52 protein-coding genes, 1 tRNA gene, 2 pseudogenes and 2 riboswitches (1 of these 57 cut by a window edge) are annotated in these 57,160 nt (G+C 63.1%); of the genes and pseudogenes, 40 read left to right on the top strand and 15 right to left on the bottom strand.

Translation table 11 applies throughout. The annotated features are described in order from the left end of the window. The 3 genes in view from AC5RTB_RS09895 to AC5RTB_RS09885 are tightly spaced (at most 36 nt apart) and all read left to right on the top strand, a layout consistent with a single transcriptional unit that may run on beyond the window. Positions 1-1,656, top strand: partial view of a formate--tetrahydrofolate ligase gene (locus tag AC5RTB_RS09895; protein ID WP_494060903.1) — the 3' portion only. It extends 36 nt beyond the left edge of the window; 1,656 of the gene's 1,692 nt are visible here — the last part of the coding sequence; its start codon lies off the left edge, out of view; its stop codon occupies positions 1,654-1,656. 36 nt (positions 1,657-1,692) lie between these two features. After that, positions 1,693-2,736 carry an L-threonine 3-dehydrogenase gene (tdh, locus tag AC5RTB_RS09890; RefSeq protein WP_494060902.1) on the top strand — a complete coding sequence of 348 codons (1,044 nt, stop codon included), beginning with the start codon at positions 1,693-1,695 and terminating at the stop codon, positions 2,734-2,736. Between the two features lie 11 nt (positions 2,737-2,747). Then, positions 2,748-3,941 carry a glycine C-acetyltransferase gene (locus tag AC5RTB_RS09885; RefSeq protein ID WP_494060901.1) on the top strand — a complete coding sequence of 398 codons (1,194 nt, stop codon included), beginning with the start codon at positions 2,748-2,750 and terminating at the stop codon, positions 3,939-3,941. A gap of 304 nt (positions 3,942-4,245) precedes the next feature. On the opposite strand, the gene AC5RTB_RS09880 is transcribed toward AC5RTB_RS09885, so the two are convergent. Further along, the gene (locus tag AC5RTB_RS09880) at positions 4,246-4,428 is read right to left on the bottom strand and encodes a hypothetical protein (RefSeq protein ID WP_494061190.1); all 183 of its coding nucleotides are present in this window, start codon (positions 4,426-4,428) and stop codon (positions 4,246-4,248) included. Between AC5RTB_RS09880 and AC5RTB_RS09875 the strand changes: the two genes are divergently transcribed. Then, positions 4,342-4,962: a polysaccharide deacetylase family protein gene (locus tag AC5RTB_RS09875; protein WP_494060900.1), complete on the top strand. Its 621-nt coding sequence runs from the start codon at positions 4,342-4,344 to the stop codon at positions 4,960-4,962. The genes AC5RTB_RS09880 and AC5RTB_RS09875 overlap by 87 nt on opposite strands. Before the next feature lie 22 nt (positions 4,963-4,984). Here the strand turns inward: AC5RTB_RS09875 and AC5RTB_RS09870 are convergent, their stop codons facing one another. Next, entirely contained in the window at positions 4,985-5,479 is a 495-nt protein-coding gene (locus tag AC5RTB_RS09870; RefSeq protein ID WP_494060899.1) for a DUF2306 domain-containing protein, read from the bottom strand. A gap of 79 nt (positions 5,480-5,558) precedes the next feature. Between AC5RTB_RS09870 and AC5RTB_RS09865 the strand changes: the two genes are divergently transcribed. Continuing rightward, a complete protein-coding gene (locus AC5RTB_RS09865) occupies positions 5,559-6,179 on the top strand; it encodes a MerR family transcriptional regulator (protein WP_494060898.1) in 621 nt (206 codons plus the stop codon). 20 nt (positions 6,180-6,199) lie between these two features. Here AC5RTB_RS09865 and AC5RTB_RS09860 read toward each other — a convergent pair whose 3' ends face one another. Both AC5RTB_RS09860 and AC5RTB_RS09855 read right to left on the bottom strand, forming a co-directional pair. Continuing rightward, positions 6,200-7,201, bottom strand: coding sequence for a YeiH family protein (locus tag AC5RTB_RS09860; RefSeq protein ID WP_494060897.1), 1,002 nt, complete (start codon positions 7,199-7,201; stop codon positions 6,200-6,202). Positions 7,202-7,294: 93 nt separating this feature from the next. After that, positions 7,295-8,380, bottom strand: coding sequence for an inositol-3-phosphate synthase (locus AC5RTB_RS09855; RefSeq protein ID WP_494060896.1), 1,086 nt, complete (start codon positions 8,378-8,380; stop codon positions 7,295-7,297). Between the two features lie 213 nt (positions 8,381-8,593). Between AC5RTB_RS09855 and AC5RTB_RS09850 the strand changes: the two genes are divergently transcribed. The 10 genes from AC5RTB_RS09850 to AC5RTB_RS09805 all read left to right on the top strand — a co-directional run bounded on the left by AC5RTB_RS09850 (position 8,594) and on the right by AC5RTB_RS09805 (position 22,689). Continuing rightward, positions 8,594-10,063 carry a glycosyltransferase family 87 protein gene (locus tag AC5RTB_RS09850; RefSeq protein ID WP_494060895.1) on the top strand — a complete coding sequence of 490 codons (1,470 nt, stop codon included), beginning with the start codon at positions 8,594-8,596 and terminating at the stop codon, positions 10,061-10,063. Then, complete coding sequence (locus AC5RTB_RS09845; protein WP_494060894.1) at positions 10,060-11,154, top strand: lipid II:glycine glycyltransferase FemX; 1,095 nt, start codon at positions 10,060-10,062, stop codon at positions 11,152-11,154. The genes AC5RTB_RS09850 and AC5RTB_RS09845 overlap by 4 nt, the downstream gene beginning before the upstream one ends. 2 nt (positions 11,155-11,156) lie before the next feature. Next, positions 11,157-12,602 (top strand): phytoene desaturase family protein, encoded by a 1,446-nt coding sequence (locus AC5RTB_RS09840; protein WP_494060893.1) that lies wholly within the window; start codon positions 11,157-11,159, stop codon positions 12,600-12,602. A 66-nt stretch (positions 12,603-12,668) separates the two neighbouring features. Then, positions 12,669-13,742, top strand: a complete 1,074-nt coding sequence (locus AC5RTB_RS09835; protein WP_494060892.1) for an FAD-dependent oxidoreductase — start codon at positions 12,669-12,671, stop codon at positions 13,740-13,742. 79 nt (positions 13,743-13,821) lie between these two features. Continuing rightward, positions 13,822-13,923: riboswitch (glycine riboswitch) on the top strand. 1 nt (position 13,924) lies between these two features. Then, positions 13,925-14,029: riboswitch (glycine riboswitch) on the top strand. A gap of 52 nt (positions 14,030-14,081) precedes the next feature. After that, entirely contained in the window at positions 14,082-16,952 is a 2,871-nt protein-coding gene (gene gcvP, locus AC5RTB_RS09830; RefSeq protein ID WP_494060891.1) for an aminomethyl-transferring glycine dehydrogenase, read from the top strand. A 10-nt stretch (positions 16,953-16,962) separates the two neighbouring features. Continuing rightward, positions 16,963-18,075, top strand: coding sequence for a glycine cleavage system aminomethyltransferase GcvT (gene gcvT / locus AC5RTB_RS09825; protein ID WP_494060890.1), 1,113 nt, complete (start codon positions 16,963-16,965; stop codon positions 18,073-18,075). Next, on the top strand, positions 18,072-19,445 hold the full coding sequence (locus tag AC5RTB_RS09820) for an L-serine ammonia-lyase (protein WP_494060889.1): 1,374 nt from the start codon (positions 18,072-18,074) through the stop codon (positions 19,443-19,445). Before gcvT ends, AC5RTB_RS09820 begins: the two co-directional genes overlap by 4 nt. After that, positions 19,446-19,730 (top strand): hypothetical protein, encoded by a 285-nt coding sequence (locus AC5RTB_RS09815; RefSeq protein WP_494060888.1) that lies wholly within the window; start codon positions 19,446-19,448, stop codon positions 19,728-19,730. Then, positions 19,727-19,975 (top strand): hypothetical protein, encoded by a 249-nt coding sequence (locus AC5RTB_RS09810; RefSeq protein WP_494060887.1) that lies wholly within the window; start codon positions 19,727-19,729, stop codon positions 19,973-19,975. The genes AC5RTB_RS09815 and AC5RTB_RS09810 overlap by 4 nt, the downstream gene beginning before the upstream one ends. Before the next feature lie 77 nt (positions 19,976-20,052). Continuing rightward, positions 20,053-22,689: an excinuclease ABC subunit UvrA gene (locus AC5RTB_RS09805; protein ID WP_494060886.1), complete on the top strand. Its 2,637-nt coding sequence runs from the start codon at positions 20,053-20,055 to the stop codon at positions 22,687-22,689. Here AC5RTB_RS09805 and AC5RTB_RS09800 read toward each other — a convergent pair. Continuing rightward, positions 22,686-23,855 (bottom strand): RtcB family protein, encoded by a 1,170-nt coding sequence (locus tag AC5RTB_RS09800; protein WP_494060885.1) that lies wholly within the window; start codon positions 23,853-23,855, stop codon positions 22,686-22,688. The two genes, AC5RTB_RS09805 and AC5RTB_RS09800, sit on opposite strands and share 4 nt — an antisense overlap. Positions 23,856-23,978: 123 nt before the next feature. Here AC5RTB_RS09800 and AC5RTB_RS09795 point away from each other — a divergent pair, with 123 nt between their 5' ends. The 3 genes from AC5RTB_RS09795 to AC5RTB_RS09785 all read left to right on the top strand — a co-directional run bounded on the left by AC5RTB_RS09795 (position 23,979) and on the right by AC5RTB_RS09785 (position 27,228). Then, the gene (locus tag AC5RTB_RS09795) at positions 23,979-24,212 is read left to right on the top strand and encodes a hypothetical protein (protein ID WP_494060884.1); all 234 of its coding nucleotides are present in this window, start codon (positions 23,979-23,981) and stop codon (positions 24,210-24,212) included. 36 nt (positions 24,213-24,248) lie between these two features. Beyond that, positions 24,249-25,931: an ABC-F family ATP-binding cassette domain-containing protein gene (locus AC5RTB_RS09790; protein ID WP_494060883.1), complete on the top strand. Its 1,683-nt coding sequence runs from the start codon at positions 24,249-24,251 to the stop codon at positions 25,929-25,931. 121 nt (positions 25,932-26,052) lie between these two features. Then, positions 26,053-27,228, top strand: coding sequence for an MFS transporter (locus tag AC5RTB_RS09785; RefSeq protein ID WP_494061176.1), 1,176 nt, complete (start codon positions 26,053-26,055; stop codon positions 27,226-27,228). A gap of 75 nt (positions 27,229-27,303) precedes the next feature. Here the strand turns inward: AC5RTB_RS09785 and AC5RTB_RS09780 are convergent, their stop codons facing one another. Further along, positions 27,304-27,684 (bottom strand): EGFR-like transmembrane domain-containing protein, encoded by a 381-nt coding sequence (locus AC5RTB_RS09780; protein WP_494060882.1) that lies wholly within the window; start codon positions 27,682-27,684, stop codon positions 27,304-27,306. Positions 27,685-27,909: 225 nt separating this feature from the next. Between AC5RTB_RS09780 and AC5RTB_RS09775 the strand changes: the two genes are divergently transcribed. The 3 genes from AC5RTB_RS09775 to AC5RTB_RS09765 all read left to right on the top strand — a co-directional run bounded on the left by AC5RTB_RS09775 (position 27,910) and on the right by AC5RTB_RS09765 (position 30,508). Continuing rightward, positions 27,910-28,503: an LURP-one-related family protein gene (locus tag AC5RTB_RS09775; protein WP_494060881.1), complete on the top strand. Its 594-nt coding sequence runs from the start codon at positions 27,910-27,912 to the stop codon at positions 28,501-28,503. A 188-nt stretch (positions 28,504-28,691) separates the two neighbouring features. Next, positions 28,692-29,678: an ATP-binding cassette domain-containing protein gene (locus AC5RTB_RS09770; RefSeq protein ID WP_494060880.1), complete on the top strand. Its 987-nt coding sequence runs from the start codon at positions 28,692-28,694 to the stop codon at positions 29,676-29,678. Then, positions 29,675-30,508, top strand: coding sequence for an ABC transporter permease (locus AC5RTB_RS09765; protein ID WP_490890974.1), 834 nt, complete (start codon positions 29,675-29,677; stop codon positions 30,506-30,508). The genes AC5RTB_RS09770 and AC5RTB_RS09765 overlap by 4 nt, the downstream gene beginning before the upstream one ends. Here the strand turns inward: AC5RTB_RS09765 and AC5RTB_RS09760 are convergent. Next, entirely contained in the window at positions 30,505-30,702 is a 198-nt protein-coding gene (locus AC5RTB_RS09760) for a hypothetical protein (protein WP_494060879.1), read from the bottom strand. The genes AC5RTB_RS09765 and AC5RTB_RS09760 overlap by 4 nt on opposite strands. Positions 30,703-30,745: 43 nt before the next feature. On the opposite strand from AC5RTB_RS09760, the gene AC5RTB_RS09755 reads away from it, so the two are divergent. The 11 genes from AC5RTB_RS09755 (at position 30,746) to dnaB (ending at position 41,049) form a co-directional block, all read left to right on the top strand. Beyond that, positions 30,746-31,762 (top strand): YncE family protein, encoded by a 1,017-nt coding sequence (locus AC5RTB_RS09755; RefSeq protein ID WP_494060878.1) that lies wholly within the window; start codon positions 30,746-30,748, stop codon positions 31,760-31,762. A gap of 123 nt (positions 31,763-31,885) precedes the next feature. Next, positions 31,886-32,833 (top strand): ABC transporter ATP-binding protein, encoded by a 948-nt coding sequence (locus AC5RTB_RS09750; protein ID WP_494060877.1) that lies wholly within the window; start codon positions 31,886-31,888, stop codon positions 32,831-32,833. 2 nt (positions 32,834-32,835) lie between these two features. After that, positions 32,836-33,723, top strand: a complete 888-nt coding sequence (locus tag AC5RTB_RS09745) for an ABC transporter permease (protein ID WP_494060876.1) — start codon at positions 32,836-32,838, stop codon at positions 33,721-33,723. 35 nt (positions 33,724-33,758) lie between these two features. Beyond that, positions 33,759-35,015 (top strand): sensor histidine kinase, encoded by a 1,257-nt coding sequence (locus AC5RTB_RS09740; RefSeq protein WP_494060875.1) that lies wholly within the window; start codon positions 33,759-33,761, stop codon positions 35,013-35,015. Continuing rightward, positions 35,012-35,695: a response regulator gene (locus AC5RTB_RS09735; protein ID WP_494060874.1), complete on the top strand. Its 684-nt coding sequence runs from the start codon at positions 35,012-35,014 to the stop codon at positions 35,693-35,695. The genes AC5RTB_RS09740 and AC5RTB_RS09735 overlap by 4 nt, the downstream gene beginning before the upstream one ends. A gap of 87 nt (positions 35,696-35,782) precedes the next feature. Further along, on the top strand, positions 35,783-37,063 hold the full coding sequence (locus AC5RTB_RS09730) for a M18 family aminopeptidase (RefSeq protein WP_494060873.1): 1,281 nt from the start codon (positions 35,783-35,785) through the stop codon (positions 37,061-37,063). 179 nt (positions 37,064-37,242) lie between these two features. Beyond that, positions 37,243-37,548: a 30S ribosomal protein S6 gene (gene rpsF, locus AC5RTB_RS09725; RefSeq protein WP_490890968.1), complete on the top strand. Its 306-nt coding sequence runs from the start codon at positions 37,243-37,245 to the stop codon at positions 37,546-37,548. Between the two features lie 54 nt (positions 37,549-37,602). Then, positions 37,603-38,160 (top strand): single-stranded DNA-binding protein, encoded by a 558-nt coding sequence (locus tag AC5RTB_RS09720; RefSeq protein WP_494060872.1) that lies wholly within the window; start codon positions 37,603-37,605, stop codon positions 38,158-38,160. Positions 38,161-38,260: 100 nt separating this feature from the next. Beyond that, a complete protein-coding gene (rpsR, locus tag AC5RTB_RS09715) occupies positions 38,261-38,500 on the top strand; it encodes a 30S ribosomal protein S18 (protein WP_026543915.1) in 240 nt (79 codons plus the stop codon). A gap of 17 nt (positions 38,501-38,517) precedes the next feature. Continuing rightward, entirely contained in the window at positions 38,518-38,967 is a 450-nt protein-coding gene (gene rplI / locus AC5RTB_RS09710; protein ID WP_494060871.1) for a 50S ribosomal protein L9, read from the top strand. 705 nt (positions 38,968-39,672) lie between these two features. After that, positions 39,673-41,049, top strand: a complete 1,377-nt coding sequence (dnaB, locus tag AC5RTB_RS09705) for a replicative DNA helicase (protein ID WP_490890965.1) — start codon at positions 39,673-39,675, stop codon at positions 41,047-41,049. Between the two features lie 15 nt (positions 41,050-41,064). Here dnaB and AC5RTB_RS09700 read toward each other — a convergent pair whose 3' ends face one another. Then, positions 41,065-41,634, bottom strand: a complete 570-nt coding sequence (locus AC5RTB_RS09700) for an MOSC domain-containing protein (protein ID WP_494060870.1) — start codon at positions 41,632-41,634, stop codon at positions 41,065-41,067. 96 nt (positions 41,635-41,730) lie between these two features. Here AC5RTB_RS09700 and AC5RTB_RS09695 point away from each other — a divergent pair, with 96 nt between their 5' ends. Continuing rightward, positions 41,731-42,945, top strand: a complete 1,215-nt coding sequence (locus AC5RTB_RS09695) for a CHAD domain-containing protein (protein ID WP_494060869.1) — start codon at positions 41,731-41,733, stop codon at positions 42,943-42,945. 5 nt (positions 42,946-42,950) lie between these two features. Here AC5RTB_RS09695 and AC5RTB_RS09690 read toward each other — a convergent pair whose 3' ends face one another. Both AC5RTB_RS09690 and AC5RTB_RS09685 read right to left on the bottom strand, forming a co-directional pair. Then, positions 42,951-43,238 carry a MoaD/ThiS family protein gene (locus AC5RTB_RS09690; RefSeq protein ID WP_494060868.1) on the bottom strand — a complete coding sequence of 96 codons (288 nt, stop codon included), beginning with the start codon at positions 43,236-43,238 and terminating at the stop codon, positions 42,951-42,953. Next, on the bottom strand, positions 43,235-44,344 hold the full coding sequence (locus AC5RTB_RS09685) for a WD40/YVTN/BNR-like repeat-containing protein (protein ID WP_494060867.1): 1,110 nt from the start codon (positions 44,342-44,344) through the stop codon (positions 43,235-43,237). The genes AC5RTB_RS09690 and AC5RTB_RS09685 overlap by 4 nt, the downstream gene beginning before the upstream one ends. A gap of 188 nt (positions 44,345-44,532) precedes the next feature. Between AC5RTB_RS09685 and AC5RTB_RS09680 the strand changes: the two genes are divergently transcribed. After that, positions 44,533-45,483, top strand: a complete 951-nt coding sequence (locus AC5RTB_RS09680) for a DUF4031 domain-containing protein (RefSeq protein ID WP_494060866.1) — start codon at positions 44,533-44,535, stop codon at positions 45,481-45,483. A 133-nt stretch (positions 45,484-45,616) separates the two neighbouring features. Here the strand turns inward: AC5RTB_RS09680 and AC5RTB_RS09675 are convergent, their stop codons facing one another. From AC5RTB_RS09675 to AC5RTB_RS09655, 5 genes and pseudogenes are all read right to left on the bottom strand, one after another. Continuing rightward, complete coding sequence (locus tag AC5RTB_RS09675) at positions 45,617-47,002, bottom strand: ATP-binding protein (RefSeq protein WP_494060865.1); 1,386 nt, start codon at positions 47,000-47,002, stop codon at positions 45,617-45,619. Beyond that, entirely contained in the window at positions 47,002-48,657 is a 1,656-nt protein-coding gene (locus tag AC5RTB_RS09670; protein ID WP_494060864.1) for an FAD-dependent oxidoreductase, read from the bottom strand. The genes AC5RTB_RS09675 and AC5RTB_RS09670 overlap by 1 nt, the downstream gene beginning before the upstream one ends. A 427-nt stretch (positions 48,658-49,084) precedes the next feature. Beyond that, a pseudogene (locus AC5RTB_RS09665) lies at positions 49,085-49,563 on the bottom strand (DUF8453 domain-containing protein). A gap of 199 nt (positions 49,564-49,762) precedes the next feature. Next, positions 49,763-50,011 (bottom strand): PD-(D/E)XK nuclease domain-containing protein, encoded by a 249-nt coding sequence (locus tag AC5RTB_RS09660; protein WP_494060863.1) that lies wholly within the window; start codon positions 50,009-50,011, stop codon positions 49,763-49,765. Between the two features lie 302 nt (positions 50,012-50,313). Beyond that, complete coding sequence (locus AC5RTB_RS09655) at positions 50,314-50,616, bottom strand: hypothetical protein (RefSeq protein WP_494060862.1); 303 nt, start codon at positions 50,614-50,616, stop codon at positions 50,314-50,316. A gap of 276 nt (positions 50,617-50,892) precedes the next feature. Between AC5RTB_RS09655 and AC5RTB_RS09650 the strand changes: the two genes are divergently transcribed. The 6 genes and pseudogenes from AC5RTB_RS09650 to AC5RTB_RS09625 form a co-directional block, all read left to right on the top strand. Then, on the top strand, positions 50,893-51,654 hold the full coding sequence (locus AC5RTB_RS09650) for a potassium channel family protein (protein ID WP_494060861.1): 762 nt from the start codon (positions 50,893-50,895) through the stop codon (positions 51,652-51,654). A 286-nt stretch (positions 51,655-51,940) separates the two neighbouring features. After that, positions 51,941-52,014, top strand: a tRNA-Met gene (locus tag AC5RTB_RS09645). Between the two features lie 165 nt (positions 52,015-52,179). Then, positions 52,180-52,374: a hypothetical protein gene (locus AC5RTB_RS09640; protein ID WP_494060860.1), complete on the top strand. Its 195-nt coding sequence runs from the start codon at positions 52,180-52,182 to the stop codon at positions 52,372-52,374. A 1,209-nt stretch (positions 52,375-53,583) separates the two neighbouring features. After that, positions 53,584-53,760, top strand: coding sequence for a CsbD family protein (locus AC5RTB_RS09635; protein ID WP_494060859.1), 177 nt, complete (start codon positions 53,584-53,586; stop codon positions 53,758-53,760). A gap of 1,160 nt (positions 53,761-54,920) precedes the next feature. Next, on the top strand, positions 54,921-56,132 hold the full coding sequence (locus AC5RTB_RS09630) for an AI-2E family transporter (protein ID WP_494060858.1): 1,212 nt from the start codon (positions 54,921-54,923) through the stop codon (positions 56,130-56,132). A 591-nt stretch (positions 56,133-56,723) separates the two neighbouring features. Continuing rightward, positions 56,724-57,160 (top strand): annotated as a pseudogene (locus tag AC5RTB_RS09625) (hypothetical protein); the annotation flags it as partial.

Genomic DNA, 57,160 nt, shown 5'->3' with positions numbered 1-57,160 from the left:
ATCGCACGAGCAGCACGCATCCGTCCCATTGAGGAGATCGCGGCCGCTGCGGGAATTCCACCTGAGGCGCTCGAACTGTATGGGCGGTACAAGGCAAAGATCGATATCTTGCGGCTGCCTCACGTCCCGGGCAAGAAGCCCGGAAAGGTGGTGCTGGTCAGCGCCATGAGCCCTACGCCTGCCGGTGAGGGTAAATCGACCTGCACGGTGGGACTGTCGGACTCGCTGGCTCGTGCCGGCCAGCGGGTGATGGTTGCACTGCGCGAACCCTCCCTTGGCCCGGTAATGGGGATGAAGGGCGGAGCCACCGGGGGCGGTTACTCGCAGGTGCTGCCGATGGAGGACATCAACCTCCATTTCACCGGTGACTTCCACGCAATCACGAGTGCCAACAACACGCTGATGGCCCTGGTGGACAACTCCCTATACCAGGGCAATCCGCTCGACCTCGATCCACGCAGGATTACGTTCAGGCGTGTGCTTGACGTGAACGATCGGGCTTTGCGGGAAGTAGTGATCGGCCTCGGCGGGCTGAGCCAGGGCATCCCGCGCCAGGACGGGTTCGACATCACGGTCGCCTCGGAAGTGATGGCCGTCTTCTGTCTTGCAACCGATCTCGCCGACCTCAGGCGGCGGCTCGCCGCAATGACCGTGGGCTACACGTACGACCGGAAGCCGGTCACCGTTGCGGATCTCGGAGTCGAGGGAGCGCTCACGCTTCTGCTGAAAGACGCGGTCAAGCCCAACCTGGTGCAGACCATTGCCGGCACGCCTGCCCTCGTGCACGGTGGTCCGTTCGCCAACATCGCGCACGGCTGCAACTCTGTCATTGCTACAAGGACAGCGCAGAGCCTCGCCGACATCGTGGTGACCGAGGCCGGGTTCGGCGCGGACCTTGGCGCCGAGAAGTTCATGGACATCAAGGCGAGGGTAGCGGAGGTGGCGCCTGACGCCGTCGTACTGGTTGCCACCATCCGCGCGCTCAAGATGCACGGCGGAGTGGGGAAAGAGGGTTTGCGGCAACCGGATGTGTCGGCCGTGGAGCGCGGCGTCGTGAATCTCCAGCAGCACGTGGAGAACGTGAAGAAGTTCGGAATCACGCCCGTGGTGGCGATCAACAAGTTCGCCACAGACACGGATGAAGAACTCGCCTGGCTGCTGCAGTGGTGCGACTCCAAAGGCATCAGCGCCGCCGTCGCGGACATCTGGGGTGAGGGTGGCGGCGGACCGGGCGGTGACGATCTCGCTGCGAAAGTCATGGCCGCGCTTGGGGCGCCCAGCGCTTTCCGGCACCTGTACCCATTGGAGCTTCCTGTGGAGGAAAAGATCCGAACTATCGCTCGGGAGATCTACGGAGCTTCCGACGTCGACTTCTCTCAAGCCGCCCTGCGCCGGCTGACGGAAATCAAGGCGAACGGGTGGGATCAGCTGCCGGTGTGCATGGCGAAGACGCAATATTCGTTTTCCGACGACGCCACGAGGCTGGGTGCGCCGGAAGGCTTCACCCTCCATGTGCGCGACCTGATTCCGAAGACCGGGGCAGGCTTCATCGTCGCCCTGACGGGCGCTGTTATGACCATGCCCGGCCTGCCCAAGGAGCCGGGAGCGCTGCGCATGGACGTCGACGACGACGGCGGCGCGGTAGGACTCTTCTGAAGCACCGTCCGGCGATTCGAGGGAGAGGACACCTGAGTGAAGGCGCTCTATAAACCCGGTGCCAAGGCCGGATTCGAGTTCGTGGATCGACCCGAACCCACCGTGGGGCTCGGGGACGTGAAGATCCGCGTGATCACAACGGGCATCTGCGGGACGGACCTGCACATTGAGTCATGGGACGCCTGGGCGGCGAGCATCATTGAGGCGCCGCTGATTCCCGGGCACGAGTTCTATGGCGAGGTGGTTGAGCTCGGTGACGGCGTGCATGACGTCCGGGTGGGGGATCGGGTCTCCGGCGAGGGACACATTGTGTGCGGTATCTGTCGAAACTGCCGTGCCGGGCGCCGCCAGATGTGCATCCGGACCGTCAGCGTCGGTGTTCAACGCGACGGAGCGTTCGCTGAATTCATTGTGGTTCCCGAGACCAACGTGTGGGTGCACCACGACGGCGTCAGTCCGGAGCTTGGAGCAGTGTTCGATCCGTTCGGAAACGCCGTTCATACCGCGCTGAGCTTCCCGCTTGTGGGCGAGGACGTGCTCATCACCGGAGCAGGCCCGATCGGGCTGATGGCAATCGCCGTCGCCCGCCACGCCGGTGCGCGGAACATTGCCATCACGGATGTTTCTGAACCTCGGCTGGCCCTTGCCCGTTCCATCGGAGTGGACCTCGCCGTAGACGTGAGCCGGATGAGGATCACCGAGGCGCAGCGCGAACTGCACATGGTCGAAGGCTTCGACATCGGACTTGAAATGTCCGGACATCCCACCGCGCTGCCCGAAATGATCGACAACATGAACCATGGCGGCCGGATCGCGATGCTCGGACTGCCGTCCCAGGACATCACGATCGACTGGGCTAAAGTCGTCACGCACATGCTCACCCTGAAGGGCGTGTACGGGCGCGAAATGTTCGAGACGTGGTACGCCATGAGCGCCATGCTGCAGTCCAACCGCCGGCTGCGCGCCGCTGTGACGAGTGTGGTGACCGATGTGCTGCCGGCGTCGGACTGGCAGGAAGGTTTTACCATTGCGCGCAACGGGCGCAGCGGCAAGGTAGTGCTCGACTGGTCGGCGATCTAGAGGAGTTGCGAATGTTTGTATCAGTGAGGGATCAGCTTCAGTTCGAATTGCAGGAAATCCGGGACGCCGGTCTGTACAAGCGCGAACGGACCATCTCGTCGCCGCAGTCCAACACCATCCGCGCGGCGCTTGGCAACGCGGAGGGTGCGCAGGTACTGAACTTCTGCGCCAACAACTACCTCGGCCTCGCGGACCACCCCTCGATTATTGCGGCCGCGAAGGGGGCACTGGACGACCGCGGTTTCGGAATGGCGTCCGTCCGGTTCATCTGTGGAACGCAGGACCTCCACCTTCAGCTCGAACAGCGTGTGTCTCGGTTCCTCGGAACGGAGGACACCATCCTTTTCTCCTCGTGCTTCGATGCGAACGGTGGAGTGTTCGAATCGCTGCTGAACGCCGCCGACGCCGTCATTTCGGACGCGCTGAATCACGCCTCGATCATCGACGGCATCCGGCTCAGCAAGGCGCAGCGGTTCCGCTATGCGAACCGCGACATGGCGGATCTCGAGGCCAAGCTGCAGGAGGCTTCCGGTGCTCGCCGGCGGCTCGTTGTCACCGACGGCGTCTTCTCGATGGACGGCTATCTCACTCCCCTGCAGGAGATCTGCGACCTGGCCGAACGGTATGACGCCATGGTGATGGTGGACGATTCGCATGCTGTGGGGTTCATGGGAGCGACAGGCGCCGGGACGCCCGAGCACGCCGGGGTCTCCGACCGTGTTGATATCTACACGGGAACGTTCGGCAAGGCGCTGGGTGGTGCATCAGGCGGATATGTGTCCGGACGACGGGAGGTCGTCGAGCTGCTGAGGCAACGTGCGCGCCCCTACCTGTTCTCAAACTCCCTGGCGCCATCGATTGTCGCGGCGACCCTCACGGCGCTGGACCTTGTTCAGAACAGCGCTGAGCTCCGTGCCCGGCTGGGTGAGAATGCCGCGCTCTTCCGGCGCCGCATGACCGACGAGGGATTCGATCTGCTGGAGGGAGAGCATCCGATCATCCCGGTCATGTTCGGTGACGCCACCCTGGCTGGGCGGGTTGCGGACAGCATGCTGGAGCACGGCGTCTACGTGATCGCCTTCAGCTACCCCGTGGTCCCCAAGGGCGCCGCGCGGATCCGAGTACAGCTGTCGGCAGCGCACAGCGCGGAGGATATCGAAGCGTGTGTGGGGGCTTTCGTCGCGGCCCGCGACTCAGTGGCATAACCTCTACCGGCGGCAGCGCACATCCCGTCGACACACCGCAGCCCTGGCCGGCCCGGATGACTGCTGCCGGGTGCACTGCCACCTAGACTGGGCGACGTACGTCCGGCGTGAGGATGTACGTACGTCATAGGGGGACGCGTGCAGTTCGATGCCGGCCGCAGGGCACTTATTCTGGGGGGGCCTGGGAGTAACCCTGGCCGGGTGCGCATCGGCGACGCCGCAAACGAGGACGAGTGAGAGCTCGGTCCCGGGCCCGCGGCCTTCAGGAGCGCCGTCGCCTACGTCGGAGCCCGCCCCGACCAGTTCACCGTCCCTCGAGCCGGTGCTGCCTACCCGGGACGAAATCATTGGAAGGTTCACCGGCCACGTCCCACAACACTGGGGGCTGGACGTTCCCGGTGTGGTCAGCCAGCTGCCTGCTACTGCCGGCAGCGCCGCACTGACCCTTGACTATTGCGGTGGGCCAGGTGGGAGTCAGACTGACCATACAATCCTTGACCTCCTGCGTGAGCACAGGATGCCCGCGACCCTGTTCCTTAATTCCCGGTGGATTGCCGGTAACCGGGGACTCGCAAAGGAGCTGGCGGAAGACCCGCTCTTCGAGATCGCCAATCACGGCACTCAACATCTCCCGCTGAGCGTGATGGGGCAAAGCGCGTACGGCATGCCGGGCACCACCGGGCCGGGAGAGGTGTACGACGAAATCATGGTGAACACGGACATGATCGCCGAGCTCACCGGGAAACCGCCACGCTTCTTCCGGTCCGGCACGGCGCACCTGGATGAGCTGGCCTCCCAGATCTGCCTTGCCCTCGGTCAGACCCCGACCGGCTTCAGCATCAACGGCGATGCCGGCGCAACTTACCCGGCACACATCGTGACCCAGGAGATCGCACGGGCGCAAAGCGGCGACATCATCATCGCCCACGGGAACCAGCCCGCCGCCGCCACCGGCGAGGGCCTCGCTGCAGCAGTGCCACTACTCCGGACCAGCTTCATCCCGCTGAATTTGCCCGCGTGACGCTGGTAGCAAACCTTGGGAGTTACACCGGCGTCCTGGTTGTCCGGATGGTTCTGGCCGACACCTTTCGAGGAGCCGGTCTAACCGCGAGGTACAGACCTGCTGCTGTCAGCAGCACCAGCACGGAAACGACGACGGCGGCGGCAGGGTCGTCAGCCAACAGTTGCGGTATTGCCCGCCCGGGTGCGGTGGCGGCGAACACGAACGCTATCGAGATGCCGATGTAGCTGCCGATCATATTCGCGCGGTGCGCTGTGATGTTGCGTCGGATGGCGGACACCAGGCCGAGCGTCACGGTGATGATCGTGAAGGCTGAGAGGCCGTGCAGCCAGCTGTAGTGTCCATCCGTGACGATCCAGAAGCTGCTGACGCAGACGAAGTACATGGCGCCCACCCACGTATAGCCAATTATCCGATGGGCCCGGTCCCGCCGGCGTCGGAAAATGTTGAGGGGTCCCAGCACCAGCACGTACAGTGCGGCGATTACGTGGGCGGCTAAGAGCGGGCTCCAGTCCATGTCTATAAGATAGGCCCACTATCCCATGGTGTACATCAGGATAGTTGCCGCTGTTCTACTATCCGGTGAGGAGCACCCGATGCAACTGAAGGAACTGAGTGCGGCTACGGGGATAAGCGCAGCCAGCATCAAATTCTACCTGCGCGAGGGCCTCCTTCAGCGCGGTGATGAGATCCACCCCACGCGGGCAGAGTACGGTGCCAGGCACGTCGAGCGCCTCGAGCTGATTGCGGGGCTCCGGTCCGTTGTGGGTCTGCGTATTGACCAGATTCGCACCCTGATAGGGCTGGTTGAAGACCATGGCGTATCCCGGCTGGAGCTGCTCGGTAGGACACAGGCGATGGTGCTCGGAGCGCCGGCACAGAACGTATCCGATCACCCGCTTGTTGCAGAACTCCTGGAAGCCCAGGACTGGCCTGATACTTCCTCGGATGCACGTGCGCTGCTCAACAGGACGCTGCAGGAAATGGAGGCCATGGGGCTTTCGGTGAGTGCCGACGTCGTGCTTGGGTATGCACGTGCGGCGGATCTGGTGGCCCGGCAGGATCTGGGCACGGTGTTCGACGCGCCGTCCCGCGATCAGGCAGTTCTGGCCGTGGCAGTGGGCGTCCGTGCCTATAGCCGGCTGCTCCTGAGCCTGGTGGCGCTTGCGCAGGCGTCACAGAGTATCCGCCGCCTTGGTGGGATGAACGAGGAGTAGGTTCAGTGGGCCTTAGCCCCTCAGGACAGCGGCAGGACCATCGTGCCGACCAGGGATACCGCGAGAATGACCAGCGTGGAGAGCAGGCCAAGCAGGATAGGACGCCTGCCTACCCGCAGCAGGCTTCTCAGCTGGACTCCGAGCCCTAACGCGAACATCGCTGCTGAGAGCAGCAGGATCTGTAGGACCTGTGCCAGTTCCAGAGCTTCCGGGGGCAGGACATTCAAGGTGCGCACCAGCATCGCTCCCACGAACCCCACAATGAACAGGGGGACCACCGGCGGCATCTTGCCGCCGGTCCTCGGTCCGGTGCGGCGCATATGCATCGCAATGCCGGCGGTGACGGGGGCCAGGGTGAGAACCCTGGCGAGCTTGACCGTGACAGCTACGGCAAGCGCGGACCCGCCCACCGCTTCACCCGCCGCAACCACCTGCGCTACCTCATGAGTCGAAGCCCCGATCCATATCCCCAGCGTCCCGTCGGGAAGTCCCAGTAGCTCGCCGAAAAAGGGGACGGCGGGAATCATCAGCGTTCCGAAGAGCACCACCAGTCCGATGGCCGTGGCAACTTCAGTTTTCTTTGCGCCGGCTGCGCTCTCCATCGCGGCTACCGCCGTGGCGCCGCAGATCGAGAATCCGGACGCTATGAGGAGGCGCTGGGCGAGGCTGACACCCAGGAGCTTGCCGAGCCAGAGCGTCGCAGCGAAGGTAAGAGCAACCGACAGCAGGACAATCAGCAGCACACCGGGCCCCAGTTCGAGGACCGCCGACAGTGAGAGTTGGAGGCCGAGCAGCACGATCCCAGCCCGCAGCAGGTTCCTGGCGGAAACCGCGATACCTTCGAAAAAGCGGGCGGGGATCGGCCACAGGTTCCCCCACACAGCTCCAAGCAGGATAGCTATCAGCAGCGGACTCGCTCCCGGGAGCACGTGGCTCACGAGCCACGCCAGCGCGGCAGCGGCCAGGCAAACGCCCAGTCCGGGAAGGATCTGCAGGATCCGGCCGAAGGATCGTTCCATCATGGCCGGGCGGGAGGAGGGAGCTGCAGCCGGCGTGTCCGGCAGAAGCGAAACGCCCCCGGCAGAGCCAGGGGCGTTTCATGAAAGTGAACGTGTTTAGCGCTCAATGTCACCGCGGATGAAGGCCTCGACCTTGTCGCGGGCAATGTCGTCGTTGTACTGCTCCGGCGGCGACTTCATGAAGTAGCTCGAAGCCGAGAGGATCGGCCCGCCGATTCCGCGGTCCGCGGCGATCTTTGCGGCACGGATGGCGTCGATGATCACGCCGGCCGAGTTCGGGGAGTCCCAGACCTCGAGCTTGTACTCAAGCGAGACGGGCGCGTCGCCGAAGTTGCGGCCTTCGAGGCGGACGAACGCCCACTTGCGGTCATCGAGCCAGGCGACGTAGTCGGACGGGCCGATGTGGACGTCGTCGGCGTGCAATTCTGCCTCAACGTTGGACGTGACAGCCTGGGTCTTCGAGATCTTCTTGGACTCAAGGCGGTCCCGCTCAAGCATGTTCTTGAAGTCCATGTTGCCGCCGACGTTCAGCTGGTAAGTGCGGTCCAGCGTGACACCGCGGTCTTCGAACAGCTTGGCCATGACGCGGTGCGTAATGGTTGCACCGATCTGGCTCTTGATGTCATCACCAACGATCGGGACACCGGCCTCGGTGAACTTGTCAGCCCACTCCTTGGTGCCCGCAATGAAGACGGGAAGGGCGTTGACGAATGCGACGCCGGCGTCGATTGCGCACTGGGCGTAGAACTTGGCAGCCGCTTCGGAACCGACGGGCAGGTAGCAGACCATGACGTCGACCTGTGAGGCCTTGAGTTCCGCCACGACGTCAACCGGCTCAGCGTCCGATTCGACAATGGTTTCACGGTAGTACTTGCCCAGGCCGTCCAGGGTGTGACCGCGCTGGACCTTCACGCCGGTGGCCGGAACGTCGGCGATCTTGATGGTGTTGTTCTCGCTGGCGCCGATGGCATCCGCGAGGTCCAAACCGACCTTCTTGCCGTCAACGTCGAACGCCGTAACAAACTGCACGTCATTGACGTGGTACTTGCCGAATTGCACGTGCATCAGGCCGGGGATGGTCGCCGTCGCGTCCGCATCCTTGTAGTACTGAACGCCCTGCACCAGTGACGCGGCACAGTTACCGACACCGACAATTGCTACCCGAATGGGGTTAGTTCCCACTGTTCTCCTCTTTACGCGCTTTTGTGACCGATCGGACTGAGGTCTCTGTTCGCCTTATGTCCACGGCCAAATCCACAGCTCACACAGTCTACTTGTTAATGGGAACACACGTCATTGCCAACACATTCCTTCCGCCCCCTGAAGGGTGCGATCCCCGGACGGATCAGCAGAGGAGGGGGACCGCCGTCGTACCCTTTCGCTAGGCTTCGACACATGGAGCACGAAGAGAACCTGCGCCGCCCCGCGGGCATCTCCGTGCCCACCCGCAAAGACTCTCTGCTAAGACATCTCACTGAGGTCGTGGGAGGCCCGCTCGGCCGGCATGCCGCCCCGGGGAGGGTGCGCCCGGCGGTTTTCACCGTGGAGCGGGTCCTGATTCTCATGACGACGGCGGCTGCCGTCCTTGCGGTGCTGATCAAGGCTCCCTGCCGGGTCGACGGGTGGGTGCGGCCCGAGCAGTTCTACCGGGCTTGCTACTCCGACTGGACGGAAGCGTTTCAGTTCCAGGGCCTCGGAAGCGGCCTTCTCCCGTTTGCCGAGGGGTCAACTTTCGATGGTTCGTTACTCGTCGGGGTGGTGGCGGGTCTGGTTGCGTTCCTGGTGCCCACGTCGGAAGCCGGGATAGTCCAGACCCAGTCCGTGGCGCAGTATTTCGACGTCAACGCCGTGTTGATCGCTGTTGCCTGGATCGGAACTGTTGTCGCGACGATGCGGCTGGCCAACCGGCGGCCTTGGGATGCGGCAATTGTGGCGGTGGCGCCGATCGCTGTCCTGACCGTGACCTCTAGCTGGACCCTGCTGTCCGTTCTGCTCAGTGTGTTAGCCGTGTGGGCATTCGCGCACCAGCGCTATGTGGTGTCCGGTGTCCTGCTGGGGCTCGGCGCAGGCTTCAGCATTCATGTGCTCCTGGTTTTCGGTGCCGTGGCTCTGCTGGCCCTTCGCACCGGCCGATCCCGTGCCGCATTCCAGACGGGTGGCTCGCTGGCCGCGATGTGGGTTCTCACGCTTCTTCCATTCGGTCCGGGACGGGGATTGGCCCTTCCTTGGGAGTACGATCCGGCGAGGCTCGAGATTTCATCCTCGCTCTGGGCCGGTTACAACCTCATCGCGGAGCAAGTCGGGCTGCCGGGCCTCACCCCGAACGCAACGGGGATTGCGGCACTAACCGGCTTCGCTGTGCTGGCGTCGCTCATCGTTCTGCTGGCGTTGCGGGCACCCCGACGGCCGAGGCTTCCGCAGGTCGTGTTTCTCCTGATCGGGGCGCTGGTGCTCGTTGTTCCGGACTACCGGCCGGAATTCAGTCTGTGGCTCCTGCCGTTCCTGGCGCTCTCATATGTTGATTGGAGAATATTTCTCACCTGGCAGCTGGTCGAAGGCCTCCATTGGTGGGCGTTCTGGATGTTCGCTGCCCGGGAGGTTTCAGGGGGTGCGGTTCAGAACCATATCGACTCTGCCTACTATGTGGTCGCAATAGTGGTCCGACTGCTGGTCACCGGTTACCTCCTCTACCGCGTCGCACAACATATACTTGAACCAGCATATGATCCGGTACGGCGTCTAGGCATCGACGACCCTGCCGGTGGGCCCTTCAATGCTGCTCCTGATCGAAAGGCTTCCGCTCCGGTAGGCTTGAGCGAGCCCCGTCCGGGCCCGAGAATCCCCGCACCGAAAGACTCCCCGTGACACAAACCGTCTTCCGCAGCGAGCGCCTGACACCTGAGGCTTTCGAGGCGTTGGCGTCGGCTCATCCCGACGTCATCATCCCCCTCGAGCAGACGCCGCAGTGGGCAGATTTCGAGCGGAGCCTGGGTCGGGAGCCTTATGGCCTGTGGGCCTACTACGACGACGCCGGCGCCCCCGTTGTGTTGATGAGCCTCCTGCGGGTGCGGCGAAGGTTTCGTGAATCGCTGGTAGCGATCAATGGGCCGGTCTGGTTCGCCGACCGTTCACCCGACGCTGAACTTCGCCTGATGCGGACGGTGCAGGAGCAATTCGCCGAAGACCCGAGCACGGATCCCCTCTACATCCGCATGCAGGTCAGAACTCCCCAGCCTCCGGCTGATGGTCCGATTGAGCATGGCTGGTATGAACGCGAGATCGTCGTGGACCTGACGCCCAGCGAGGACGCCATTTTCAAGTCCTTCCGGCCGAACGCTCGCAACAGTATCCGGCGCGCGGAACGCTCAGGCGTAGAGGTCAGAACCATCGAACGGGCCGACTGGGTTGATGTTTTCCGTCAGGACCTTTATCCCATCCTGCAGGAAACAGCCGAACGTGACGGCTTCTCCAGCTTCAGCACCGACTACTACGAGAAGCTCCTCTCGGAGCTGGGTGACTATCTCCGGCTCATGGTGGCTTACGTGGACAACCGGGCGGTGAGCTGGCTCATCACCACGGAGTACCGCGGGTATTCCGTTTACTACTTTGCGGGCAGCACACACGATGCCCGCAAGACGTTCGCCCCGTACCTGCTGCTGTGGGAAGCGTTCAAGCAGCTCAGGGCTGCGGGAAACACAGCCTGCGGCCTCACCGGGATCGTCAGTGAGAACTACCCGCAACTGGTGAACGTGACAACGTTCAAGCGGAACTTCTCGAAGAACGTCGTGGACATCCCGACCACCTACGACATCCCGCTCAACCCTGGGAAGTACCGGGTAGTGGCCGGATTGCTCTCGTTCCGCAGGACGGCACCGGCCAAGGGCCGTGCGCTGTTGATGGGGGCGGCGTCGCGGTTGTCCAAGCTGAGGGCCGGTCGCACCGAGGTCAGGAACTAGCCATGGCCGACGTCGCGATTGTCGGTGCCGGGCCCAACGGGCTGGCGGCCGGCGTCGTGATGGCACGTGCAGGACTGAGCGTCGAGGTTTTCGAGGCAGGGAAAACCGTCGGCGGTGGATCACGCACCACGGAGCTGCTCGAGCCGGAGCATCTCCATGACATCTGCTCTGCAGTTCACCCGATGGCGCTGGCCTCGCCGTTCTTCCGGGAGTTCGGCCTGTCCGAGCGGGTCCCGTTCGTGGTTCCTGAGCTGTCGTATGCCAACCCGCTCGACGACGGGCGGGCAGGCCTTGCCTACCGGGACCTCGGGCGCACGGCTATTGCGCTGGGCAAGGACGGACAGGCCTGGCGGCGACTTATGCGTCCACTCGTCCAACATATTGACGGTGTGGTGGACACCGGGCTGAATCAATTCCTTCGCGTGCCTCGCCACCCGGTGGCTGCGGCCTGGCTGGGCCTGGCAACCCTGGAGCAGGGTACGCCGCTGTGGAACCTGCGCTTCTCCACGGAAGAGGCGGCCGCGTTGTTCACCGGCGTGGCCGCGCACGCGGTTTCTCCGCTGCCCACCCTTGCTGCTGCCGGTGCCGGCCTCACCCTCGGTGCGTTGGCCCATGCGGTGGGATGGCCCATTCCCGTGGGAGGGTCGCAGGCACTGGCGGATGCCATGGCAGAGGATATCCGGGCGCATGGAGGGGTGATCCACACTGCTCGCCGGATCGATACGATCGCCGAGTTCGACGGCGCGCGTGCAGTCCTGCTCGACGTTTCCCCGAGCGCTGTCGGAAGCCTTGGGGGCCACCGTCTGCCTCCGGGATACCTTTCGGCGCTGGAGGGTTTCCGGTTCGGGGGCGGAGCCTGCAAGGTCGACTTCATCCTCTCGGAGCCGGTGCCATGGGCGAATGAGGAAGTACGGGCCGCAGGCACTGTCCATGCGGGTGGTACGCGGGCGGAAGTGGCCGCATCGGAAGCCGAAGTGGCGGCGGGACAGCATCCGGACAAGCCCTATGTTCTGATCTCGCAGCCTTCACTGTTCGATTCCTCCCGCGCCCCGCACGGACGGCACATCCTCTGGTCGTACTGCCACGTACCCAACGGGTCCACGCGGGATATGACCGAGGCAATAGTGCGGCAGATCGAGCGTTACGCTCCTGGTTTCCGTGACGTCGTTGTACGTTCACACACAATGACGGCGGCCGACCTGGAACAGCACAACGCCAACTATGTGGGCGGAGACTTCGGCGGTGGTGCGGTCACCATCCCGCAATTGCTGGCGCGTCCCACGTTCGGACCTAGACCGTGGCGGATGCCGGCGAAAGGTCTGTACCTGTGCTCGGCTTCCACTCCGCCGGGACCGGGCGTTCACGGCATGGGCGGGTATCACGCCGCCAAGCTGGCGCTGAAGGATGTGTTCGGGCTGCCCGTACCGGATCTGTCGCCGGCCACCTAGAAGGAACCTAGAAGGAACATCTGAACCCCGAATCGCGTTCCCTCACGGGGACAAGGAGATTCGCGGATGCTGCAAGTAATAGTCATCGGTGCGGGGCAGGCCGGGCTTTCGGCGGCGTACCACCTACAGCGCCAGGGCCTCCGACCGGAACGCGACTTCCTGGTCCTCGACGCCAACGAAGGCCCAGGTGGCGCGTGGCGGCACCGCTGGGACTCGCTGACCTTCGGCACAGCGCACAACATTCACGATCTGCCCGCCATGGAACTGGGCACACCTGACCCGACCGAGCCGGCGTCGTCGGTTGTTGCCCGCTACTACGGCTCCTACGAGCGGGAGTTCGGGCTCAAAGTCCGCCGCCCGGTTAGGGTCGAAAAGGTCACTGAGGAAACATCGGGAACGCTGACCGTCCACACTGACGCAGGAACATGGGAGACCCGCCTCCTCATCAACGCCACGGGCACGTGGGACCGCCCGTACTGGCCCTACTACCCGGGCCGGGAGCTGTTCCGCGGCCGGCAGCTGCATACCCACGACTTTGTCAGCGCGGAGGAGTTCCGCGACAGGAGCGTTGTGGTGGTCGGTGCGGGAACTTCCGCCGTCCAGTTCCTTCTCCAGCTCCACGAAGCCGGCGCAAGAACCACCTGGGTGACCCGCCGCCCGCCGCTCTTCACCGACCGGACGTTCGACTCCGAGTGGGGCCGCGACGTCGAACGCAGGGTGCACGAGCGCACCAAGGCCGGGCTTCCGCCGTTGAGCGTTGTGTCGGTGACCGGACTTTCGCTGACAAACCAGTACCGCGCGGGCATTGACGCAGGCATCCTCCGGTCGGAGGGACCGCTCAGGACGATCACAGAAATAGGCATAGAGCTCGACGACGGCAGGACGGTCGCAGCCGACGTCATCCTGTGGGCCACCGGGTTCCGCGCCGCACTCGACCATCTGAAGCCGCTGAAGCTCCGTGAACGCGGAGGCGGCATCCGGATGGACGGAGTGAAGGTTTTGAAGGAGGATCGCGTGCTGCTGGTGGGCTACGGTGCGTCGGCATCAACGCTCGGAGCCACCCGGGCTGGACGCGCTGCAGCGGTTCAGGCAGTGCGGCAGCTCAACGGCGTGGATCAGCAGGAACAGCTTGCGGGCTGACACCCGACCATTTCCGGCGCGCGTTGCCGAAGAGTAAGATTGCTCAGGATCACACAATTAAATAGCCATAACCAGCCAATGACCCGCAGCGGGAGAGTTCTGCCGTTGACTCACATCCGGCAGGCGCCGTAGGAGCAAACCCTCCCCAGGAATCTCTCAGGCCCAGCACCGCAGCGGAAAGGCAACTCTGGAAAGCAGTGCAACCGCAGTGTGGTTGTGCTCACCGAAGGTGCAATGCGAGCGTTCGTTCGCAAAATCTCTCAGGTCCAATACACAGAGTGGGGAGGAACCCGATAATCGTCCGCACAACCCCGAGCGGACCTGATCTACGGAGTTCCCATGACCCACCAGACGGAATCAACTTTCTCCGACCGCCACATCGGTCCGCGCTCGAATGACGCCGAGCGCATGCTTAAGGTCCTCGGTTACCCAAGCCTGGATAAGCTCGTCGACGTAGCGGTGCCCGCGAGCATCCGCATCGAAGAGGGTCTCGACCTGCCGTCCGCGCTGAGCGAGTCGGAGGTCCTCGCGGAACTGCGCAGCATCGCGGCGAAGAACAAAACCGCCGTCCAGATGATCGGTCAGGGCTACTACGACACGGTCACGCCCCCGGTAATCCGCCGCAACGTCCTCGAATCTCCCGCCTGGTACACCGCCTACACGCCGTACCAGCCGGAGATCTCCCAGGGCCGCCTGGAAGCACTACTGAACTTCCAAACGATGGTCCAGGACCTCACCGCACTGCCGATTGCCAACGCGTCCCTGCTCGATGAAGCCTCCGCCGTGGCCGAGGCGGTCCTGCTGATGCGCCGCTCCGGCAAGAATAAGGGCCGCACGGTCCTGGACTCCGACTGCCTGCCCCAGACCATCGCCGTCGTCAAGGGCCGCGCGGAAGCGCTCGGTTTCGACATCGAGATCGCTGACCTCTCCGATGGCCTGCCCGACGGTGACATCAACGGTGTCGTCCTTCAGCAGCCCGGCACGTCCGGAGCCCTGCGCAACCACACCGACATCATCGCCAAAGCGCACGACGCCGGCGCTCTGGTCACGGTCGCGGCCGACCTGCTGGCGTTGACCCTGATCACCCCGCCCGGCGAGCAGGGCGCGGACATCGCCGTCGGCTCCGCCCAGCGTTTTGGTGTGCCGCTGTTCTTCGGCGGACCGCATGCCGCGTACATGGCCGTCCGCAAGGGGCTGGAGCGGATGCTTCCCGGCCGCCTGGTCGGTGTGTCGAAGGATTCAGATGGCGCCCCCGCCTACCGTCTTGCGCTGCAGACCCGTGAGCAGCACATCCGCCGTGAGAAGGCGACGTCGAATATCTGCACCGCGCAGGCGCTGCTTGCGATCGTGGCCAGCATGTACGGGGTCTACCACGGGCCCGACGGCCTGCGGGCAATCGCTGACCGCGTCCACCGTAAGGCCGCGAAGCTCGCCCGGGCTCTCCCCGGAACCGTCCATGACCAGTTCTTCGACACGCTCCTCGTGAAGGCGGAAGGTGCTGCCGGCGATCTCGTCAGCAAGGCCGAAGAGCGCGGCATTAACCTGCGCCTGGTCGACGAGGATCACGTCGGCATCTCCTGCGACGAAACCACCACGGACTCCCATCTTGCGACAATCGCGGAAGTATTCGGCGCCGGCCTGCCGAACGAAGCGGATGTTGAGGCGACGATTCCCGACGAACTGCAGCGTTCGTCGTCGTACATGACGCACCCCGTCTTCTCGCTGCACCGCTCGGAGACTCAGATGATGCGTTACCTGCGCAGCCTGTCCGACCGCGACCTGGCACTGGACCGCACAATGATCCCGCTGGGTTCCTGCACCATGAAGCTCAATGCCACTGTTGAGATGGAGCCCATCTCCTGGCCGGAGTTTGCAACCATCCACCCGTTCGCTCCTGAGCACCAGACCGAGGGGTGGCGCCAGCTGATTGGCGACCTTGAGGATCGCCTCGCCGAGATCACCGGCTACGCCAAGGTTTCGATCCAGCCGAACGCGGGGTCGCAGGGTGAACTCGCAGGCCTTCTGGCAATCCGGAACTATCACCTGTCACGTGGTGACGAGGCGCGCACCGTGTGCCTCATCCCGTCCTCTGCCCACGGCACCAATGCCGCGTCGGCCGTGCTCGCCGGCATGAAGGTGGTGGTGGTGAAGACTGCAGAGAACGGTTACATCGACCACGACGACCTGCAGGCCAAGATCGAGGCGAACAAGGACTCGCTGTCCGCGATCATGATTACCTACCCCTCCACGCACGGCGTCTTCGAGGAAGACGTGCGCTGGGTCTGCCATGAGGTGCATGCGGCCGGTGGCCAGGTCTACATCGACGGCGCCAACCTCAATGCCCTCGTCGGGCTCGCAAAGCCCGGTGAGTTCGGTGGCGACGTCTCCCACCTGAATCTTCACAAGACCTTCTGCATCCCGCACGGCGGCGGAGGGCCGGGCGTTGGACCGGTTGCGGTGGCGGAGCACCTCGTGCCGTTCCTGCCCGGAGACGCGAACAACGAGTCGAAGAGCGACACCAATACGGGCGTCCCCATCTCGGCCTCCCGCTTCGGTTCGGCAGGTGTGCTTCCCATTTCCTGGGCGTACATCGCCCTGATGGGCAGCGAGGGCCTGACGGCGGCAACCAAATCCGCACTCCTGACCGCCAACTACGTGGCTGCCCGGCTGAACGAGCATTTCCGGTTGCTCTACTCGGGCGAGAATGGACTCGTCGCCCACGAATGCATCCTCGACCTTCGCGCACTGACCGCCAAGACCGGCGTCACCGCTGAGGATGTCGCCAAGCGGCTCATTGACTACGGCTTCCACGCACCCACCCTGAGCTTCCCGGTTGCGGGCACGCTGATGGTCGAGCCTACGGAGTCGGAGGATCTGGGGGAACTGGACCGTTTCGTGGACGCGATGATCGCCATCAAGAGCGAGATCGACCGTGTCGCTTCAGGTGAATGGCAGCTCGAGGAGAGCCCGCTCCGCCAGGCCCCTCACACCGCCCAGGCCCTCATTAGTGACGAGTGGTCCTTCGCCTACTCCCGCGAGCTGGCGGCCTTCCCGCTGCGTACGCTGCGGCACGACAAATATTTCCCGCCGGTTCGCCGGGTTGACGGCGCACACGGAGACAGGAATCTAGTGTGCTCGTGCCCTCCCCTCGAAGCTTTCGAGGAGAGCGCAGCAGCCGTCGAGGACAACACAGCAGACGTCAACGCCTAAGGAAGCCGCTATGACAAAGCAGACAGCGCTTTATGCCCAGCACCAGGAACTCGGAGCAGCCTTCACCGACTTCGGCGGTTGGCAGATGCCCCTGAAGTACCGCAGCGAATTGGAGGAACACCACACCGTCCGCCGCGCCGCCGGCATTTTTGACCTATCCCACATGGGCGAGGTGATGGTCAGCGGTCCCCAGGCAGCGGATTACCTCAACTACGCGCTTGTGAGTGACTTCGCTGCGATGGCCGTAGGGAAGGCGAGGTACTCCCTCATTTGCAACGAAGACGGTGGAGTGATCGATGACCTCATCACCTACCGCCTCGCTGAGGACCGTTTCCTGGTGGTTCCCAACGCCTCTAATTCCGACACCGTCGCCGCTGAACTGCAGCGGCGTGCCGCGAACTTCGATGTAACCGTCGAGGACCAGTCTGAAGACACAGCCCTCATCGCGGTTCAGGGACCGAACGCTGAGACGATCCTGCTCGGCATGGCCGGTGGCCCGGATCGGGAGGTCATCACCTCGCTGAAGTACTACGCGGCTGTCCACGTGGACCTCGCCGGGCAGTCCGTTCTCCTGGCCCGTACGGGTTACACCGGAGAGGACGGCTTCGAACTCTTCATCGACAACGGCCAGGCAATCCAACTGTGGAAGGCCACAACCGAGGCTGGAGCAGAACACGGCTTGGCGCCGTGCGGCCTGGCCGCCAGGGACTCGCTCCGCCTCGAAGCGGGCATGCCGCTCTACGGCCACGAGCTTGGCCTGGATACCAACCCCTTCGAAGCCGGTCTGGGTGGTGTGGTGAGCCTGAAGAAGACCGGGGACTTCGTGGGCCGCTCCGCACTTGAGCCGCTCAAGGGGGAGGCCCCGGCCCGGAAGCTTGTCGGCTTGCGCGGTACGGGGCGGCGATCCGCCCGCGCCGGGTACGACGTCGTTCGGGACGGACGGGCCGTCGGTACCGTCACCTCCGGTCTCCCAAGCCCAACCCTCGGATACCCGGTTGCGCTCGCGTACGTCGAGACGGAGCTGACTGAACCCGGCACCGAACTTCAGGTTGATCTGCGGGGCCGCCCTGAGGGCTTCACCGTGGTCGAACTGCCGTTCTACAAGCGTCAGGACCGGTCATGACAATCAGCACTTTCGACCTGTTCAAAATTGGAATAGGTCCGTCGAGTTCGCACACAGGCGGACCGATGACAGCCGCGTACCTGTTCACCCGGATACTGGCCGAGCAGGGTCTGCTCGAACAGGTGAGCCGCGTCGAGGCGGAACTGTTCGGTTCGCTCGGCGTCACCGGTCATGGGCACGGTACCGTCAAGGCCGTAATCCTCGGTCTTGAGGGTGAGCAGCCGCATCTCACCGATCCGGAACGCGCCGAACCGCGGGTCGAGGAGATCAGTGACTCCAAAGTCCTCCGACTGGCGGGGACGCACGAGGTCGCCTTCGATGTTGCGAAAGACCTCATTCTGCACCGCAAGCAGCGGCTTGAGTACCACACGAATGGTATGCGCTTTTCGACATATAACTCCAGTGGAATACTTGTCTATGCGCGGGAATACTACTCTGTGGGCGGTGGATTCGTGCTGGATCAGGACGAGATCGGCGCCGACCTCGATGGTGGCCCCGCCGTGGCCGTTCCCTATCCGTTCGAGTCCGGCGCACAGTTGCTCGGGATTGCGGCCAGCACGGGAAAATCCTTCTCTGAGATCGTGCTTGCCAATGAATTGGCAGCCCGGTCCGAAGAGGAGGTTCGCACCGGCCTCCTCGACATCTGGGACGTCATGCAGGACACCATCCGACGCGGATCCACCAACAGTGGCATTCTTCCCGGCGGACTGCATGTCCGTCGCCGCGCTGCCCGGCAGCTCGAACTGCTCCGCAAGGAAGCAGACCCTGACGACCACCTGAGCACCATGGAATGGGTGACGCTGTTCGCGCTCGCGGTGAACGAGGAGAACGCAGCGGGTGGTCGGGTGGTCACGGCCCCCACCAACGGTGCGGCCGGCATCATCCCGGCCGTCCTGAAGTACTACACCGACTTTGTTCCTGGAGCCAACGACGACGGCGTCATCCGTTTCCTGCTTGCCGCCACTGCTGTCGGCGCCCTGTTCAAGAAGAACGCATCAATCTCCGGGGCCGAAGTAGGGTGCCAGGGCGAGGTGGGCTCTGCCTGTGCAATGGCCGCAGGAGGGCTGGCGGAGGTGCTCGGCGGCACCCCGGAACAGGTGGAGAACGCTGCGGAGATCGGCATTGAACACAACCTGGGTCTGACCTGCGACCCCGTGGGCGGTTTGGTCCAGATCCCGTGCATTGAGCGCAACGCGGTCGGAGCCATCAAGGCGATCACGGCTGCCCGGATGGCCGTCCGCGGGGACGGGCAACACTTCGTCTCGCTCGACGCCGCCATCAAAACGATGCGCGAGACCGGCGCGGACATGATGGACAAGTACAAGGAAACGGCCCGGGGCGGGCTGGCCCTGAACGTCGTGGAATGCTGAATGGAACTCCCAACCCGGGTTGAAATCATTCCGGGCGGCGACGTCATCACCCGGCTGCACCGCCATCTTGCACCGCCGGCAACGGTCACCGTGACCTGCCTTCCCCACCATGGTGCGGCAAAGACGGTGGAGGTCTCGGTCGAGCTCGCCGGGCTCGGCTACCGCGCCGTCCCGCATCTGGCTGCCCGATCGGTCCGATCCAGACAGCAACTCGCGGAATACACTTCGCGCCTCGCTGACGTCGGCGTGCGCGATATCTTCGTGATCGCCGGGGCGACGGCGTGACCGTGCCGGTGTGGGCAGGTGTCCCCGGGCGCGTCCGGCGTACCCGCCTCGTCTCGCTCGCCGGACGCATCGGCGTGGGCCCATCGCTGAAGTTCGCCAGGCGCAGCGGTACGCTGCTGCGCACGATGCTGGCGCCGTCGGCGTATGATCCTTCGCGGCTGGTCCGGTCCATAGAGAAAACCAACGCATTCGCGGGGATGCATATCTACAGCTTCAACGACTTCCGGGGGATCACGGGCCGCTGACTGTCGCAGCTCAGCTGCGAGTCGCACTCCTTCTCAGAATGGTGGCCGGAATCCCGTCCGGCGATAGGGTCGGACCGATGCAACATCAACAGCATGCTTCCGATTTCCCGGAGCACACCCTGCCGGCGCCCGACCCCACTCATCTCTCCGATGGCTTCGTGCGGGTGCGCGGTGCTCGTGAAAACAACCTGCGCAACGTGGATGTGGACGTCCCGCGTGATGCGATCGTGGCGTTCACCGGAGTATCCGGCTCGGGCAAGTCCTCGCTGGCCTTCGGCACCATCTATGCCGAAGCCCAGCGGCGCTATTTCGAATCGGTGGCACCGTACGCCCGTCGGCTCATTCAGCAGGGGCACAACCCCAAAGTGGAACAGATCACCGGCCTGCCCCCAGCCGTAGCGCTTCAACAGCGCCGCGGCGCGCAGAGCAGCCGCTCCACCGTCGGCACGGTCACCACCCTGTCGAACTCCGTGCGTATGCTCTTTTCCCGCGCCGGCAGCTACCCGGAGGGTGCCGAGCCACTTGATTCGGATGCCTTCTCCCCGAACACCGCGGCAGGCGCCTGCCCGGAGTGCCACGGCCTGGGCATCGCGCACACCGTCAGTGAAACCTCCCTGGTGCCGGATGCCTCCCTCAGCATTCGTGATGGAGCCATCGCCGCATGGCCAGGCGCCTGGCAGGGCAAGAACCTGCGTGACATTCTCACTCACCTCGGCTATGACGTCGAAACTCCCTGGCAGAAGCTGCCGAAAAAGGACCGGGACTGGATCCTTTTCACGGAAGAGCAGCCGGTGGTGGAAGTAACGCCCGAGCGGGACCGTGTTGCCAAGCCGTACAAGGGCCGCTTCTGGAGCGCCCGGAGCTACGTTCTGCACACCCTGGCCGACTCAAAAAGTTCCGCCATGCGTAACCGTGTGCTGCAGTTCATGCATACCGGCCCATGCTCGCGCTGTGGGGGCAGCGGGCTGAGGCCCGATGCCCTCGCCGTGACATTCGCCGGTAAGACCATCGCCGAACTCAACGCCCTCCCGATGAACGAACTGGCCGAAATCATCCGGCCCACCGCAGAACTCACGTCACCCGGGACCGCCTCGCGTGGACGGGCCTCAGGGGAGCACGACGAGGTGGCCGTTGCCCTGACCAGGGACCTGCTGCTTCGGATCACCGTGCTCCTGGACCTGGGGCTGGGTTACCTCGCCCTGGGTCGCTCCACCCCCACGCTGTCCCCGGGGGAGATGCAGCGACTCCGGATCGCCACCCAGCTTCGGTCGGGACTGTTTGGTGTCATTTACGTGCTTGACGAGCCCTCGGCAGGGCTGCACCCTGCAGACGCCGAACCTCTCCTCGCCGTGCTGGATCAGCTCAGGGTCTCCGGCAACTCGGTGTTCGTCGTGGAACACAATATGGACGTGGTGCATCGCGCGGACTGGATAGTGGACGTCGGACCGCGCGCCGGTGAAGGCGGAGGAGAGGTGCTCTACAGCGGACCGGTGGAGGGCCTCCGCGAGGTTCCCGCTTCGGTGACAAGGCCTTTCCTGTTTCCTGAGCAATCCGGGCCGGTCAGGGGCAAGGCAATCACCGGTGATGAGAGCGGCAGGGATGCTCGTGGCGGTTCCTGCAGGAAAGCCGTTGGCTGGCTCGAGATACGGGATATCAGCCGGCATAACCTGCGCAGGCTCGATGTGAACTTCCCTCTGGGTGTGCTCACGGGAGTCACCGGCGTATCCGGCTCAGGCAAGTCGACTCTGGTCAGTCAGGTTCTCGCCGAGGTAGTGAGCGAACGGTTGCATCCTCAGGGCGAGCCGGGGGCAGAGCCGATGCCGGAAATCCAGGAAGGCACCGCGGTCTCCCTGGCCGGCTCACTGAGCGTAGGGTCCTTCCCCGGGCTGAACCAGCTTGACCGGCTGGTGAAAGTCGACCAGAAGCCGATCGGCCGGACCCCGCGGTCCAACCTCGCAACCTACACCGGACTCTTCGACGCCGTTCGGAAGGAATTCGCTGCGACGGACGAGGCCCGATCCCGGGGCTTTGGCGCCGGACGGTTCTCCTTCAATGTGGCAGGCGGCCGCTGCGAGACCTGCCAGGGGGAAGGGTTCGTAGCGGTGGAACTGCTGTTCCTGCCCGGTAGTTATGGGCCCTGCCCTGAGTGTCATGGATCGAGGTTCAATCCCGAAACTCTTGAGGTCGAATACCGTGGCCGGAACGTCGCTGAAGTTCTGGGGATGACCGTGACCGCTGCCGCAGAGTTTCTCTCCGACGTCCCAGCAGCAGCGCGCAGCCTTAAGACCCTGCAGGAAGTCGGCCTGGGCTATCTCCGGCTCGGCCAGCCCGCCACCGAACTCTCCGGGGGCGAAGCCCAGCGCATCAAGCTGGCCACTGAAATGCAGCGAGCACACCGTGGCCATACTTTGTACCTGCTGGATGAGCCCACGACGGGACTGCACCCGGCCGACGTCAAGCTTCTGATGACGCAGCTGCACGGGTTGGTCGACGCCGGCAACACAGTGATCGTGGTTGAACACAAGATGGATGTCGTGGCCTCCGCTGACTGGGTGATCGATCTGGGTCCCGCCGGTGGCGACGGCGGTGGAGAGATCATCGCGGTCGGCACCCCTGCTGAGGTTGCACGCTCCGAGGAGAGCCGGACGGCGCCCTACCTCGCCACTGCGTGCCGGATTGGAGCTGAAGCCTCCCTCGCTGAGGCTTCACGCTAGTCGCCCTTTACGTTCACAATCTGGCGCAGCGTGTGCCGGATGCGAACGAGGTCGCGGGCGTCTTCCATCACCACGTCGATGTTCTTGTAGGCTGCCGGGATCTCTTCGATGAAGGCGTCGGTGTCGCGATACTCGATCCCGCGCATTGCCCGCCTCAGCTCGTCCCGGGTGAAGGTGCGCCGTGCGGCCGTTCTGCTGTATTCCCGGCCCGCACCGTGCGGAGCGGAGTTCAGCGACGGCGCGTAGCCCAGCCCCTCCACTACGTAGGATGCCGTCCCCATTGACCCCGGGATGAGTCCCGGCCGACCGGGGGACGCGTCGATTGCACCCTTGCGGCTCAGCCAGACCTGCTTGCCGTAGTGGGTTTCCTGGGCGGTGTAGTTGTGGTGGCAGTTGATGCGTTCAAGTTCCTTCACCTCGCCGCCCGTCCATTGCGCGAAGCACTCAATGACGCGGTCCATCATCTCCTCCCGGTTGAGCAGGGCGAAGTCCTGAGCCCACCGCAGTTCGCGGATGTATTCCTCGAACTCGTCGTCACCTTCGTTGAGGTAGGCGAGGTCGTTGTCAGGAAGCGTGATGCGGCGTTTGTCGCACAGATCCAGTGCCACGCGGATGTGATGTTGCGCGATCCGGTTCCCCACACCGCGTGATCCGCTGTGGAGGAAGAGCCACACGTGGTCGTTCTCGTCGAGGCTCACCTCGATGAAGTGGTTGCCGGATCCGAGCGATCCCAGTTGCAGCGACCACGGTTTCGAGTACGACGACGGGTCGAACCCCGCGTTGTCAGCGTCGCGTGCCAGCCGCTCGATGCGTGGCTCCGCCGACTTGAGGATTTTCTTGTTGCTGTGCCCCGCCGAGAGCGGGATGGCTCGTTCGATCGACTGGCGAAGGGTCTTGCGGTCCAGCCTCTGAAGGTCGCCGATGTCGTACTGGGTACGCACGGCGATCATGCCGCAGCCGATGTCCACGCCCACCGCCGCCGGGATGATGGCGCCCAGGGTGGGGATGACGGAACCCACCGCAGCACCCTTGCCCAGGTGGGCGTCAGGCATGCTCGCGAGGTGTGGATAAATGAACGGCATCGACGCAGTCTTCAGGTTCTGCTCGCGCGTCTTGGGATCCAGAATGCTCGCGAAGTTGATGTAGGTGGGGCTGACCTTTTCCATGGTCGTCTCATCCTCCTGCACAGATACGCCCGCATCAACCAACCTTTCCCCAAGGCGCGGAGGCAATCATCAGGCATTCGTTCCCGGCAGTGGCAGGGAAGACAAGCGTGTGCAGGAGGATTGATGGGCGTGGAAATCATCGCCGCCGTCGTCATGGCGGCGGTCCTGACTCTGGTGGTAGGGGCGGTCCGGCTCGACACACAGGAACGACCACGTAGGATCCCTGCGACGACGCCGTTATCACCTGAGGACCGGCGCCTCCTACACCTGCTGAAACTCACACCCGCAGAGTGGCTGGTGCTGACGAATCAGCAGAGGGCGGATATGCGGGAGCGAGCCTATCGAGGCATGGAGTAGGGGCCCTGCCGTCTCTAACCGTGAAACACTTGGGCGGTGGCACATCTTGACGTTTCCAACATTGACTACTTCCTCTCCGACGGCCGTCAGCTGCTCAACGGCGTCACCTTCAAGGTCGGTGAAGGCCACAAGACTGCGCTGATCGGGCCCAACGGAACGGGAAAGACCACCCTCCTGCGCATTGTCGCCGGTGACATCACCGCGGACGAGGGGGCCGTCACCCGGTCGGGCAGCATGGGAATCATGCGCCAGTTTGTGGGCCAGGTCCGCGACGACACCACGGTCCGGGACCTCCTCGTCTCCGCCGCTCCGCCAGCGCTCGCCGCAGCCGCTAAGCGCATCGATGACGCCGAGCTGGCCATGATGGAGCACGACGACGAACCCACCCAGATGCGCTACGCCCAGGCCATTGCCGACTGGGGAGACGCCGGTGGATACGAGCTGGAAACCACCTGGGACGAAGTGACGATGGCGGCGCTCGGCGTCCCCTTTGATCGCGCCCAGTACCGCGCGGCGTCGTCGTTATCCGGAGGCGAGCAGAAGCGGCTGGTGCTGGAAGCGCTGTTCTCGGGACCTGACGAACTGCTGCTGCTCGACGAGCCCGACAACTACCTCGACGTCCCCGGCAAGCGCTGGCTGGAAGCGAAGCTCAACGAGTCCAGCAAGTCCGTGCTGTTCGTCAGCCACGACCGGGAGCTTCTCGACAACGCGGCCACCCGGATCGTCACGCTCGAGCCCGGCGCCCTCGGTGCGTCCAGCTGGGTGCACGGGGGCGGGTTCAGCACCTACCTGCAGGCGCGGACGGACCGGAATGCCCGGTTCGAGGAACTGCGGCGCCGCTGGGACGAGGAGCACATCAAGCTCAAAGAGCTGGTGAACATGTACAAGAACAAGGCGGCGTTCCGCTCGGACATGGCGAATCGGTACCACGCTGCGCAGACGCGGCTGTCGAAATTCCTGGAGGCAGGGCCGCCTGAAGCGATACCGATTGAGCAGAACGTGAACATGCGGCTCAAAGGCGGCCGCACGGCAAAGCGCGCCGTCGTCGCCCAGAAGCTTGAACTCACAGGGTTGATGAAACCGTTCAGCACCGAAATCTGGTTCGGTGACCGCGTGGGGGTGCTCGGTTCCAACGGATCCGGCAAGTCCCACTTCCTCCGGTTGCTCGCAGCCGGCGGCACGGACCCGGAAAGGGAACACGAGCCCGTATCCGAGGTGAGCATCGATCCGGTGCCGCACACCGGCGTCGTGAAGTTGGGTGCCCGCATCCGGCCCGGGTTCTTCGCCCAGACGCATAGCCGTCCGGATCTGCTGGGCCGGACGCTCCTGGACGTCCTGCACCGCGGGGATGACCATCGGTCCGGTCTCGGGCGGGAAGCGGCGTCCGCGGTGCTGGACCGCTACGGGCTGGCGGGCCAGTCGGAGCAGCTGTATGACTCGCTTTCCGGCGGACAGCAGGCACGGCTGCAGATCCTGCTTCTCGAGCTTTCCGGTGCCACGCTCCTGCTGCTGGATGAGCCGACGGACAACCTCGATCTGCATTCAGCCGAAGCGTTGGAACGCGCCATCGACTCATTTGAGGGCACCGTACTCGCCGTGACCCACGACCGCTGGTTCGCACGCGGCTTCGACCGGTTCCTGGTCTTCGGCGAGGACGGCAAGGTGTACGAGTCCGAGACCCCCGTCTGGGACGAGGGCAGGGTGCGGCGGGCGCGCTAGGATTTCGGGGGCCCTGACTCTGACGGCTTTGCTGTCAGGTCCATCACACTCTGCGCCTCGTGTAGACCCGGCCGGGAGCTGCGCATAGGGTTTATGGGTGCAGAGCAAAGTCAATACAGCCATGTGGGCCACCTTCGCAATTTTCGGGCTCAACGGTCTCGTCTTCGCCAGCTGGGCGGCGCGCATTCCGTCCGCGTCTGACGTCCTGGGACTGAGCGACGGTCAAACGGGTGGGCTGTTGCTGGTCGCGGCCATCGGCTCCATGATTTCCCTGCCGTTATCCGGCGGAATCGCGGCCCGGATCGGTACCGCGAACACCGTGAGGGTTGGTGGGGTTGCTTCCGCAATCGCAGCATCCGTCATTGCCGGCGGGCTCATGGCTCAATCAGTGCCTCTTGCCGCGGCGGGCCTGTTCATCTTCGGCCTGGGGATCGGCCTGTGGGATGTTGCGCAGAATCTTGAAGGGGCCGACGTCGAACGCCGGCTCCTGCGCACCATCATGCCGAAGTTCCATGCAGCTTTCAGCGGCGGTGCCTTTGTCGGTGCGGTTGTCGGCGCAGCGCTTGCCGCCGGCGGCGTAGCGCTCTCAACACACCTCGCGGTGGTGGCCGTCCTGGTGCTCGTGATTTCGCTGTGGATTCCGCGCTACTTCCTTCCTGAGCAATCCCATGCCGAGACGCACGACGACGCCGCCCCCCGCCGCGGCGGGTTCGCCGCGTGGAAGGAGCCACGCACTCTCCTCATCGGGTTGGTGGTCCTTGGTGCCGCGCTCACCGAAGGCGCGGCGAATGACTGGGTAGCGAAAGCGACCGTGGACGGTCTCAGTGCCAGTGAGGCCATCGGTGCGTTGATGTTCGGCGTGTTCGTCGCGTCGATGACGCTCTTCCGCTTCATCGGCGGCGGCTTCATCGACCGGTTCGGCCGGGTGCGGGTGCTGCAGGTGAGCCTCGCGTCGTCCCTGGCCGGTCTGGTGCTCTTCGTCTTCGCGCCCACGGTGTTTCTCGCAGGTGTCGGAGCGGTTCTGTGGGGGACAGGCGCGGCCCTCGGCTTCCCGATGGGCATGTCCGCCGCCGCCGATGAGCCGCGATTCGCGGCCGCGCGCGTATCGGTCGTCTCGACCATCGGCTACACGGCCTTCCTGGCGGGACCACCGCTGCTCGGCTTCCTCGGAGACCAGGTGGGCATCCGCAATGCGCTGCTGGCCGTCGGAGTCGCCGTGCTGGCTTCCTTCATCGTGGCGCCGGCCGCGGCTGAGCGCCGAGCGGAAGAGCCGGAAGGCACCCGCGTTCCGTCCTGACGCCGTCGTCGTTGGGTTCAGCGGACGCCAGCATTGGACGGGCAGCCTGCAGGACTGCCCGTCGGGCCGGTTGGGCTAGCGACGTTCGTGGTGCTCCCCCTCCTGCCGAACTTCAGGATCTATCTCATCAGCCTTTCGGGCACGCTCCTCGGTCTGGCGGCGCAGGCCCTCCGCATCGGCTTGCCGTTGCTCAGCTTCCTGGCGCAGTCGCTCGGCATCCACTTCGGCCTGCTGTGCCTCAGCGTCAGCACGAGCGGCCCGCGCCTCCCGCTCGCGAGCTTCCAGGTCCGTGGTGCGGGCCTCTTCCCGAATCTCGTTCGCCCGCTCGTGATCCTTCCGGCGCTTCTCCTGATCGTGTGTCTGCTTGCGCTTCCTTCCGAGGAAGACGATCAACCCGATGATGAGCAGCACCACCAGGATCCCGATGATGATCCAAACCCACGTCGCTGCGTCCATTGCTTCCGCCTTTCTGAAAAGGGGCTCCCATGTTGAGCATGTGAGCGGCGCCCGATTGGGGCGTCATGTAGTAACTCTCGACCCGAGCATGAAGGTCGTCAAGGGCCCCAACATGTGCCATTTGTTTGCGGAGATCGTCCCTGGGGACGACGCCGGCTGCCGGCAGGGTGGCTAGGCTCAGAAATGCTGCCCGAATCCGGGCGCAAGGAAAGCCGGAGGAAACCAGTGGAACATACCCGACCGATTGAACGGTTCTCGGTAACGCAGAAAATCACCATGATGGTGAACCGGTATGAAGTTCGCTCAGTGAACTCCTCCGGGGAGCCGGGAGAGCTCCTGGCCCTCGCACAGCAGAAGCGGGCTGCCTTCAAGGAAGAGGTCCGGTTCTTCTCTGACGAATCAAAGAAGACGTTGATCTTTTCCTTCAAGGCGCGGCAGAGGCTGGATCTGGGAGCCACCTACGACGTGCTCGATGCGCAGGGAAATCCAATCGGCAGCTTCCGGAAGAACTTCGGTGCTTCACTGCTGCGCTCCACCTGGCAACTGGATGCGCCGGGGATCCAGGCGGTGGGCAGTGAACGCAGCCAGGCGGTCGCGATCGCCCGCCGCGTCTGGGAGTTTGTCCCATTCCTGGACGCCATACCGGTGCCCTTCGTGTTCCACTTCGATTTTCGCGACCCGTCCGGCGAGGTGGTTCTGACATCGGAACGACGCCGGTCCCTGCGCGACCGGTATGACGTGACTGTCCCCGGGGCGCGCGTCGACTGGCGGGTGGCCGCTGCGATGGCTGTGGCACTGGACGCCCTGCAGTCCCGGTAGGCAACGTGCGGCTGCAAAACCATTGTCCTGAGGGTTTATATATGTATACGGTGTCTACATATATAAACCCGCACACGTGGACCGTCCGTCCACGGTCCCGAACCAACGCGGAACACACCGGCGATTAGCGGACTCAACCTGTCCGCGATGCCCTTCATCCCACAACTTGCGAAACCTAGGGTTGGCCCATGACGATCATCCAGGCCGAAGGTCTGAAAAAGACATACACATCGAAGAGCGGCCCGGTGCATGCACTCGCGGGCCTCGACCTTTCCGTCCCCCAGGGGACCGTCAAGGCCCTGCTGGGGCCCAACGGGGCGGGTAAGACGACAGCTGTCAAGGTGCTCACCACCCTCATCAAACCGGACGAGGGGACGGCCCATATCGACGGCATTGACGTGCTCCGCAACCCGAAGGCCGCCCGCCGGATTATCGGTGCCTCCGGCCAGTATGCGGCGGTCGACGAGAACCTCACCGGATTCGAGAACCTCGAGATGGTGGGCAGGCTCTATCACCTGGGCGCGAAGACCGCACGGAAGCGGGCACAGGAACTGATTGAGCAGTTTGAGCTGACGGAAGCAGGCAACCGCCCGGTCAAGGGCTTCTCCGGCGGCATGCGCCGTCGTATTGACCTTGCCGGTGCCCTGGTGATCAACCCCAAAATCCTCTTCCTCGACGAACCGACCACCGGACTGGATCCGCGCAGCAGGCTCGCCCTCTGGGAGATCATCACGCAGCTGGTCAATGACGGCACGACACTCCTCCTGACCACCCAGTACCTGGAGGAGGCAGACCACCTCTCGGACGACATCGCCGTGATCGACGGCGGCAAGGTCATCGCCGAGGGCACCTCGGATGAGCTGAAGGCGCAGATCGGCGGCCACCGGGTAGTCGTCACACTCGTGCACCAGGCCGACGCCGGGGCGGCACGCGAGATCCTCGCACGCCACGGTGAGGGGACTCCAGCTGTGAACGACCGCACCGTGGAGGTGCCCGTCGTCGAAGGTCCGCGGGCGCTGCAATATGTGCTCTCGGACCTGGGACAGGCGGGCATCCAACTGCACGACGCCGGCATGCGCCGACCAACCCTTGATGACGTCTTCCTCAAGCTCACCGGCCACAAAGCCGAGGACGAGACCAGCACGAACGATGCCGAGATGGAGAAAGCGCAATGACCGCGGTCAGCCAGCCCGCCTACGAGAGCGTAGGTTCACCGTTCGCTCAGCTGCTGTCAGACGGCTGGATTGCAACGCGCCGCAATCTGATCAAGATCAAGCGGGTCCCGGAGATCCTGGTCTTCACCATCCTTCAGCCGATCATGTTCGTACTCCTGTTCAGCCAGGTCTACGCCGGCGCAATGAACGTTCCTGACTACGTGAACTTCCTGATGGCCGGTATTTTTGCCCAGACAGTCATCTTCGGCTCAACCTTCTCGGGAGCCGCGATGGCGCAGGACCTGAAGGACGGCATCATTGACCGGTTCCGCACCCTTCCGATGAGCCCGGCAGCAGTGCTGATCGGGCGCACCAACGGCGACCTCGTGATCAACAGCATCTCGATGATGATCATGATGGGCACCGGCTGGCTGGTCGGTTGGCGCGTGACCACATCGTTCTGGGGCTTCCTCGGCGGAGTCGCGGTACTGCTTCTGTTCTCCTACTCCTTCAGCTGGGTCATGGCGCTCCTCGGGATGAGTGTGCGGAGTCCGGAGGTCATCAACAACGCGTCCTTCATGATCCTGTTCCCGCTGACCTTCATTTCGAACGCGTTCGTCCCGATCCATACCCTGCCGGAGGTGCTGAAGAACATCGCGGAGTGGAACCCGGTCTCCGCCCTCGTGGAGTCGGCGAGGCTGCTGTTCGGGAACACCAACCCCGATTTCCCGGAACCCACGGCCTGGACACTGCAAAACCCCATCATCACCGTGATCCTCGGAATCATCGTGATGCTCGTGATCTTCGTGCCGCTCTCGGTGAAGAAGTTCAAGTCCGTCAGCTCCCGCTAGCAACAGGCGACGACGGCGGCGGCCCGTGTGGCTGCCGCCGTCACCCCGTGCGTGGAGAATGGAGCCATGCTCCGCCGCGCCGTCGTCCTGCTTTGCCTGGTTCTCCTCACAGCCTGCACAGTGACACCCGGTCCTGGAACGTCGAGCTCGGCACCCTCGCGTGCAGCCACATCGCCAAGCGCGAAGGCAAACACCGAAGCACCCCGGACGGCCGCCGCAACTCCACCTCAAGGCCCAGTGCCCTCCCCGATCCCGCGCCAGAGCCTGGTCCTGGCAACCGACGCGGCGGGTGCCAGCCTCCTGCTCATCGACCCAGCGGATTCCGCAAGCCCCGTCGAGGGGAGTATCGCAGTCGGCGCTGCGCCGTGGGACGTGTATGTGGCGGCGAACCAGGCGTTTGTCTCCACAGCGGAGGGGGTGGCAATAGTGGACCTTGCCGAACGGCGTCGTACTGCTCTGATCCCGTATGCGAATCCGGCGAATCAGATCGCCTATGGCGAGTACCGGCCCGGCGGCACCGGAATTGTGACCAGTAACGACGGAGCCACCGTTTATGTGGCGGTGCTCCGGGCGGACGGCAGTTCGGTCCTGGAGAAGATGGACGTCTCTGAGGGGCGGACCGTCGACACTGTCGAGGTGGGGTTGCGGCCCTTCGACATCCTGCTCTCGGCAGACGGCTCGGAGGTGTACACGATCGACCACGATTCCTTCTCCGTCCACGTGGTCGACACCGATACGCTCGCGGCACGCCGGATCGAAGTAGCCCCGTTCGGCACGCAGGGCGGCCTCGCCTCCTGGGAGAAGCCCCACTATGGAGCAATTGACGACGCCGGGAACCTCCTGTTGCCCTATCAGGGCCTTGCGCTCGCCGTGGTCAATCCCGTTTCGGGTCGTGTCACGGTCGAGGAAATGAGCGCCAATTCCCACCAGCACGGAACGGCGCTGGTTGACGGCTCGCTGCTCGTGGTTGGGACCGGCGCCTTCGGCAACGCCACAGGCCCGCCGAACGTCACCGTCCGCGACATGGCGACGGGCCAGGAAGATGTTGTGCCGTTGGACAGGCCGCACGAAACGGCGGTTCCCTGGGTGCACCCGGAGACAGGCCGTACCCATGCACTTCTGTCCGGAGGTTATACACGGGACGGGTTTTGGTCCGGCATCACCGTCATCGATCTGGGCACATTTGAGCAACAGGAGCTTCAGGTGCCTGGAAGGCCGCAGACGCTCGCCGTCGTACCGGCTGATAGACCGTAGAAGGCGTCATCCTTTCGACGTACCGGGACAGGGGCAAGATCATCCCGCGGGTCGGCGCCGCGCGGGCAGAAGCTCCGTAGTGTTGAGGTATCCCCAAAACTCCCTTCCCCAAGGACGCCCATCATGATTGAGGCAGCAGAACTGTCCAAGCGCTACGGTGCCAAAACGGCGGTAGACCGGATCTCGTTCAATGTGAAGCCTGGCCGCGTCACCGGCTTCCTCGGACCCAACGGCGCCGGCAAGTCCACCACCATGCGCATGATCGTCGGACTCGATAATCCCTCGGGCGGCGACGTGCGCGTCAACGGTAAGCACTACGCACAGCATTCCGCGCCGCTGCATGAAGTGGGCGCACTGCTCGATGCCAAAGCTTTCCACACTAAGCGCACGGCCTATAACCACCTCCGCGCGATGGCAGCCACCCATCGCATCCCCAACAGCCGGGTCAAGGAAGTCATCGAAATGACCGGCCTGGGGCCCGTCGCCAAGAAGCGTGTCGGCGGATTCTCCCTGGGAATGGGCCAGCGGCTCGGCATTGCGTGTGCGCTGCTCGGAGACCCGCATACCGTAATCCTCGACGAACCGGTTAACGGGCTGGATCCGGAAGGGGTGCAGTGGGTACGCCACCTCGCGAAGGGCCTGGCATCCGAGGGGCGCACCGTCTTCCTCTCGTCGCATCTGATGTCGGAAATGGCGCTCACTGCGGATCACCTCATCGTGATCGGCCGCGGCCGGATCATCGCCGACGCTCCGATCCGAGAGATCCTTGACGGGCACGGCCAGACCCGGGCACGCGTGCGTACCGACCGTCCGGCCGATCTGGTGAGGGCCCTGGCAGCGGATGGTGTTTCCAGCCAGCAGCTCGAGCCGGAGCTGCTGGAAATCACCGGTGCCGATTCCCGCCGCATCGCCGAAGTGGCGCTCGCCAGCGGCATCCTTGTGTACGAACTGACACCGCTCCAGGCCTCCCTCGAGGATGCGTATATGCAGCTCACCACCGACGAGGTCGAGTACCATTCACACACTCTTCCGCAGGCTCCTGCCGGGGCCGGCCTCGAGGAAGGCAAGTAACCATGGCGCACACAGCCACCGCACCGGACCCAGCGAGCACAACCAGCCGCCGCTCGACCTACGGTTCTGGAGTCAACTTCTTCCGTGTCCTCAGATCAGAGTGGATCAAGGTGACCACCGTCCCCTCCACCATGATTCTGTTGTCGATCACGCTGGTGGTGATGATCGGCCTGTCCGCGCTTTTTGCATGGTCCATGGCATCCAGCCAGGCCTCGGCCGAGTCATTCACGTCTTCTGATCCCGAGATTGCCGCTCAGCTGGCAGCTACCGACTACGGCGAACTCGCGCTGAACTCGCCAAGCGCCGGGATCATCTTCGGACAGCTCCTCATTGCTTCCCTTGCCGTCGTGCTGATTGCGTCCGAATGGGCAACCGGGATGATCCGCTCAACCATGGTCGCTGTCCCCAAGCGCATCCCGGCACTCCTCGCAAAGAATCTCATCATCGCCGCCATCGCGTTCGTGGTGGGGGCAGGCGCCGCGCTGACCTCCTACTTCGTCGCGCAGCCCTTCCTCGCACCCGAGGATATTGACTTCGCCATCACCACGGATGGGGTGTTGCTGAGCATCATCAATACCGGTTCCGTGCTCGCGCTGATGGCCGTCATTGCCATGTCCATCGGCACGCTGCTGCGCAATACCGCCGGTGGTGTGGTGACGGCAATCGGGCTGCTGATGGTGCTGCCCATCATCATTCAGCTCTTCTCCGGACTCGCTGACTGGATCCCCGACGCCGCGCGGTTCCTGCCGAGCAGCGCCGGTGAGCAGATGGTGGCCGTTTCCATCGCCGATGATGCCCTGAACCAGTGGCAGGGCGCTCTGGTGCTCGGTGCCTGGGCCCTCGTGCTGCTGGTGGTTTCACTGGTCGTCACAAAGAAGCGCGACGTTTAGGCAGGATTGATCAGCACACCCAATAAGCTCACTCCATGAGTGACAAAGCCTCGTTGAGGGAGGCGGCGGAACGAACGGTTGCCGTCTCCTTCACCGAGATCAATGCACGACGGCTAGGCCCCATCCGCCGGTACTTCCGATCGCACCCGCGGATGATGGACCTCGTCGTCGTTCTGTTGTTCCTGCTGAGCAGCGTTCCCAACATTCTCCTGCCCGTTGAACGGGCAGCGGGCCCATGGAGCCTGGCGCCGATCGGCGTGGCTGCCGTCATCCTCTTCTTTCGGCGCACCCGTCCGCTGATCGTTCTCGCACTGCTGTGCGCCATCGAACCCGTGGCCCTGGTGATCTCCGACGCCCGGTCAACGGTGGGAATCGGCATCTGGTTCGCGCTGTACGCTGTGGCCGTCGCCTTCCCGGTCCGCACGGCGGTCTGGGCCTTCGCCGGGGCGGTGGTGACATCGGTCTTCCCGCTCGCGTTCATTCCGGCCGCGATGCCTGAGGAAGCGCCCTATCTGGTCTGGGTAATCATGGGGTTCGCGGTCATGTGGTACGTGGTCGCGGTCGGGGTCGGGGTGACAATCCGCCGCGAGAGATTGCATGAGAATGAACTGCGCGAGTGGGCTGAGCGCAACGCCGAACTCGCCTCCGCGACCGAGCGGAACCGCATCGCACGCGAAATGCACGACGTCGTCGCCCACTCCCTGTCGGTGATGATCGCGCTGTCGGACGGAGCCGCCGTCGTCATGAAACGCGATCAGGACCGCGCCCGGGACGTTCTGGCCGAGCTTTCCGCCACTGGGCGAACCGCCCTCGCCGACATGCGAAGGGTGCTCGGCGTCCTCCGCGAAGGCCCGGACTCCGCACCGCTTGCCCCATTGCCTGCCGGTGGTTCGCTCGCGGGCCTCCTTGAAGGGTTCCGCGCTGCCGGACTGCCTATCCGGGTGCAACTCAGTGGCCCCAGACTGCCCGAAGACGCCGCCTTCGAGGTGACGATCTACCGCATCGTTCAGGAGTCGCTCACCAACGTACTGCGCTATGCGAAGGCCGTGACCACCGTTGACGTCCTAGTCGCCAGGTTGGGCGACTCCGTGAAAGTACGTGTGGCCGACGACGGCCGTGGCGCCATGGAACCCGTACAGTCAGTGGGCACGGGGCAGGGAATCGCCGGCATGCGCGAGCGTGCCGCCATCTACGGCGGCACTGTCACTTGCGGACCGAGCCCGTCCGGTGGGTGGATTGTCACGGCCGAACTCCATATCCCTGCTGAAAACCGTCAGGAGAAATCCGCGTGAGTGAACCGACCAGAGTCCTCCTGGTGGACGACCAGCCTCTGCTCCGCATGGGGTTCCGCCTCATCCTCGAAGGCGAAGAGGACATGCAGATAGTCGGGGAAGCTTCCGACGGCGCCGAAGGGGAGCGCCTCGCCGCAAGGCTTGAACCCGACGTCGTACTCATGGACGTCCGCATGCCGGTGATGGACGGGATCGAGGCCACACGGCGCATCACAGAGTCGGGCGCGTGCGCCCGGATCATCATTCTCACCACGTTCGACCTGGACGAGTATGCGTTCGCGGGACTGCGCGCAGGCGCCTCGGCGTTCCTCCTGAAGGATGTCGCGCCCCATGACCTGGTGCAGGCCGTCCGGGTGGTCGCGAGCGGCGACGCGGTGGTTGCTCCACGGGTCACGCAGCGCCTCCTCGAAGAGTACGTGCGCTCGCGACCCGACAGCCCGAAACCTCTCCGCGACCCCCTGCTCCGGGATCTGACGCCCCGCGAACTCGAAGTCCTCGGCGCCATCGCTGAGGGGCTGTCCAACGCCGAACTGGCGCACCGATTTTTCCTTTCCGAGGCCACGGTGAAGACGCACGTGCGCCGTATCCTCACCAAACTGCACCTGCGCGACCGCGTCCAGGCCGTAGTCTATGCCTACGAGACAGGACTGGTGACACCGAGCCAGGGGCTGGACTTCTAAGCGCGGGGCCCTCGGTCAGTAGCGCCTGCTGGCCTCCCACCCCTCGCTGGCGCTCGGCGCGGGGCCCACGGTCAGTAGGCTTAGCGCATGACTGCTGCTCACGCTCACATTGCCGACCTTGGCGCTTATGTCAGCGCTTCACCGTCCAGCTTCCATGCAGCCGCAGAGGGCGGCGCGCGATTGCAGGCGGCGGGCTTCACCCAACTGCATGAGGACGCGGCCTGGGACGGCGGCCCGGGCCGCTTCTACGTCATTCGTGACGGCGCGCTGATCGCGTGGATCACCCCGTCCACAGCAACCGAGACCACCGGCTTCCATATCCTTGGTGCGCATACCGACTCACCGTCCTTCAAACTGAAGCCGAAGCCAACCACCGGACGCCACGGCTGGCTGCAGGCCGGCGTCGAAGTCTATGGCGGTCCGTTGCTGAACTCGTGGCTTGACCGCGAACTGGCGTTCGCCGGCCGGCTGGTGACGCACGACGGCGCGGAGCACCTCGTGCACACCGGGCCGCTTCTGCGCTTCCCCCAACTGGCTATCCACCTCGACCGCTCGGTGAACGACGGCTTGAAGCTCGACAAGCAGCAGCACATGAACCCGGTCTGGGGCCTCGGTGATCCGGCCCGCGCGGACCTGCTGCAGATCCTTGCCGTTGACGCTGACCTGGAGGCCAGCGATATCGGCGGGTTCGACGTCGTGGTCGCCGACACCCAGCAGCCCCGGGTTTTCGGGGCGGAGGGAGAATTCTTCGCGTCCGGTCGGCTGGACAACCTCTCTTCGGTGCATGCCGGCCTCACCGCCCTCATTCACGCCACAAAGAACGACGCCGACAGCGCACCTATCGCGGTGCTGGCAGCCTTTGATCATGAGGAAGTGGGCAGCGGCTCGCGCTCCGGGGCGAGCGGACCTTTCCTTGAGGACATGCTCCATCGGATTTCCTCTGGCCTGGGTGCAAGCGAGGAGCAGCGTCGCCGGGCCTTCGCGTCGTCGTTCTGTGTCTCCGCGGACGCCGGTCACGCCATCCATCCCAATTACGCCGACCGCCATGACCCGGCGAACCACCCGGTCCTCGGCGGGGGGCCGCTGCTGAAGATCAATGCCAACCAGCGGTACACCACTGATGCGCCGGGTGCTGCCCACTGGGCCCGGCTGTGCAGGGACGCCGATGCTCCGTATCAGGAGTTCGTATCGAACAACGGGATGCCGTGCGGATCCACCATCGGCCCGCTGACCGCCACCCGGTTGGGAATCCGGACTGTCGACGTCGGAGTTCCCCTGCTTTCCATGCACTCCGCCCGCGAGCTCTGCGGCGTCGAGGACCCGTACCAGCTGATGCGGGTGGTGCGGCAGTTCTTCTCCGTTTCCTAGGGAGCCCTGACTGTCCACAGCCGGTTCGGTGACCCGTTGTCGGTCCGGTAGTATTGATGAGTCCGTGTCGACGTGGAACCGCTGGAAGTAAAGCGGCAACAGCTTCACGGATCAACGCAAAAGAACCTCCTGTTGCGGAAGGACCGCGACCGTTTAGCCCAGAGGAGGTGGGTTCACAAATGCGTGCATATGAACTGATGGTAATCATCGACCCCGATGTCGAGGAACGTACCGTTGAGCCAACCCTTGAGAAGTTCCTGAACGTTGTACGCAACGGTGAAGGAACCGTGGACAAGGTAGACATCTGGGGACGTCGCCGGTTGGCCTACGAAATCAAGAAGAAGTCCGAGGGCATTTACGCCGTCGTCAATTTCACCGCTACTCCGGCAATTGCTGCTGAACTTGACCGCCAGCTTGGTCTGAACGAGACCATCATGCGCACCAAGATCATCCGCCCCGAAGAGCAGAAGGTTTCTGCCGAATAGTTTCGGCTTTCAACCCAGGTCCACCCCGGTGGGCCAGTGACCGTAGGAGGCACCATGGCAGGCGAGACCACAATTACGGTCGTCGGTAATCTCACCAGCGACCCGGAACTTCGTTTCACGCCCTCAGGCTCTGCAGTGGCTAATTTCACCATTGCTTCGACGCCGCGGACCTTCGACCGTCAGTCCAACGAGTGGAAGGACGGCGAAACGCTGTTCCTCCGGGCGTCGGTCTGGCGTGAAGCGGCTGAGAACGTCGCGGAGACCCTCACCAAGGGAACCCGTGTTGTTGCACAGGGCCGCCTCAAGTCACGCTCGTATGAAACCAAGGAAGGCGAGAAGCGCACCGTCATGGAGCTGGAGGTGGACGAAATCGGTCCATCACTGCGCTACGCATCCGCCAAGGTAAGCCGTACCCAGCGCTCCGGCGGTGGCGGCGGCGGCTTCGGTGGGGGAGACAGCGGCGGCTTCGGCGGCGGCGGTGGTTCCAACCAGGGTTGGGGCGGCGGCGGCCAGCAGAGCCAGCCCGCGCAGCAGGACCCATGGGGTGCACCAGCGGGCGGTAATTCGTCCGGTTGGGGCAACGGCCCGGAATCTTCCGAACCGCCCTTCTAGACCTTTCAGGAAGCGTCGCCGCTACGGAGGCGTTTCCACCATGTAATTCCCATCCCGCAGAAACGTTCTGCGGGCTCCATCAGACATAAGGAGCACCACGATGGCTAAGGCTGAACTTCGTAAGCCCAAACCAAAGTCCAACCCCTTGAAGGCCGCTGACGTCACCGTCATCGACTACAAGGACGTAGCACTGCTGCGTAAGTTCATTTCCGACCGCGGAAAGATCCGTGCACGCCGTGTGACCGGCGTGACCGTGCAGGAACAGCGCAAGATCGCTCTGGCAATCAAGAATGCCCGCGAAGTTGCTCTCCTGCCTTACTCCGGCGCAGGCCGCGGCTAAGGAAAGGAACACACACCATGGCAAAGCTTATTCTGACCCAGGAAGTCACCGGTCTGGGAACCGCAGGCGATGTTATCGAGGTAAAGAACGGTTACGCACGTAACTACCTTCTGCCCCGCGGCTTCGCTCTCACCTGGACCAAGGGTGGCGAGAAGCAGGTGGAGTCCATCAAGGCTGCACGTGCCGCTCGTGAGCACGCTTCGCTTGAGGACGCCCAGCGTCAGGCTGCAGCCCTGCAGGCAAAGCCGGTCAAGCTGACCGTCAAGGCCGGCGAGTCCGGTCGTCTCTTCGGAACCGTCAAGGCCGATGATGTCGCGAAGGCTGTGGAAGCCGCAGGTCTCGGCTCCATCGACAAGCGCAAGGTTGAACTGCCGGCACACATCAAGTCGGTTGGCTCCTACCAGGCAAACGTCCGTCTCCACGAGGATGTTGCCGCCGTGATCGACCTCGACGTCGTCGCCAGCTAATTAGCTAGGGGTCCCCGGGTGAGCGAAGCGAGCCTGGGGAGAGCCACTTAGCGCTAAGCAGCTAGCAGTTACTGCCGGAAGGCCCCCGCTCCTCGGAGCGGGGGCCTTCCGCGTGTACCGGTCACGGGAGCGGTAGTGCTCAGGGCGCCGTGACGGCGCCTCCGGCGATATACCCGGCAAGAGGAGTATTCCCTGTTCCGTACGCTATTTACGGAACATCAGGTCCGGGGCATAGAGGGCCGTCATGCGTTTTATTCGCTCTGGCGTACGCCGGGGACAGCTTCCTGCACAGTTGTGGATAGAAGGTGCATAAATGCCGCTCGATAGGCCTATTTTCTGCTCTTGTCAACACGGAAGCAGGGGATGAACGTTGGTCAGAGAAAGTTTTTGTCCACAGCCTGTGCGGAACGTTTCACCTAGTGAGAGGCCCTTTGCGGATATAAGTTCCCACAAATCCACATAAATATCCCCAGCCTCTGCACACAACACGCCGCACAATCACCAAGTTATACACACTTATGCACACCCCCTGTGGATAACTCGCTTGGCAGGACGCCGGATGGGCACTACGGTTGCGGGGTATCCCATACCGCGAAGACTGTCGGTGGCGGCTGGTACCTATGGTTATTCAGCTCGGGTCCACCGCCTGCCTTAGGGCAACCGGTGTAGGGATTCGGGGAAATTTCGGGAAGGAAGGCCGCACCAGTGTCTTTGGCTCATGCGGATTCATCAGCAGACACGCGCTCGCCTGAGTTCTCTCGCACGCCTCCCCAGGATCTGGTCGCAGAACAGTCCGTCCTCGGCGGGATGATGCTGTCCAAGGACGCCATTGCAGACTGCGTAGAGGTGTTGCGGGGTGTGGATTTCTACCGCCCCGCCCACGAGAGCATCTACGAGTCCATCATCGATCTCTACGGCCGCGGCGAGCCCGCTGACGCCGTCACCGTATCGGATGAGCTCACCAAGCGCGGAGAGATCTCCCGCATCGGCGGCCCCGCCTACCTCCACACACTGATCCAGTCCGTGCCCACCGCAGCGAATGCGGGCTTCTATGCGGAGATCGTTCGGGAACGGGCCGTCCTGCGCCGCCTCGTGGACGCCGGTACCAAGATCGTCCAGCTCGGGTACTCCAACGACGGTGAGGTCGATGACATTGTCAACGCGGCGCAGGCTGAGGTTTATGCCGTTGCCGAACGTCGTACTGCCGAAGACTATGTGCCTCTGAAGGACATCATTGAGGGCACGGTCGATGAGATCGAGTCCGCGGGTCATCGCGGTGAGGGGATGACCGGGGTGCCCACGGGGTTCTATGAATTCGACGAACTCACGCAGGGTCTGCATGGCGGCCAGATGATCGTCATTGCAGCCCGTCCGGCAATGGGTAAGTCCACGTTCGCACTGGACTGGGCTCGCTCAGCGGCCATCAAGCACAACATGACCACCGTGTTCTTCTCCCTGGAGATGGGCCGGAATGAGATCGCTATGCGACTCCTGTCCGCGGAAGCCACCATTGGGCTGCAGGACCTGCGTAAGGGCACCGTGAAGGACGAGCAGTGGGGCAAGATCGCCACCACGATGGGCCGTATGAATGACGCCCCGCTGTTTATCGACGACAGCCCCAACATGTCGCTCATGGAGATCCGCGCGAAGTGCCGCCGCCTGAAACAGCGGCACGATCTAAAGCTCGTTGTCCTCGACTACCTGCAGCTGATGTCGTCCGGAAAGCGCGTCGAATCCCGGCAGCAGGAAGTCTCGGAGTTCTCGCGAGCACTGAAGCTCCTGGCCAAGGAACTGAACGTTCCTGTTGTTGCTCTGTCACAGCTCAATCGTGGTTCCGAGCAGCGCACAGACAAGCGGCCCATGGTCTCTGACCTGCGAGAATCCGGGTCCATCGAGCAGGATGCCGACATGGTCATCCTGCTTCACCGCGACGATGTGTATGACAAGGAGTCCCCGCGGGCCGGCGAGGCCGATGTCATCGTTGCCAAGCACCGTAACGGTCCCACCAAGACCCTCGTGGTCGGCTTCCAGGGCCATTACTCGCGCTTCAACAACATGGCAGCTGACACCGGCGGTTTCTAGATCTGCGTCAGTGTTTCAGGGCAGTCTGCTGGGCCTCAGTCGATGGGGTACACCGGCCTGTGCCGGATCGAGTTCCACGGGGCTCACCAGCACCGCCGGGCCTCGGTGCAGCACACCGGAAGAGACCGGCTGACACCGTACGCCGCCACGTCCGCGCATTGCCGCGTGCGCCCCTGGAGCGAGCATTCGGTCCATCCATGCACACGGGTGCGCCGGCCTGCCGCCCTGCAGTGTCACGTGGCCCCCACCGGTTTCGAGCGTGAACTCCTCACCGACCAGCGGGGGCAGGTGTGCGCCTCTCAGGATCACGTTGCGCCGTGTCAGCATCGGATCAAAGGCTCCTGAGCCCAACTCCGCCGCGATCGACTCCAACGCTTCGACCGCGAATACGGTCACTGCGGCGTCCAAGTGCGCGGCCTTGCCGAAGAACCGGTCCCCAACGATGCCCTTGCCTGCCACAACTTCAGCTTGCTCGGCGTCCGTCGTCGTAACGTCTGCCGCGCCGTCACGTGCCCGGCCGAAGTAGGCGTGCTGCGGGGACACGAGCAGGTGCAGAATCTCGACGTCGTACCGGAAGACAGGCATGTACTCAAAGCTAATGGTTCCCTTCCGTGAGGTGCAGCCGCGCACCCCGTACCCGTCACGACGACGAATCCTGCCATACCGGAGGATGATGGACCCATGAGTGCCGAAGTTCCGGGGCAAAGCCACGCAGGAACAACCTACGACACCGCCCGGTCAGCGCTGCGTCGAAGGTCGGTAGAGCTCGTCAGAACTGGGCAGGGCGCCGACGTGCGCTGGATCGTGAAGCTCCCGCTTGCCGGGAACCACCATGAGCAGGTCTTTAACGGACTGAAATCGCGCCCCTTGGACCTTCCGGTTGCCCTGCGGCGTCACCTTGCCGGTCTCGCTGGGGAAGCCACGCTCGAACCTCAGCAGGAGAACAAGGCCGACGCTAACCGCAACGCCGATTCCGACGACGGCGGTCGCCGGACCGATCCCGGGGATGGAGCCGCAGCACTCACCGCGATGTTCCGGCAACTCTCGGATCAGCTTCTGCTGGGCGATTTCGCCGTGCGGCTGGACCTTCCCGACGCCGTACACCAACTGCGCGTGACCTGCCGATCCTTCCGGGCCGTGCTGACGGCGGCGGCTCCATTCCTCGAGGTCAATCAAAGAAAGGACCTCGATCTGCGGCTGAGGGACCTTGCGAGACGGTGCAGCGCCGCCCGTGACGCCGAGGTCACCGCCGAGCTTCTGCCCGCTGGCGTTGAACTGCTCGGAGACGCCGTGCAGCCCGCTGCACTCGAGCTGTTGCAGAAGCGCGCACGCGGGCAGTTCACAGCTGCTTCACGCGTGGTCAGGCGGCATCTGCAGCGCAACGAGCATCTGCAACTTCTGGCGGATATCCAGGCATTCGCTTACGACCCTCCCCTGACAGACGCAGTCCACGGCCGGTCCTCCCGCCAGCTCGCCAACCGGCTGCTTCGTCGCAGTCTTCGCAAGCTGGAGAGGATTGCGGCACGGTCCCCGGAGGCGCAGGACGCGGCCGCAGGCGAAGAGGCAGCGTTCCACCGCGCCCATGACGTTCGCAAGGCGGTGAAACGCGTCCGCTACGTCTCGTCGGTGTTGGACACCGCGGAGATCCGGCCGCGGAAGAATCTTCGCCGGGCCGCCAAGGACGCCAAGAGATACCAGCGCGAACTGGGCGAGATCATCGATTCGGCAGTGCTGCACGAATGGCTGTCGCGAACAGCGGTGGAGCTGGAAAAAGAAGCAGACCGCTACGACATCGGTCTTCTGCAGGGCGTCGCGATGACCAGGCTCAGGGATGGGATTCGTCGCTCCAGAGTACTGATCGACGAACTTCTCGCCCTGCTGGCGGACGACGCGTGACCCTCCTAGCCGCCCGCCAGCGACTGGATGATCATCACCTCGGATCCGGGTTCAACAGGTGTGGAAAGACCGTCGGCCCGACGCACATCCTCGCCGTCCACGTAGATATTCACATATCGGCGCAGCGCCCCGGTTTCGTCACGTATCCGGCGCGCGAAGATGGGCCTCCCATCCGCCAGTGTGTCCAGGACCCATGACACCGGCGCCGGAGCCTCCAGGGCGACCTCGACGGAGGACCGGTCCTCCACGAACGGCCGCAGCAGCGTTGGAATAAGGACCGTGACCGGGCTCATGGCGAGGCAACGGGCTCGCTGGAACCCACGACGACGGCGGCACGGACGCAGAGTACGTCCGGAAGGTGCGCTGCCACTTCAGTAAAAGTTTCCCCTTCGTCTGCACTGGCGTAGACGGAACCGCCGCGGGTCCCGAAATAGACGCCGACGGGCTCTGCCGTGTCCACACCGGCAGCATCGCGCAGCACGGCGTTGTATTCGCTGTCCGGCAGTCCGTTGTCCAGGCGCGACCAGGTGGCACCGGCGTCGTCCGTGCGGTGAACGGCGAGGCGCGCGTCCGGGGGAATTCGCTCGCCGTCAGCCTTCAGCGGGATGACCCAGGCGGTGCCGCCGCGGCGGGGATGGGAAAGCATGACGAAACCGAAGTCAGCCGGCAGTCCGTCAGCGATCGACTCCCACGTCTCGGCGCCGTCGTCCGACCGGTACACGCCGTGGTGGTTCTGGGCGTAGAGGCGCTGCGGGTTCTCGGAATCGCGGGCGATTTTGTGGACGCACTGGCCGAACTCGGGGTTGGGGTCGGGCATGAAGTACGCCGAGATGCCCTTGTTGCGGGGCTCCCAGGACTGGCCGCCGTCAGTGGAGCGGTAGACGCCGCCGGTGCTCATGGCCACATGGACCGTGTCATCGACCGGGCTGGGAGTGACGGTGTGAGCGGCCGCGCCGCCGAATCCGGCACCCCACTCGGAGCGGTGGGGGTGATCCCATAGCCCACGGTTGAGCTCGAAGTGCTGGCCGCCGTCGGTCGATTTCCACACCGAAATCGGTTCGCATCCGGCCCACACGACGCCGGGCCGATCCTCAGAGTCCGGCTGCAGCTGCCAGATCCGGCCGAGGGCGGTCTCGTCGGATTCGTCGAACTTGATGGCGCCCTGCTCGGGTTCGGACCAGGTGGCGCCGAGGTCGTCGGAGTAGACGACCGTGGGACCCCAGTGCCAGTCCATCATGCCCACGAGGATCCGGGTCCGCCCGCCGCGGGTGTCTATTCCGATGCTGGGGATCTCCGACATGAGGTGGTGGGGCTGCGACAGGGTCCAGTTCTGCCGGTCAGTGCTGGTTGCAAGCCACAGGCCCTTTTTTGTGCCGATGGCAAGGAGGGTGGTTTCCATGGGTACTCGATTCGCGAAGTGGCGTACGCGGTCGCCGTGGATGCATTTCCCAGGAACGGCACCGCATGTAGACACCGTAAACAATGGCACAGGGACCTTCGGCTGTACAGGGGTTTTCGCCGGTAAACGTTTCGGATCCTGTTACGCCGGCGCTCGCCACGGAACCACCGGTCGGTACGCTTAGTCCCATGGCCGTGTACATTGATCCTCCGCTCTGGCCCGCGCACGGCACGCTTTTCTCGCACCTCATCTCGGATACCTCACTCGACGAGCTGCACACGTTCGCGGCCGGCGCCGGCATCCCGGAACGCGCTTTCGATGTGGACCACTACGACGTTCCTGCCCGACGGTACCGCCAGCTCGTCGGGCTCGGGGCACACGAGGTCGACGGCGGCACGCTGGTCCGCGTCCTGATCGCGAGCGGCTTGCGGGTGCCTGCCCGGCGAAGACCTGACCGTCTCCGCCGCTGCCTCCTGACGCGGTGGGAGCAGACCCTGCCCGGTGCCTCCCGGTTGGGTGCGGAGCTTCTGGACCGCTGGTCAGAACCACATCGCCGCTATCACACCCCCGGGCACCTGCTCGATGTGCTCGAGGCATTGGACCTCCTTTTCAACGACAACGACGACGCCGAGACCCGCCTGCATGTCCGGCTCGCCGCTTGGTTCCACGACGCTGTGTACGCCGGTGAGGCAGGGGCGGACGAGGAAGCCTCAGCTGCACTGGCCGAGTCCTCGCTGAAGCGCCATATCGCGCGTCCAGCCGAGGTGCGACGGCTGGTATCGCTGACCGCTTCGCATGCTCCCGAATACAGTGACCGGGCCGGGGAGCTCCTGTGCGACGCTGATCTGGCCGTCTTGGGCCGGGCTGCGGGCGGGTATCGCCGTTATGTTGAAGCCGTACGCGAGGAGTACGCTCACGTACCTGATGACGACTTCACACGCGGGAGGGCCGCCGTCGTCAACAGTTTGTTGAGTCTGGATCCGCTCTATCGCACAGTGGAGGGCCGGCGTCTATGGGCTTCGAACGCTCAACGGAACCTGGAAGCGGAGGCGGCTACGCTGCGGTGTGCGGAGGCAACGTACAGCGATAACGGCGTGTACCGGGCCACCTCCCATCAGGGGGAGCCGCTTCAATCCTGAAGGGTCCATCTCGTTGACTCCCGCACAGGTTCTACTCAGCGCGGGCGGCCCGCCCAACTTCCGGTACCTGCTGTACAAGGACGTGAACCGGCAGTTCAAACTGACCTGACGCCGGCGCGGCTGCCATCAGGTATCAAGACTGGAGGAGCGGCAGCTGCACCCGGAACACCGTCCTGCCCGGTTCGGATTCGACGTCGATTGTTCCGCCGTGCCGTTCGACGACAATTCGTCGGGCGATGTCCAGGCCCAGACCGGTCCCTTTGCCGACGTCCTTGGTTGTATAGAAGGCCTCGAAAGCACGCTTGGCTACTGGTGGAGCAAGTCCGGGACCGGTGTCACCGATTTCGACCGTCACCCCGGTTCCGTTCCACAGGGTGGCTACGCGCAGGGTGCCGACTCCTTCCATCGCGTCCACTGCGTTGTCGATGAGGTTGGTCCACACCTGGTTCAGCTCGCCCGGGTATGCGTCGATGGCGGGTAAGTTATCGGTGTACTCGCGCACAACCTCTACCCCATCACGGAGCTTGTGCCCGAGCATGACCAGCGTACTTTCGAGGCCTTCGACCACGTCGATATTCTGGCGGGAGCCCCTGTCCATCTGCGAGTAAGACTTGACCGCCGAGACGAGCTCCGAGACCCGCCGTGTGGATTCCCTTACTTCTGAGAGCAGCTTTTCCATGGACAGGGTAGCGGCTACCCATTCCAGCGCTGGCTCCAGGGCCGGCCCATCGAACAATGATTCAGCGCGCTTGCACCACTCCAGGTCCACCCCGGCAGCGGCGAGCGTGGGGCCGATAACCCAGTCATGTTCCACGCTTCGCTCAGAGAGCCATTCGATCAGGAGGTCTTCCTGATCGGCGAGTGTCAGCGCATCCGGAACGACCGCAGTCGTCGTGATTTCTGCGCGGAGGGTTTCCAGGGCTGTGAACTGGGACGGAGTGATGCCGATGCGGGTCAGGCTGCCCACGGATGCAAGCACCATGCGGGATGCATCCTCCAGGGCCTCCACCGCCCGGGTTGCTGCCGCGGCCGGATTGTTGATCTCATGGGCGAGTCCGGCTGACAGCGTGCCGAGCGTTGCCAGCGCTTCACGCTGCCGGATGGTTGATTCGACCCGGCGCACCGTCCCGTACAAGCCCTCGATGAAGTGCACCGCGAAGGGGAACCACTCACCGAAGAGCACCCGCAGGGCACTGGCTGGGACTCGGAGGACCCGGCCAGCCTCGCTCCCTCGACCGGTGGCAAGGTAGACGCTGCTTTCATCCCAAGCGCGGAACCCTCCAGCCCAACGGCCAGGCACATCCATCTTCCCGACGACGGTGTCCTCACGTCCGACATGACGAAGCAGCTCAAGGGCGCCGTCAACCAGTACCCACCAGCAATCTGCAGGTTCACCCTCGTTCCACAGGATGACGCCGGGTTCGATCGCGACCTCCGTACCCACTTCGACGAGTTCGGAAAGTTGTTGGTCACTGAGACCCTTGAAGAGGCTGATCCCTCGCAGCTCGTGCGCGTGCATCAGATGGTCACCAGGTAGCGGTGGACAAGATAAACGGCCATCGCGCCTTCTCCGACTGCCGATGCCACCCGCTTCATTGAATCCAGCCGGACATCACCGGCGGCAAAGACACCGGGCACGCTCGTCTCCAACGCGAATGGCCCGCGCGCCAGGGGCCAGCGCTGAGGGTAGGCCGGATTGAGCAGGTCGTGCCCTGTGACCACGAATCCCTTCTCGTCTCGAACGATGTCATCGCCAAGCCAGGTCGTACGCGGAGAGGCCCCGATGAAGATGAAAAGCCAACTCGAAGCCACTTCCTGAGTGCGCCCGGTATCCCTGTCGGCGATCACAAGTGATTCAAGATGACCGTCTCCGTCAACCGCCACGACCTCGCTACGGTAGCGGACCTCGATGGCAGGAGAGGAAGAGATGCGCTCGATGAGGTAACGGGACATCGTCGCGTCAAGTGTCCCGGATCGAACCACGAGCACTACCCGTTTCGCATGTTGCGCCAGATTCAGCGCTGCCTGCCCTGCCGAGTTCGCGGCTCCGACAACATATACGTCGTCGCCCTCACACTGGCTGGCATCGCTTGCGTTCGCGCCGTAGTAGACACCCCGACCAGTGAGCGGTTCGATCCCTTCAGCGTCAAGCCGTCGGTAGGACACTCCGGTAGCTACGATGAGGGCCCGTGCCTCTATGTCCGTTGAACCGAACAGCACGGCCCGCACCGGGCCTCGGGACTCGAAGCCCACAGCATCGTTCGCGAGAACCACTTCCGCGCCGAATCGCGAGACCTGCGCCATGGCACGCTGAGTGAGATCTGAGCCGCTCAAACCCTTCGGGAACCCCAGATAGTTCTCGATGGCCGCGCTCTGGCCGGCCTGACCGCCCGGCGCTTCACGTTCGACGATTACGGTACTGAGCCCCTCAGACGCTGCGTAGACCGCTGCGGCCATACCGGCGGGTCCGCCTCCCACGATGCAGACGTCGTAGAGCGGGCGCTGGGCAACGGTGCGTAGACCCAGGGCAGAGGCCAGATCAAGGGTCGACGGGGATGAGAGCACTGATCCATCCGGCAGGAGCACCAGGGGCATATCCGCCGGGCCGGCGCCGGCAAGTTCCAGCAGGCGGGCGGCCTCCGCGTCCCTTTCGATGTCGTGCCAGCGGTAGGGCACGTAGTTGCGGGCCAGGAAGGTTTTGATCTCGTGGCTACGGTCTGACCACCGGGCGCCGACTACCCGCACGTCGGATGTGTGGTCGGGATTAGCCCGCCGCCAGTCATCGAGGAGGTCATCCACTACCGGATACAACCGTTCCGTCGGCGGGTCCCATGGCTTGAGCAGGTAATGGTCGAGCCCGATATCGTTGATCGCCTTGATGGCCACATCAGTGTCTGCATAGGCAGTGAGAAGGAGTAGCTTCGCCCCTGGAGCGTGTGGTCGTGCGCGCTCCATCAGTTCGATCCCCGTCATCTGGGGCATTCTCTGATCCGCCGCGATCAGCGCCACCGCTTGATCACGAAGCGCCAGTTTGGCCAGTATCTCCATGGCTTCAGCCCCAGACGTTGCCCGGAGAATCCTGAATTCCGGCCCATATCTATTGCGAAGGTCGCGGGCAACCGCCGCGGAAACCTGAGGGTCGTCATCGACCGTCAGGATGTTCGGCTTTGTCATGACCGGAGGTCCCTGATTACTGCCATGTGACACGACCCATCTGCTCAGGAGACCTAGCGTGAAGCCTATCTAGAGCGGTGTTGCGAGTCCATGGCTCCGCATACTATTCGGGAGCTGCCTTCAAGGTTTATGCGGTCTGTTTTCGAACCGGCCGTAGAACTCAACCAGACTCCTCCGCTACTTCGCCCGCGCGTTCTCAAGGCAATTCGCGAGATGGTCGATGAAGGGCTATGGAGCAATCAACCGGCCTGGCGTATTTTGTGACGGTCCTTCATCTGGGTAGGTGGAGTCAGGCGCAGCCCATCAGTGCACCGAAGCGCGCGTACGCTGTCCGTGTGTCGACATAACGGTCCGTTATCGGCGTTTAGGGGATTGCACTATTGTTGGGACCCAGCCCGGGTGCCTGCCACGCGATGTTTTCGCATCGTTAGCCCAATTTCTTGCTCAGTTCCTTCAGGTTCTTGGCAACCTCTTTCAGCGTCCCCGCGTCGCCTACGGCTGCACTCTTCATGTCTGCATAGTCGAGTGTGTAGGTCGCAGGCTGAACCTCTCCAAAGGGTCCTTCGAAGGTAACTGTGACTTCGTGCCTCGTCAGGGTCTTCTCTTTAAAGATGTCAACGTGAGTGCCTAGACTCCATCGCATCTCCCGTCCAGGAGGGATGGAGGCGAATCCGTTGAAACCAGGCAGCTCCATAAGTTCAAGATCAGTGAAGTTGCCTGCTCGGCTGATGGGCCTGTCGAAGGCAACACGTACGTTTCGCGCAACCGTTGGCCCTTCATTTTTGATGACTAGGTCGACAAGCCAATTCGAGACGGGTCCATCCGATAATCGACCCATACATAGGGCTGCTGCTGGTCGCGATGTACCCGCTCCTGAAGCTCAGTCTGACGTTGTGCGAGACTCATTTGTTTCCCCGTGAAAACGAGCGCCACCACAGCGATCAGCGCTGATATAGGCGCTATCCAGTCCAAAAAAGTTCATACTTTCCCCCTAATGGCGTGCCCTTGATGGCACCGCGCCTACCTCGATGCCGTGTAGCGAGCCTAAATCTCTTGGTCACCTAGACAAGCAAGCGGGCGCAATCCCACCTCGTAAATCGTCGTGCTACGAGATGACACAGAAGAAGGAGATGCCTGATGCAGTCGTTTGCGTAAGATTCCGTTCGATGCTGCGCGGGTTCTGTAGGCGTCTGCCAGGGTCGTAGACATAAGCAACAATGGCTTTACACTCAGGATGAGCAGGGTAGCGGCCAGCATCAATTAGGAGCTCTTCGCCTAGCTTTCGTGAGCTCATGCTTTCTCGGGTCATCTTTGTCTCCACGATCACTCCAACCTCGGGTAAAACAAAGTCCACCCTTTAGTTCGCGCCGCCTCGCGAGGGAGTGTAGTCCTCTGGTCGAACATCATCGAAGAGTGTCCGTAGCAACGCTTCGACGAGGACCTGCAACTCCCGCTCGTCCTTTAGCGCTTCACCAATAGGCCAATCTGGTCGGCGCTGCTGGAGGACATGAATGAAGTCCGGTAACCGTCTCAGCACATTGGCCAGATCTGCTGCTACGAACGCAGCCGGCGATTCATCAGGTTCGGCGTCGGCTAGCAGGCTCCGTTGTCGCTCTAGTCGGGCTCGTACATTGCTGAACGGGTATTGCCAGCACCCTAGAGGAAAGGATCCATCGTCTGCTTTGATCGCTGATTTTTTTGAGGATCGCCAAGGAAGCGATTGATCCCGGGGTTGACCATGCTCCCGTCCCGCTGCTCGTCAAACTTCTTCCGTGCATCCGGAGGCAGAACGCGGCTTGCTCGGCTATGCCAGGAGCGGTAGTCGGCCTGAACCCGGCCAATGTCATGGGTCTGCGTGTCTTCATCTCCTTGAAGGGCAGACGTTCGCTCTTCGAGATCTTCTGACTCATTGCTTAACTGAGCAATTGCTGAAGCTCTAGGTGCAGGGATATTGGCCATAAGAAGAGACTAAGACACCACTGCCGAGAGAGGCGCGTTGTGCTGGGGTACAGCCCTGGACGGCCCACCTGTGCCTGAAGGCGAGGACAAAAGACCTTCGCGGGTTGTGCCTGGAACGGCCACAATCGCTTCCCAACTCACAGCGATCTATTCGAGTGGTTGATCTCAGGCGCTGATCAGCCTGAGATCAACGAGAAGGAAGCCCAAGGCCGAATTAATCTCGGCAGTGCGCGCATCGCGACCTTGGCAAGCCGAGTACCCCAATAGGATGCACCCATGACTCAAGAAGCGTGGCGTAACCGCACCGAATGGCCACTGGCAGGGGCTGCGGTGCTATTCCTGATCCTCTACTCGGTCCAGGTAATCGGACAGCCAAAAGACCATACTGCGTCATCCATCGCCACGCTCATGTGGATTATTTGGGGGGTGTTCTTGGTCGACTATATCGTCATGCTGTTCCTCGCGGCGAACCGGCGGAGGTGGTCCATCCGGAACATTCACGAGCTGATGATCGTTGCCCTGCCCATGCTCCGACCACTTCGTCTGCTTCGGTTGCTGACGCTGCTGCGCGTCCTGCACCGGGTCGGCGGACACGCGCTCCGCGGACGCCTGGTGACCTACGTCGGAGCCTCGGCTGCCATCCTCTCCTATGCCGCCGCGCTGGCTGTCCTGGATGTCGAACGGAACGCCTCCGATGCGAACATCACCACGATTGGTGATGCCCTATGGTGGGCGATGACGACCATAACGACTGTCGGCTACGGCGACCATTACCCGGTCACAGGTGCTGGCCGGCTCATCGCCACGGCTCTGATGATCGGCGGCATCGCGGTACTCGGTGTCGTGACGGCGACCCTAGCGTCCTGGCTGATCGAAAGCGTCACCGCTGAGACGGAAGCTGAGATGGAGAGCGAAAACGCCCTCCATGTTGAATTGGCTGAGATCAAAGAGCAACTGCAACTCCTCAACGAGCACCCATCCAACGCGAACCTGGCCCCCGAGGCGAGGCTGAGCACCCATCCATCCGAGCTCCCCTGAAGCTTCGATACGTGGTGCAGATAAGTTCCAACAACCTGCAATTCGGAGAGAGTGTCGCATTAGGGCACAGCCCAACGCCACATGCCGTAGAGATACTGGTTAGCGCTAGAAGAACACTGTCTGGGATGCCGAGAGCTGGCTTCAACGAGCAGGTGGTGCAGGGCGGGGGACACCCTCGTCGTTACCGAACTCGACTGGTTCTGCGGGAAACATCCCGAACACTTTAGATCCCAGGGTTTCCCTGATTGGTGCATTCATCCTGAGGTAAGTAAGGTCGTTCGTGCGCCGCGGGGTGGAGCAGTTCGGTAGCTCGCTGGGCTCATAACCCAGAGGTCGCAAGTTCAAATCTTGCCCCCGCAACGAAGAAAGGGTCTCTGACTAGGCATTATGCCTAGCAGGGACCTTAGCATTGAACGGGTCGCGGCGGTCATCCACCGTTTACCCACCGAAATCGTTTGAATGCTCGATTGTCAGTGGGAGGTGATCTACTATCAGAACACTCAATGGGGAAAGGAGAGCATCGCAATGGCCTCTACCATCACGAGATCCAAGAAGACGTTAGAAGCCGATCGCGAGCGCGTGCTGCGCGGGGTCGGAATGAGTCTTAGCGAATTCCGGGCGGCCGTTCGTAGCCGATCGCTCACAGCAGCCGAATGGGCAGCGCGGGAAGAACTTGAAGAAATTGAGTTCCTTCTCGGGGACGCAGCGCTTGACGACTGAGGCGGTATCATCTGAAGAGATGTCTCGAAGCTTCGCGGATGAAGTTCAGGTGCTGCTTGACGCTACTCTCCCAGGGGATCGCCGCATTGTGTCAGTCAAGGCTGGCGACGCCGATCGGTACGTAGTTCGTCCAGAGAATCGCCAAATCGATTTGTTCGTCGGTGGAGAGTCTGGCGTACTTGTCTGTGGCCCTATACCAAGAGCTCGATAGATCAGGATACTTCCTGAAGACGTCCAAGTCAGATTTTCGGATCTATTCGATCTTGGATGGCAACCCGTTGATGCGCCTCGAGTTTGCCGCCGATTTGCACACTGCACCGATTTGTCATTGGCAGATTCACGCAGAGCGGGGTGCCATCGCATCTCCTAGCTAGAGCGCACGCCATTCGGCCTGCAGCGGTGGCTAACCCACACATGCTGAGTTCGTTGCACTTCCCCGTCGGAGGGGAGAGATTCCGGCCCGGGCTAGAGGATGTCCTTGAGTTCCTGATCGCTGATTGCGGAGTGGACTCGGTAGGAGGTTGGAAAACGGCGCTGAAGGCGGGGCGAGAACGGTGGCGCAGGCGACAGCTGCGATCGGCCGTCAGAGACGACCCCTACGAGGCCGCATCCGTTCTCAGCCGGTTAGGTTGGGAGCTCACGGGGCCGGCTGAGTGCATACCACCCCGGTTGGAGCCCTTTCAGAAGTGGTAAATGAAGTACAGTTAGCCCTCCCAAAGGCTTCTGAACCTCGCCACGTTCCATTGCGTCCATGCGGGCAACTGTTGCCTTCCACTTGTCCTCCCCACCCCAGTGAGGAACGGGTATTCAGACGATGCGCCGCGCATCGGCAGGCCTTTGCGCGACGACCTCGGCTTGTTTAGTGCCTAGAACCTCAGTCGGACCATCAGCCACTGGAATTAGGCTGTGCACGGCCACGAATCGCTCGAGGTGAAATTCCCCAGTGTTGGTGACGTGGTGGGTGTGCAGTGGTCAGCTGGTTCCTGCTGTCCAGGTGTGTGCGGGACAAGCAGAGAAGCGCGGGGGAGCTTGTGCCGTGCACGGGGCGGCAGGAGGCGGGACACTCGTCGAATCGGGGGGCAGAATGGAAACTTCCGGCCCGGCTGGTCAAATGCGAACGGATGCATTGCTTCTTCATCTGTGTTTAACTGAATTCATCGGTTCATCGCCGAATGCACCACCAATGAAGTCGACCGTAGGGAGAACATCATGGGTCTGGACGACAAGATCGGGAACAACGCCGAGAAGCTTGGCGGCAAAGGCAAGGAAGCAACCGGGAACGCTACCGGCGACGAAGACCTGAAAGCCGAAGGCAAGGGTGATCAGGCCAAGGGTGACATCAAACAGGCCGGCGAAAAGGTCAAGGACGCCTTCAAGAAGGACTGAAACGGCGGCTCGGCCCCAATTCAATGGGATGGAAGTTGGGTAGAACCAGGCGGAGGTGGCGTCCTGGACCTCTTCGACGAGCCTTTCGATGATGTCTTAGAGGAAGAACATGCGGGTCCATGACATCCTCGGCTGTAGGTGACCGGTGGTCGGAGAAGTTTCCGCCGCCCGCATCTGTGTGATGCTCGTGGCTGCTGCACTATCGCGCCGACCTGTGGCGGCAGACTCCCGCTGCCTGTGGTTCCGACGGGCTAACTACTATGCCTATCCTGCTTGTATGGAACCTGGTGACGAGCTGTCAGTGACTCTGCCCGTCGCGGACTGGGTGTTGATCGACGGCACGCTGGACAAGGTCGCGGCTTTTTCTACGATTACCGATCCGTCCTTGGCAGAGCGGGTAGCCCCCATCCGTCGAGCAGGGTGGGGTCAGATAGGGATCAGATAGCGGGCTCGACCATTGCAGCAGGCAGCATTGAAGGCTGACCGCCCGAGGACAGGCACTGCACGGTGAGGATCGCCCCTTCCCTATGGTGAGAACTTGCGCATGAAGCACTCACCGCGGCGGCGCCACTGATCGGGCGCTCTCCGAGGGTGAAAGGCTGCCGCAGGAGCAGCGCGACGTGCACGCCCAGATAGCGTCTCGGTCCCTCAAGATCGCCTCAGATCTGCGCCACGCAATGCGGGGCGATGAGGGTCAGCTGTAGGACGACCGGCCTGCATCATTCTGGTCATGACGATTCCAACGGGCTTCAGATCGGCCCGGCACCGCCGCGTCCATAGTGACGACGCTGACCTTTATCGTCGGCAGTAAGTTTCACGTCCTTCTCGCTGATTCCGCGCCCTAACACCGCTCGCACCCCTCTTCGTTCCGCGTTGCCGGTTTGGAAGAGGGCACAAGGTTCCATCGGCCAGTGGAATTCCGCTTCACCGAGGCCACTTAGGGTTGATGTGAGAACAGGCAGAGCAAATAGTGGTTGACTATGTCCTAATGTTTCTCAGCCCCCAGTGACTGGTGATTCGACCCAGACGTAGGGTCATACCTTCAACTAGTGGAAACCTTCTAGCGGCGACAAATAGCGTTCCGTGCCCCTGCCAACGGCTGTATTGAAGCCGGTGTCCTCCGGGAGGTTTGGCGGACCCTCACCAGCGAAGGATTTCTCATGACCGACAAGCAGGGACTCACCGGAGACACCCACGAAGGTGAGAGCGGCGCGACAGCTTCGCGTGCCATGATGCAACGCATCCGCAGCGGCGCGCTGCTCTCGGCCCTCACGGTTACGACGTCGATCCTCGGGCGCGTCCTGGTTGTCGCTATCGCGGTTATGGGCCTTTTTTATCTCCTGTCGGCGCTGTGGGTGATCGTCCTTCCGCTGATCTTGGCCCTTCTCCTGTCTTCCATCTTGTGGCCCATCAATGGGGTTTTACGCCGGTTCTTGCCGGCGGCAGCCGCCGCAACGACTACAGTCGTGGGCCTGCTGATCGCCACGGTCGGAGTGGGATGGACCGCAGCAGTTGTCTCGGTGGATGGCGTGCGGGACCTTTCGAGCCGGGCCGTGGACAACGTTCGGAGTCTCGGCGACTTCGCGGGTTCGCTGCCTTTCGCCGTCCCCGATGTCGATGAACTCCTTACATCGGCACTCAACTGGTTGCAGGAGAATATCGGTGAGGTCCTAACCAGAGTATCTTCCGGCCTCGGAACGGTCGGCTCCATCACCATCACAACACTGCTGACTCTGGTTCTCACGTTCTTCTGCCTCAAAGATGGTGACCGGTTCTCTGGGTGGCTGCTGCGCTGGACGACCGGCACGGTCTTTATACACATTGGCGAAGTATCAATGAGGAGCTGGAGAACCCTCTCTGCCTACGTTTCATCACAGGCTGCCGTAGCACTAGTGGACGCCGTTCTCATCGGCACTGGCCTTTGGATTCTCGGAGTTCCATTAGCTCTGCCGTTGGCGGTCCTGATCTTTTTCGGCGGGTTCCTACCGGTTGTCGGCGCAGTTGTGACCGGGTTCCTCGCCGTATTCGTCGCGCTCTTATCCGACGGCTGGGTCACCGCGCTGATCGTCCTCGTGATCGTCCTACTCGTCCAGCAACTCGAAAGCAATGTCCTACAGCCAATTTTGGTCGGTAAGTCCCTCAAGATTCACCCAGCCGTCGTCCTCACGGGCGTAACTGCGGGCGGGTCCCTCTTCGGCGTCGTCGGGGCATTCCTTTCTACGCCGGTCATCGCCGTCGCGATGACCGCCTTCCAGTACTCTAGGGAACAGATGCTCGAACCTGCCTCGACACCCCACACAGATGCCGGTGAAGAGCTTATACGGACCGAAACCGAAGCCACTGACGCCGGCCAAGGACGACACTCCACCTGATGTTGAGGCGGAAGATATGGCTCTTGACCAGAGTCGTCTCCGTAAGGAGTGTCAGCGCTGAGCTGCGTACATCGAAGTTGGCACGCGAAGAGCCGCTTCCCGTTGGCTCCCCCCTCCCTCCAGCCTAGGATCGAATGGTTAGCTAACTATCAGCGAGGGCCCGCGGCCGGTGTCGGCGGATTGCTCACCGAGTATGCGCTACGGGTTCTGCGTGTTAGGAAGCACGCGAGAATGAGATTGCCCGTGCGCATGCAGGTCAGCGCAAATCAGTTTTCGAGGGAAGCGATCAACTAATCAGTGAGGTCGAATCCTCCGCCAGTAGTACGCTGTCCCGATGCGCCGGTCAGATTACACGGGTGGAGGTAAACCTCGTCGATGAGAACGCGGACAAGTCCCGCGAGAGGATGAACGTTCCACCATGGGGGCGCGGATAGCTGGCTTACGGCGGAGGGCGAACATGTTGTCCAGCCTTCGCACCAGCAAGTTGGGCAAACTCGATAGACGCAGAGAGGACCAGCCGTTGGGAGGACCTGGGCACTCTGATCCGCTCACCGAAAGCGACCCAAACTCGCTCTACGAAAGGACCCCGAGTTGTTCACGCAAACCAACCTGACCCGACTGATGAACATCAAATCAACTCATGCGGTATCGATTTTCATGCCGACGCATGTCAAAGGGAAAGCGGTACGGCAGGATCCCATCCGACTGAAAAACCTTCTGGCCGGCGCCCGGTCGAAACTCATTGATGCTGGCGTTCCTGAAGCAGATGCCGAAGCGATTCTTGAGCCTGCAACAGCCCTGACGGAAGACCGAGAGTACTGGCAGCACCAGAGTGCCGGATTGGCTCTCTTTATTGATGAGAATCAAATGACTGAACATAAGGTTCCACTCAGTCTGGATGAACTCGTCGTTGTTGGAGAGAGATTCCATATTCGGCCTCTGCTGCCAATGCTGACCGCAGACGGTCATTTCTCCATCCTGACAGTGACAGCCGATGAAGCTCGTCTCTTCAGCGCGTCCCGTCATGA

Source organism: Arthrobacter sp. M71 S08 (assembly GCF_059089725.1).
The sequence above is the reverse complement of the archived record's forward strand: the minus strand, read 5'-3'. Positions and strand labels throughout refer to the sequence as shown.

Bases quoted from the DNA above. Each gene is read 5' to 3' on its own strand.
- AC5RTB_RS09885 (WP_494060901.1), top strand. From the start codon at position 2,748: ATGTTTGTATCAGTGAGGGATCAGCTTCAGTTCGAATTGCAGGAAATC.
- AC5RTB_RS09880 (WP_494061190.1), bottom strand. From the start codon at position 4,428: ATGGTCAGTCTGACTCCCACCTGGCCCACCGCAATAGTCAAGGGTCAG.
- AC5RTB_RS09870 (WP_494060899.1), bottom strand. From the start codon at position 5,479: ATGGACTGGAGCCCGCTCTTAGCCGCCCACGTAATCGCCGCACTGTAC.
- AC5RTB_RS09865 (WP_494060898.1), top strand. From the start codon at position 5,559: ATGCAACTGAAGGAACTGAGTGCGGCTACGGGGATAAGCGCAGCCAGC.
- AC5RTB_RS09860 (WP_494060897.1), bottom strand. From the start codon at position 7,201: ATGATGGAACGATCCTTCGGCCGGATCCTGCAGATCCTTCCCGGACTG.
- AC5RTB_RS09850 (WP_494060895.1), top strand. From the start codon at position 8,594: ATGGAGCACGAAGAGAACCTGCGCCGCCCCGCGGGCATCTCCGTGCCC.
- AC5RTB_RS09840 (WP_494060893.1), top strand. From the start codon at position 11,157: ATGGCCGACGTCGCGATTGTCGGTGCCGGGCCCAACGGGCTGGCGGCC.
- AC5RTB_RS09835 (WP_494060892.1), top strand. From the start codon at position 12,669: ATGCTGCAAGTAATAGTCATCGGTGCGGGGCAGGCCGGGCTTTCGGCG.
- gcvP (WP_494060891.1), top strand. From the start codon at position 14,082: ATGACCCACCAGACGGAATCAACTTTCTCCGACCGCCACATCGGTCCG.
- gcvT (WP_494060890.1), top strand. From the start codon at position 16,963: ATGACAAAGCAGACAGCGCTTTATGCCCAGCACCAGGAACTCGGAGCA.
- AC5RTB_RS09820 (WP_494060889.1), top strand. From the start codon at position 18,072: ATGACAATCAGCACTTTCGACCTGTTCAAAATTGGAATAGGTCCGTCG.
- AC5RTB_RS09815 (WP_494060888.1), top strand. From the start codon at position 19,446: ATGGAACTCCCAACCCGGGTTGAAATCATTCCGGGCGGCGACGTCATC.
- AC5RTB_RS09805 (WP_494060886.1), top strand. From the start codon at position 20,053: ATGCAACATCAACAGCATGCTTCCGATTTCCCGGAGCACACCCTGCCG.
- AC5RTB_RS09800 (WP_494060885.1), bottom strand. From the start codon at position 23,855: ATGGAAAAGGTCAGCCCCACCTACATCAACTTCGCGAGCATTCTGGAT.
- AC5RTB_RS09795 (WP_494060884.1), top strand. From the start codon at position 23,979: ATGGGCGTGGAAATCATCGCCGCCGTCGTCATGGCGGCGGTCCTGACT.
- AC5RTB_RS09785 (WP_494061176.1), top strand. From the start codon at position 26,053: ATGTGGGCCACCTTCGCAATTTTCGGGCTCAACGGTCTCGTCTTCGCC.
- AC5RTB_RS09780 (WP_494060882.1), bottom strand. From the start codon at position 27,684: ATGGACGCAGCGACGTGGGTTTGGATCATCATCGGGATCCTGGTGGTG.
- AC5RTB_RS09770 (WP_494060880.1), top strand. From the start codon at position 28,692: ATGACGATCATCCAGGCCGAAGGTCTGAAAAAGACATACACATCGAAG.
- AC5RTB_RS09765 (WP_490890974.1), top strand. From the start codon at position 29,675: ATGACCGCGGTCAGCCAGCCCGCCTACGAGAGCGTAGGTTCACCGTTC.
- AC5RTB_RS09750 (WP_494060877.1), top strand. From the start codon at position 31,886: ATGATTGAGGCAGCAGAACTGTCCAAGCGCTACGGTGCCAAAACGGCG.
- AC5RTB_RS09745 (WP_494060876.1), top strand. From the start codon at position 32,836: ATGGCGCACACAGCCACCGCACCGGACCCAGCGAGCACAACCAGCCGC.
- AC5RTB_RS09740 (WP_494060875.1), top strand. From the start codon at position 33,759: ATGAGTGACAAAGCCTCGTTGAGGGAGGCGGCGGAACGAACGGTTGCC.
- AC5RTB_RS09730 (WP_494060873.1), top strand. From the start codon at position 35,783: ATGACTGCTGCTCACGCTCACATTGCCGACCTTGGCGCTTATGTCAGC.
- rpsF (WP_490890968.1), top strand. From the start codon at position 37,243: ATGCGTGCATATGAACTGATGGTAATCATCGACCCCGATGTCGAGGAA.
- AC5RTB_RS09720 (WP_494060872.1), top strand. From the start codon at position 37,603: ATGGCAGGCGAGACCACAATTACGGTCGTCGGTAATCTCACCAGCGAC.
- rpsR (WP_026543915.1), top strand. From the start codon at position 38,261: ATGGCTAAGGCTGAACTTCGTAAGCCCAAACCAAAGTCCAACCCCTTG.
- rplI (WP_494060871.1), top strand. From the start codon at position 38,518: ATGGCAAAGCTTATTCTGACCCAGGAAGTCACCGGTCTGGGAACCGCA.
- AC5RTB_RS09700 (WP_494060870.1), bottom strand. From the start codon at position 41,634: ATGCCTGTCTTCCGGTACGACGTCGAGATTCTGCACCTGCTCGTGTCC.
- AC5RTB_RS09695 (WP_494060869.1), top strand. From the start codon at position 41,731: ATGAGTGCCGAAGTTCCGGGGCAAAGCCACGCAGGAACAACCTACGAC.
- AC5RTB_RS09690 (WP_494060868.1), bottom strand. From the start codon at position 43,238: ATGAGCCCGGTCACGGTCCTTATTCCAACGCTGCTGCGGCCGTTCGTG.
- AC5RTB_RS09685 (WP_494060867.1), bottom strand. From the start codon at position 44,344: ATGGAAACCACCCTCCTTGCCATCGGCACAAAAAAGGGCCTGTGGCTT.
- AC5RTB_RS09680 (WP_494060866.1), top strand. From the start codon at position 44,533: ATGGCCGTGTACATTGATCCTCCGCTCTGGCCCGCGCACGGCACGCTT.
- AC5RTB_RS09675 (WP_494060865.1), bottom strand. From the start codon at position 47,002: ATGCACGCGCACGAGCTGCGAGGGATCAGCCTCTTCAAGGGTCTCAGT.
- AC5RTB_RS09670 (WP_494060864.1), bottom strand. From the start codon at position 48,657: ATGACAAAGCCGAACATCCTGACGGTCGATGACGACCCTCAGGTTTCC.
- AC5RTB_RS09655 (WP_494060862.1), bottom strand. From the start codon at position 50,616: ATGGCCAATATCCCTGCACCTAGAGCTTCAGCAATTGCTCAGTTAAGC.
- AC5RTB_RS09650 (WP_494060861.1), top strand. From the start codon at position 50,893: ATGACTCAAGAAGCGTGGCGTAACCGCACCGAATGGCCACTGGCAGGG.
- AC5RTB_RS09640 (WP_494060860.1), top strand. From the start codon at position 52,180: ATGGCCTCTACCATCACGAGATCCAAGAAGACGTTAGAAGCCGATCGC.
- AC5RTB_RS09635 (WP_494060859.1), top strand. From the start codon at position 53,584: ATGGGTCTGGACGACAAGATCGGGAACAACGCCGAGAAGCTTGGCGGC.
- AC5RTB_RS09630 (WP_494060858.1), top strand. From the start codon at position 54,921: ATGACCGACAAGCAGGGACTCACCGGAGACACCCACGAAGGTGAGAGC.